The sequence below is a fragment of the Streptomyces sp. NPDC088197 genome (genome assembly GCF_044741185.1).
Classification (GTDB): Bacteria; Actinomycetota; Actinomycetes; order Streptomycetales; family Streptomycetaceae; genus Actinacidiphila.
Window position 1 is genome coordinate 631,211 of the sequence record NZ_JBIUSD010000002.1, and the last position, 54,958, is coordinate 686,168.

General features: G+C 72.7%; 56 protein-coding genes (1 of these 56 only partly in view). 23 read left to right on the top strand and 33 right to left on the bottom strand.

Annotated features, from left to right (window positions below):
• Window positions 1-188: 188 nt before the first annotated feature.
• The 7 genes from ACIOC1_RS07455 to ACIOC1_RS07485 all read right to left on the bottom strand — a co-directional run bounded on the left by ACIOC1_RS07455 (window position 189) and on the right by ACIOC1_RS07485 (window position 8,643).
• Entirely contained in the window at window positions 189-1,937 is a 1,749-nt protein-coding gene (locus ACIOC1_RS07455) for a dipeptide ABC transporter ATP-binding protein (RefSeq protein WP_401852524.1), read from the bottom strand.
• Window positions 1,934-2,923: an ABC transporter permease gene (locus tag ACIOC1_RS07460; RefSeq protein ID WP_355348635.1), complete on the bottom strand. Its 990-nt coding sequence runs from the start codon at window positions 2,921-2,923 to the stop codon at window positions 1,934-1,936. The genes ACIOC1_RS07455 and ACIOC1_RS07460 overlap by 4 nt, the downstream gene beginning before the upstream one ends.
• Window positions 2,920-4,047: an ABC transporter permease gene (locus ACIOC1_RS07465; RefSeq protein ID WP_401852527.1), complete on the bottom strand. Its 1,128-nt coding sequence runs from the start codon at window positions 4,045-4,047 to the stop codon at window positions 2,920-2,922. Before ACIOC1_RS07465 ends, ACIOC1_RS07460 begins: the two co-directional genes overlap by 4 nt.
• A 3-nt stretch (window positions 4,048-4,050) precedes the next feature.
• Entirely contained in the window at window positions 4,051-5,769 is a 1,719-nt protein-coding gene (locus ACIOC1_RS07470; protein WP_401852530.1) for an ABC transporter substrate-binding protein, read from the bottom strand.
• A gap of 170 nt (window positions 5,770-5,939) precedes the next feature.
• A complete protein-coding gene (locus tag ACIOC1_RS07475) occupies window positions 5,940-6,038 on the bottom strand; it encodes an Ms4533A family Cys-rich leader peptide (RefSeq protein WP_355348626.1) in 99 nt (32 codons plus the stop codon).
• A gap of 121 nt (window positions 6,039-6,159) precedes the next feature.
• On the bottom strand, window positions 6,160-7,602 hold the full coding sequence (locus ACIOC1_RS07480) for a DUF3152 domain-containing protein (protein ID WP_401852532.1): 1,443 nt from the start codon (window positions 7,600-7,602) through the stop codon (window positions 6,160-6,162).
• Between the two features lie 21 nt (window positions 7,603-7,623).
• On the bottom strand, window positions 7,624-8,643 hold the full coding sequence (locus ACIOC1_RS07485; protein WP_355348620.1) for an alpha/beta hydrolase: 1,020 nt from the start codon (window positions 8,641-8,643) through the stop codon (window positions 7,624-7,626).
• 183 nt (window positions 8,644-8,826) lie between these two features.
• Between ACIOC1_RS07485 and ACIOC1_RS07490 the strand changes: the two genes are divergently transcribed.
• From ACIOC1_RS07490 to ACIOC1_RS07505, 4 genes are all read left to right on the top strand, one after another.
• A complete protein-coding gene (locus tag ACIOC1_RS07490; protein WP_355348617.1) occupies window positions 8,827-9,093 on the top strand; it encodes a hypothetical protein in 267 nt (88 codons plus the stop codon).
• A gap of 154 nt (window positions 9,094-9,247) precedes the next feature.
• Window positions 9,248-9,889 (top strand): TetR/AcrR family transcriptional regulator, encoded by a 642-nt coding sequence (locus ACIOC1_RS07495; protein ID WP_355348614.1) that lies wholly within the window; start codon window positions 9,248-9,250, stop codon window positions 9,887-9,889.
• 155 nt (window positions 9,890-10,044) lie between these two features.
• Complete coding sequence (locus tag ACIOC1_RS07500) at window positions 10,045-10,275, top strand: DUF3107 domain-containing protein (RefSeq protein ID WP_188281577.1); 231 nt, start codon at window positions 10,045-10,047, stop codon at window positions 10,273-10,275.
• A 137-nt stretch (window positions 10,276-10,412) separates the two neighbouring features.
• Window positions 10,413-10,691 carry a hypothetical protein gene (locus ACIOC1_RS07505; RefSeq protein ID WP_355348609.1) on the top strand — a complete coding sequence of 93 codons (279 nt, stop codon included), beginning with the start codon at window positions 10,413-10,415 and terminating at the stop codon, window positions 10,689-10,691.
• 97 nt (window positions 10,692-10,788) lie between these two features.
• Here the strand turns inward: ACIOC1_RS07505 and ACIOC1_RS07510 are convergent, their stop codons facing one another.
• The gene (locus tag ACIOC1_RS07510) at window positions 10,789-11,517 is read right to left on the bottom strand and encodes a ferritin-like fold-containing protein (RefSeq protein WP_355348606.1); all 729 of its coding nucleotides are present in this window, start codon (window positions 11,515-11,517) and stop codon (window positions 10,789-10,791) included.
• A 529-nt stretch (window positions 11,518-12,046) separates the two neighbouring features.
• On the opposite strand from ACIOC1_RS07510, the gene ACIOC1_RS07515 reads away from it, so the two are divergent.
• The 3 genes from ACIOC1_RS07515 to ACIOC1_RS07525 all read left to right on the top strand — a co-directional run bounded on the left by ACIOC1_RS07515 (window position 12,047) and on the right by ACIOC1_RS07525 (window position 15,495).
• Window positions 12,047-14,215: a DEAD/DEAH box helicase gene (locus ACIOC1_RS07515; RefSeq protein WP_401852784.1), complete on the top strand. Its 2,169-nt coding sequence runs from the start codon at window positions 12,047-12,049 to the stop codon at window positions 14,213-14,215.
• A gap of 134 nt (window positions 14,216-14,349) precedes the next feature.
• Window positions 14,350-15,261, top strand: coding sequence for an alpha/beta fold hydrolase (locus ACIOC1_RS07520; protein ID WP_391161642.1), 912 nt, complete (start codon window positions 14,350-14,352; stop codon window positions 15,259-15,261).
• 93 nt (window positions 15,262-15,354) lie between these two features.
• Window positions 15,355-15,495, top strand: a complete 141-nt coding sequence (locus tag ACIOC1_RS07525) for a hypothetical protein (protein ID WP_355348600.1) — start codon at window positions 15,355-15,357, stop codon at window positions 15,493-15,495.
• 143 nt (window positions 15,496-15,638) lie between these two features.
• On the opposite strand, the gene ACIOC1_RS07530 is transcribed toward ACIOC1_RS07525, so the two are convergent.
• From ACIOC1_RS07530 to ACIOC1_RS07545, 4 genes are all read right to left on the bottom strand, one after another.
• Complete coding sequence (locus ACIOC1_RS07530) at window positions 15,639-16,247, bottom strand: MarC family protein (protein WP_188284666.1); 609 nt, start codon at window positions 16,245-16,247, stop codon at window positions 15,639-15,641.
• A 208-nt stretch (window positions 16,248-16,455) separates the two neighbouring features.
• Window positions 16,456-17,313 (bottom strand): PHP domain-containing protein, encoded by an 858-nt coding sequence (locus tag ACIOC1_RS07535; RefSeq protein ID WP_391052855.1) that lies wholly within the window; start codon window positions 17,311-17,313, stop codon window positions 16,456-16,458.
• A 495-nt stretch (window positions 17,314-17,808) separates the two neighbouring features.
• Window positions 17,809-18,447, bottom strand: coding sequence for a DUF6758 family protein (locus ACIOC1_RS07540; protein ID WP_355348593.1), 639 nt, complete (start codon window positions 18,445-18,447; stop codon window positions 17,809-17,811).
• 113 nt (window positions 18,448-18,560) lie between these two features.
• On the bottom strand, window positions 18,561-19,154 hold the full coding sequence (locus ACIOC1_RS07545; protein WP_355348590.1) for a suppressor of fused domain protein: 594 nt from the start codon (window positions 19,152-19,154) through the stop codon (window positions 18,561-18,563).
• A 376-nt stretch (window positions 19,155-19,530) separates the two neighbouring features.
• Between ACIOC1_RS07545 and ACIOC1_RS07550 the strand changes: the two genes are divergently transcribed.
• The gene (locus tag ACIOC1_RS07550; RefSeq protein WP_355348587.1) at window positions 19,531-20,667 is read left to right on the top strand and encodes a magnesium and cobalt transport protein CorA; all 1,137 of its coding nucleotides are present in this window, start codon (window positions 19,531-19,533) and stop codon (window positions 20,665-20,667) included.
• Window positions 20,668-20,727: 60 nt separating this feature from the next.
• Here the strand turns inward: ACIOC1_RS07550 and ACIOC1_RS07555 are convergent, their stop codons facing one another.
• A complete protein-coding gene (locus ACIOC1_RS07555) occupies window positions 20,728-21,690 on the bottom strand; it encodes a DMT family transporter (RefSeq protein ID WP_401852539.1) in 963 nt (320 codons plus the stop codon).
• Window positions 21,691-21,891: 201 nt separating this feature from the next.
• Here ACIOC1_RS07555 and ACIOC1_RS07560 point away from each other — a divergent pair, with 201 nt between their 5' ends.
• Window positions 21,892-22,407 carry a hypothetical protein gene (locus ACIOC1_RS07560; RefSeq protein WP_391052863.1) on the top strand — a complete coding sequence of 172 codons (516 nt, stop codon included), beginning with the start codon at window positions 21,892-21,894 and terminating at the stop codon, window positions 22,405-22,407.
• Window positions 22,408-22,421: 14 nt separating this feature from the next.
• Here ACIOC1_RS07560 and ACIOC1_RS07565 read toward each other — a convergent pair whose 3' ends face one another.
• Complete coding sequence (locus ACIOC1_RS07565; protein WP_355348581.1) at window positions 22,422-23,147, bottom strand: hypothetical protein; 726 nt, start codon at window positions 23,145-23,147, stop codon at window positions 22,422-22,424.
• Between the two features lie 186 nt (window positions 23,148-23,333).
• On the opposite strand from ACIOC1_RS07565, the gene ACIOC1_RS07570 reads away from it, so the two are divergent.
• Genes ACIOC1_RS07570 through ACIOC1_RS07580 form a run of 3 tightly spaced genes read left to right on the top strand, consistent with a single transcriptional unit; the run spans window position 23,334 to window position 26,663 of the window.
• On the top strand, window positions 23,334-24,767 hold the full coding sequence (locus ACIOC1_RS07570; protein ID WP_391052866.1) for a magnesium transporter MgtE N-terminal domain-containing protein: 1,434 nt from the start codon (window positions 23,334-23,336) through the stop codon (window positions 24,765-24,767).
• The gene (locus tag ACIOC1_RS07575) at window positions 24,754-25,473 is read left to right on the top strand and encodes a DUF1003 domain-containing protein (protein WP_401725646.1); all 720 of its coding nucleotides are present in this window, start codon (window positions 24,754-24,756) and stop codon (window positions 25,471-25,473) included. The genes ACIOC1_RS07570 and ACIOC1_RS07575 overlap by 14 nt, the downstream gene beginning before the upstream one ends.
• Window positions 25,474-25,505: 32 nt before the next feature.
• Entirely contained in the window at window positions 25,506-26,663 is a 1,158-nt protein-coding gene (locus tag ACIOC1_RS07580; protein ID WP_355348575.1) for an Mrp/NBP35 family ATP-binding protein, read from the top strand.
• A 131-nt stretch (window positions 26,664-26,794) separates the two neighbouring features.
• On the opposite strand, the gene ACIOC1_RS07585 is transcribed toward ACIOC1_RS07580, so the two are convergent.
• From ACIOC1_RS07585 to sigE, 4 genes are all read right to left on the bottom strand, one after another.
• Window positions 26,795-27,409 carry a hypothetical protein gene (locus tag ACIOC1_RS07585; protein ID WP_401852544.1) on the bottom strand — a complete coding sequence of 205 codons (615 nt, stop codon included), beginning with the start codon at window positions 27,407-27,409 and terminating at the stop codon, window positions 26,795-26,797.
• Between the two features lie 147 nt (window positions 27,410-27,556).
• The gene (locus ACIOC1_RS07590; RefSeq protein ID WP_355348180.1) at window positions 27,557-28,054 is read right to left on the bottom strand and encodes a sec-independent translocase; all 498 of its coding nucleotides are present in this window, start codon (window positions 28,052-28,054) and stop codon (window positions 27,557-27,559) included.
• A gap of 173 nt (window positions 28,055-28,227) precedes the next feature.
• A complete protein-coding gene (locus tag ACIOC1_RS07595) occupies window positions 28,228-29,169 on the bottom strand; it encodes a zf-HC2 domain-containing protein (RefSeq protein WP_355348183.1) in 942 nt (313 codons plus the stop codon).
• Complete coding sequence (gene sigE, locus ACIOC1_RS07600; RefSeq protein ID WP_355348341.1) at window positions 29,166-29,933, bottom strand: RNA polymerase sigma factor SigE; 768 nt, start codon at window positions 29,931-29,933, stop codon at window positions 29,166-29,168. The genes ACIOC1_RS07595 and sigE overlap by 4 nt, the downstream gene beginning before the upstream one ends.
• Window positions 29,934-30,145: 212 nt before the next feature.
• Between sigE and ACIOC1_RS07605 the strand changes: the two genes are divergently transcribed.
• On the top strand, window positions 30,146-30,781 hold the full coding sequence (locus ACIOC1_RS07605) for an O-methyltransferase (protein ID WP_355348344.1): 636 nt from the start codon (window positions 30,146-30,148) through the stop codon (window positions 30,779-30,781).
• Window positions 30,782-30,867: 86 nt separating this feature from the next.
• Here the strand turns inward: ACIOC1_RS07605 and ACIOC1_RS07610 are convergent, their stop codons facing one another.
• A complete protein-coding gene (locus ACIOC1_RS07610; protein WP_069464762.1) occupies window positions 30,868-31,035 on the bottom strand; it encodes a DUF3117 domain-containing protein in 168 nt (55 codons plus the stop codon).
• A gap of 268 nt (window positions 31,036-31,303) precedes the next feature.
• Here ACIOC1_RS07610 and ACIOC1_RS07615 point away from each other — a divergent pair, with 268 nt between their 5' ends.
• Window positions 31,304-32,086 carry an enoyl-CoA hydratase/isomerase family protein gene (locus tag ACIOC1_RS07615; RefSeq protein WP_401852547.1) on the top strand — a complete coding sequence of 261 codons (783 nt, stop codon included), beginning with the start codon at window positions 31,304-31,306 and terminating at the stop codon, window positions 32,084-32,086.
• 97 nt (window positions 32,087-32,183) lie between these two features.
• On the opposite strand, the gene ACIOC1_RS07620 is transcribed toward ACIOC1_RS07615, so the two are convergent.
• Both ACIOC1_RS07620 and ACIOC1_RS07625 read right to left on the bottom strand, forming a co-directional pair.
• Complete coding sequence (locus tag ACIOC1_RS07620; protein WP_391049310.1) at window positions 32,184-32,765, bottom strand: DNA-3-methyladenine glycosylase I; 582 nt, start codon at window positions 32,763-32,765, stop codon at window positions 32,184-32,186.
• Window positions 32,758-33,120, bottom strand: a complete 363-nt coding sequence (locus ACIOC1_RS07625) for a DivIVA domain-containing protein (RefSeq protein ID WP_391161649.1) — start codon at window positions 33,118-33,120, stop codon at window positions 32,758-32,760. Before ACIOC1_RS07625 ends, ACIOC1_RS07620 begins: the two co-directional genes overlap by 8 nt.
• Window positions 33,121-33,248: 128 nt before the next feature.
• Here ACIOC1_RS07625 and folP point away from each other — a divergent pair, with 128 nt between their 5' ends.
• Window positions 33,249-34,061 (top strand): dihydropteroate synthase, encoded by an 813-nt coding sequence (gene folP, locus ACIOC1_RS07630; RefSeq protein ID WP_401852787.1) that lies wholly within the window; start codon window positions 33,249-33,251, stop codon window positions 34,059-34,061.
• 59 nt (window positions 34,062-34,120) lie between these two features.
• On the opposite strand, the gene ACIOC1_RS07635 is transcribed toward folP, so the two are convergent.
• The 3 genes from ACIOC1_RS07635 to dapE all read right to left on the bottom strand — a co-directional run bounded on the left by ACIOC1_RS07635 (window position 34,121) and on the right by dapE (window position 37,267).
• A complete protein-coding gene (locus tag ACIOC1_RS07635) occupies window positions 34,121-34,942 on the bottom strand; it encodes a TIGR00730 family Rossman fold protein (RefSeq protein WP_355348196.1) in 822 nt (273 codons plus the stop codon).
• 16 nt (window positions 34,943-34,958) lie between these two features.
• Window positions 34,959-36,044: an alpha/beta fold hydrolase gene (locus ACIOC1_RS07640; RefSeq protein WP_355348199.1), complete on the bottom strand. Its 1,086-nt coding sequence runs from the start codon at window positions 36,042-36,044 to the stop codon at window positions 34,959-34,961.
• Window positions 36,045-36,199: 155 nt separating this feature from the next.
• Complete coding sequence (gene dapE, locus ACIOC1_RS07645) at window positions 36,200-37,267, bottom strand: succinyl-diaminopimelate desuccinylase (protein ID WP_391161651.1); 1,068 nt, start codon at window positions 37,265-37,267, stop codon at window positions 36,200-36,202.
• A gap of 137 nt (window positions 37,268-37,404) precedes the next feature.
• Between dapE and ACIOC1_RS07650 the strand changes: the two genes are divergently transcribed.
• Both ACIOC1_RS07650 and ACIOC1_RS07655 read left to right on the top strand, forming a co-directional pair.
• Entirely contained in the window at window positions 37,405-38,349 is a 945-nt protein-coding gene (locus tag ACIOC1_RS07650) for a heavy metal transporter (protein WP_391049305.1), read from the top strand.
• A gap of 285 nt (window positions 38,350-38,634) precedes the next feature.
• Window positions 38,635-39,108, top strand: coding sequence for an ATP-binding protein (locus tag ACIOC1_RS07655; protein ID WP_355348208.1), 474 nt, complete (start codon window positions 38,635-38,637; stop codon window positions 39,106-39,108).
• A 187-nt stretch (window positions 39,109-39,295) separates the two neighbouring features.
• On the opposite strand, the gene dapC is transcribed toward ACIOC1_RS07655, so the two are convergent.
• Together dapC and fdxA are read right to left on the bottom strand one after the other, a co-directional pair.
• Complete coding sequence (dapC, locus tag ACIOC1_RS07660) at window positions 39,296-40,393, bottom strand: succinyldiaminopimelate transaminase (RefSeq protein WP_401852551.1); 1,098 nt, start codon at window positions 40,391-40,393, stop codon at window positions 39,296-39,298.
• A gap of 132 nt (window positions 40,394-40,525) precedes the next feature.
• On the bottom strand, window positions 40,526-40,852 hold the full coding sequence (gene fdxA / locus ACIOC1_RS07665; protein ID WP_355348214.1) for a ferredoxin: 327 nt from the start codon (window positions 40,850-40,852) through the stop codon (window positions 40,526-40,528).
• A 372-nt stretch (window positions 40,853-41,224) separates the two neighbouring features.
• Here fdxA and ACIOC1_RS07670 point away from each other — a divergent pair, with 372 nt between their 5' ends.
• Together ACIOC1_RS07670 and ACIOC1_RS07675 are read left to right on the top strand one after the other, a co-directional pair.
• A complete protein-coding gene (locus tag ACIOC1_RS07670; protein WP_401852554.1) occupies window positions 41,225-41,986 on the top strand; it encodes a GNAT family N-acetyltransferase in 762 nt (253 codons plus the stop codon).
• On the top strand, window positions 41,983-42,807 hold the full coding sequence (locus tag ACIOC1_RS07675; protein ID WP_355348220.1) for a transglutaminase-like domain-containing protein: 825 nt from the start codon (window positions 41,983-41,985) through the stop codon (window positions 42,805-42,807). The genes ACIOC1_RS07670 and ACIOC1_RS07675 overlap by 4 nt, the downstream gene beginning before the upstream one ends.
• A 10-nt stretch (window positions 42,808-42,817) precedes the next feature.
• On the opposite strand, the gene ACIOC1_RS07680 is transcribed toward ACIOC1_RS07675, so the two are convergent.
• Window positions 42,818-43,432: a response regulator transcription factor gene (locus ACIOC1_RS07680; RefSeq protein WP_355348223.1), complete on the bottom strand. Its 615-nt coding sequence runs from the start codon at window positions 43,430-43,432 to the stop codon at window positions 42,818-42,820.
• 523 nt (window positions 43,433-43,955) lie between these two features.
• Window positions 43,956-44,420 carry a hypothetical protein gene (locus tag ACIOC1_RS07685; RefSeq protein WP_401852557.1) on the bottom strand — a complete coding sequence of 155 codons (465 nt, stop codon included), beginning with the start codon at window positions 44,418-44,420 and terminating at the stop codon, window positions 43,956-43,958.
• A gap of 227 nt (window positions 44,421-44,647) precedes the next feature.
• On the opposite strand from ACIOC1_RS07685, the gene ACIOC1_RS07690 reads away from it, so the two are divergent.
• The 3 genes from ACIOC1_RS07690 (at window position 44,648) to ACIOC1_RS07700 (ending at window position 47,624) form a co-directional block, all read left to right on the top strand.
• Window positions 44,648-45,601 carry an ABC transporter ATP-binding protein gene (locus ACIOC1_RS07690; protein WP_401852790.1) on the top strand — a complete coding sequence of 318 codons (954 nt, stop codon included), beginning with the start codon at window positions 44,648-44,650 and terminating at the stop codon, window positions 45,599-45,601.
• Window positions 45,598-46,338, top strand: a complete 741-nt coding sequence (locus tag ACIOC1_RS07695) for an ABC transporter permease (RefSeq protein WP_355348229.1) — start codon at window positions 45,598-45,600, stop codon at window positions 46,336-46,338. The genes ACIOC1_RS07690 and ACIOC1_RS07695 overlap by 4 nt, the downstream gene beginning before the upstream one ends.
• A 134-nt stretch (window positions 46,339-46,472) precedes the next feature.
• Complete coding sequence (locus ACIOC1_RS07700) at window positions 46,473-47,624, top strand: sensor histidine kinase (protein ID WP_401722249.1); 1,152 nt, start codon at window positions 46,473-46,475, stop codon at window positions 47,622-47,624.
• A gap of 17 nt (window positions 47,625-47,641) precedes the next feature.
• On the opposite strand, the gene ACIOC1_RS07705 is transcribed toward ACIOC1_RS07700, so the two are convergent.
• From ACIOC1_RS07705 to ACIOC1_RS07720, 4 genes are all read right to left on the bottom strand, one after another.
• Window positions 47,642-49,975 carry a hypothetical protein gene (locus ACIOC1_RS07705; RefSeq protein WP_401852560.1) on the bottom strand — a complete coding sequence of 778 codons (2,334 nt, stop codon included), beginning with the start codon at window positions 49,973-49,975 and terminating at the stop codon, window positions 47,642-47,644.
• Window positions 49,976-50,128: 153 nt separating this feature from the next.
• On the bottom strand, window positions 50,129-50,488 hold the full coding sequence (locus tag ACIOC1_RS07710) for a DUF6113 family protein (RefSeq protein ID WP_317453004.1): 360 nt from the start codon (window positions 50,486-50,488) through the stop codon (window positions 50,129-50,131).
• Window positions 50,485-51,372: an N-acetyl-1-D-myo-inositol-2-amino-2-deoxy-alpha-D-glucopyranoside deacetylase gene (gene mshB, locus ACIOC1_RS07715; RefSeq protein ID WP_391161658.1), complete on the bottom strand. Its 888-nt coding sequence runs from the start codon at window positions 51,370-51,372 to the stop codon at window positions 50,485-50,487. Before mshB ends, ACIOC1_RS07710 begins: the two co-directional genes overlap by 4 nt.
• A gap of 67 nt (window positions 51,373-51,439) precedes the next feature.
• Window positions 51,440-51,634, bottom strand: coding sequence for a hypothetical protein (locus ACIOC1_RS07720; protein ID WP_355348242.1), 195 nt, complete (start codon window positions 51,632-51,634; stop codon window positions 51,440-51,442).
• Window positions 51,635-51,883: 249 nt separating this feature from the next.
• Between ACIOC1_RS07720 and ACIOC1_RS07725 the strand changes: the two genes are divergently transcribed.
• The gene (locus ACIOC1_RS07725) at window positions 51,884-54,034 is read left to right on the top strand and encodes a prolyl oligopeptidase family serine peptidase (RefSeq protein ID WP_401852563.1); all 2,151 of its coding nucleotides are present in this window, start codon (window positions 51,884-51,886) and stop codon (window positions 54,032-54,034) included.
• A 19-nt stretch (window positions 54,035-54,053) separates the two neighbouring features.
• On the opposite strand, the gene ACIOC1_RS07730 is transcribed toward ACIOC1_RS07725, so the two are convergent.
• A protein-coding gene (locus ACIOC1_RS07730; protein ID WP_391049284.1) for a hypothetical protein crosses the window boundary here: on the bottom strand, window positions 54,054-54,958 show its 3' portion. 442 nt of this gene lie beyond the right edge of the window; 905 of the gene's 1,347 nt are visible here — the last part of the coding sequence; the start codon falls outside the window, past its right edge; its stop codon occupies window positions 54,054-54,056.

Consider the following 54,958-nt stretch of genomic DNA (forward strand, 5'->3'; position numbering starts at 1 on the left):
CCCATGGGGGGGTGGTTGGGGGGGGGGGGGGGGGGCCGGGGTTGGGCGTGCTCTTACACCACTCCCGGGGGGGGGGGGGGGGGGGGTTTTTTGGGGGGGGGGGGGGGGGGGGGGGGGGGGGGGCCCCCCCCCCCCACCAAAAGGGGTGAACGGGCGTAACTTCTCACACTGCCACGCGTTGATGTGACCTAAGGTGCGGTCACCATCACGCTCCGCAGTTCCCTGCGGTCCGCCCTGCGGGCCGCGGATTCGGCCGGGTCCAGCACCGGGACGGCCGCCAACAGGCCCTTGGTGTACGGGTCCTGAGGCGCGTCGTAGACCTCGTCGACCGTGCCGGACTCCACGATCCGGCCGCCGCGCATCACCGCGACGCGGTCGCTCACCTGCCGTACCACGGCGAGGTCGTGGGCGATGAAGACCAGCGACAGGCCGAGGTCGCGGCGGAGTTCCGCGAGCAGCGCGACGACCTGCGCCTGCGTGGTGACGTCCAGCGCGGAGACCGGCTCGTCGCACACGATGAGCTTCGGCTCGGGCGCCAGGGCCCGTGCGATACCGACGCGTTGGCGCTGCCCGCCGCTGAACTCGTGCGGGTACCTGTGGTACCACTCCGGGTCGAGGCCGACCCGCTCCAGCAGTTCCTTCACCCGGCCGACGACGGCCTTGTCGCTCAGCTCGCCCGCCGCCCGCAGCGGGTCCGCGATGGACTCGCCGATGCTGCGGCGCGGGTTGAGCGAGGAGACCGGGTCCTGGAAGACCATTTGCAGGTCGCGCCGCAGCGGGCGCAGCGCCTTGTCCCCCAGCCCGCCGATCTCCCGGCCCCGGTAGCGGATCTCGCCCGCGCTCGGGTCGAGCAGCCGCACGAGCATCCGCCCGAGCGTCGTCTTGCCGCTGCCGCTCTCGCCCACGATGCCGAGCGTCTCCCCGGCCCTGACCTGGAGCGACACGTCGTCCACGGCCGTGAGCCGCTGCCGTCCCTTGCCGAACTCCCGCCGCAGCGCGACCGCTTCCAGCAGGGGCTCGGCGCCGGGCTCTTCGGCCGTGCCCGTACGCGCGCCGCGTCCGCGTGGTGTCGCCGCGCCCACGGGCGCGGGAGCCGCGCCCGGCTCCCCGCCGTCCGTCGGCCGCGGGTCGATCCGGGGCACCGCCGACAGCAGCGCCCGCGTGTAGGCGTGCGCCGGGGCGGCCAGCACCTCGGCGACCGGACCGCGTTCGACGGCGGCGCCGTCCCGCATGACGAGGATGTCGTCGACGCTCCCGGCGACGACGCCCAGGTCGTGGGTGACGAGCAGCAGCCCCATGCCGGTCTCGGCCCGCAGTTCGTGCAGCAGGTCGAGGATCTGGGCCTGGACGGTGACGTCGAGAGCCGTCGTGGGCTCGTCGGCGATGAGCAGGCGCGGCTCGCACGCCAACGCCATCGCGATCAGGGCGCGTTGGCGCATGCCGCCGCTGAACTCGTGCGGCCGGGAGCGGGACCGGCGAGCGGCGTCGGGGATGCCGACGCGGTCCAGGACCTCGACGGCGCGGGCCCGCGCCGCGGCGCGCGAGCCGCGGTGGTGCACCCGGTAGACCTCGGCGATCTGGTCGCCGATGGCGTAGTAGGGGTCGAGCGAGGACAGCGGGTCCTGGAAGACCATGGCGGCGGCCCCGCCGCGCAGCTCGCGCAACTCGGCGTCGTCCGCGCCGAGTACGTCGGTCCCGGCGACCCGTACGGTCCCGGAGACCCGCGCGCCCGTACCGCGGTGCAGGCCGAGCAGGGCGTACGCGGTCGCGCTCTTGCCGGAGCCCGACTCGCCGACGAGCCCGAGCGCGCCGCCCGCGCCGAGCGTGAAGTCCAGCCCGTCGACGGCCCGTACGGCCCCGCCCTCGGTGGGGAATTCGATCCGCAGTCCCGCGACCTCCACCAACGGGGCTCCCAGGTCGGTGAGTTGCCCGGTCATGCCAGTACCACCCGTCGGTCGGCCACCGCGTACAGCACGTCGGCGACAGCGTTGGCCACGACGACGGCCAGGCCCATGACCAGCACGATCCCGACCACCACCGGCACGTCCTTGATCTGTACGGACTGCACGAGCTGCTGCCCGAGTCCGGGGATGTTGAACAGCGTCTCGGTGAGCAGCGCGCCGCCGAACATCGTGCCGAGGTCCAGCGCGGACAGCGCGATCACCGGGGTCAGCGCGCCCCGCAGCGCGTGCCGTACGACGATGGCCCGCTCGCTGACGCCGTACGCGCGGAAGGTGCGGATGTGGTCCTCCGCCAGCGTCTCCAGCATCGAACTGCGGGTCAGCCGGGCGTACTTGGCGGCCTCGACCAGGGCGAGCGCGAGCCAGGCCAGCAGCAGATTCCACGCCCACTGCTGCGGGTCCTCGGTGAGCGGGACGTACGAGGGGTACGGCAGCCACTGGAGCCAGGAGCAGAAGAGCAGGAGCAGCAGGATGCCCGTGATGAACACCGGGGTCGCCGTGCCGACCAACGTGAAGCCGGTCAGGGCACGTTCGGTGACGGTGCCGCGCCGCAGCGCGGACAGCAGGCCGGTGCCGACGCCGATGACCAGCCACAGCACCATCGCGCCGAAGGCGAGCGACGCGGTGGCGGGCAGCTTCTCGCCGACCATCGACGTGACGAGTTCGCCGGTGCGGTACGACTGGCCGAGGCAGGGCGCCGGGCAGTGCAGCACATCGGTGCCGGTGCTGTAGTCGTGACCGGCGACGATGCCGCTGAGGAAGTGCCAGAACTGCACGTACACCGGGTCGTCGAGGCCCATCTGGCCGCGGATCTGCACGATCTGCGCGGTCGAGCACTTGGGGCCGCAGGCCAGCCGGGCCGCGTCGCCGGGCGCGAGGTAGAAGCACGCGTAGAGCACGGCGGCCAGGACGAGGAGGACGACGAGGGCCTGGAAGAGCCGCCGCCCGAGGAAGCGGATCACGCGCCGTCCACCGCCTCGGCGTCCGAGGCGCGGCCAGCCGTATCCGTCGCGGCCGTGTCCGAAGAAGCCGTGCCCCTCGGACCCGCCACCGTCGGACCCGTGTCCGAGGAAGCCGTGTCCGAAGAAGCGTCCGCCTTCGCCGACTTCCGTCCCGTCCCCACCCGCAGCCTGCTGGCGACCCGCGGGTCCAGGGCCGTCCGCACACCGTCCGCGAAGACGGTGAAGGCGAGCACGGTCACGAAGAGCAGCAGGGCGGGCAGCAGGACGTACGCGGAGTCGGCCTGGTACCAGGTCGAGGCGCTGGAGAGCATCTGGCCCCAGGAGGGGGTGGGCGGGGTGACGCCGATGCCGAGGAAGGACAGGCCCGCCTCGGAGACGATGTTGGAGGGCAGCAGGATCGCCGCGTAGGTGACGACGGGCGCGACGAGCGCGGGCAGCAGTTCGCGGCGCGCGGTCCGCCACCGGCTGGAGCCCGCGAGCCGTGAAGCGGCCACGTAGTCGAGGGACTTGAGGGTGAGCACCTGCGCGCGGACGATCTTCGCGATGCCGCCCCAGGCGAGCAGCCCGAGGACCAGCATCAGCAGCACGGGCCGCGGGAAGCCGTCGGGGACGACCGCGAGCAGCGCGATGGCGAAGATCAGCGCGGGCATGGTGACGAAGACGTCGGTGATCCGGCTGAGCACGCTGTCGAGGAACCGGTTGCCCAGGCCCGCGCCCAGGCCGAGGGCCACGCCGAGCGCGACCTGGAGGACGGTGGCGCCGAGGGCCACGACGAGCGAGATCCGCGAGCCGTAGACGAGCCGGGCGAACAGGTCGCGTCCGGTGCCGGGTTCGAGGCCGAGCCAGTGGCTGCCGGAGACCCCGCCGAAGGTGCCGACCGGTACGCCGCCGGCCGCGGAGTCGACCAGGTCGGCGTGGTAGGTGGTGGTGTCCTGCCCTTCGAGCGCGGCGAGCAGCGGGGCCGCCACCGCGACCAGGACGAACAGGACGATGACGGCGCCGCCGACGAGGGCCGCGCGCTGTCCGCGCAGCCGCCGCCAGATCTGCCGGGCCCCGGAGGGGGGCGCCGCGGTGGCGGCGCCCTCCCCGGCGGCCGAGACGGCCGAGAGTGCTTCGACGGTCACGGACTACTTCACCGCGGCCTGCGAGATGTCCAGCACACCGGTCCAGTCGCTGATCACGACGTTCTTGATGTTCTTGCCGAACAGCCGCTTGTAGACGGGGTGGAAGAGCGGCACGGTGAGCGCCTGCTCGCCGATCCTCTTGTCCAGCGCGCCCCAGCGGACGGCGGCGGCCTTGAGGTCGGTGATCTTGTTGATCTGGTCGATCTCGTTGTTCACGGCCGGGTCGTCGAGCTGCGCGTTGTTGAAGTTGGCGCCGTCCTTGACGATCTGGCGGCCGTCGAAGATCGGGCCGAGGAAGGGGCCGCCGGACGGCCAGTCCGCGCCCCAGCCGGTGAGGAAGAAGCCGGGCTCGGTCTTCAGGGTGTGGATCTTGTCGGAGAAGGCCGCGTGCTCCTGGCCGTCGAGCTTGACGGTGATCCCGGCCGCCTTGAGCGCCTCCTGGACGGCGGTGGCGACCTCGGGGCCCTGCTCGTCGCCCTTGGTGACGTCATGGGTGAGCGAGACGGTCAGGCCGTTGGGGTAACCGGCCTCCTTCAGCAGCTCCTTGGCCTTGGCCGGGTCACCGGTCTTGCCCGCGGGGAACGGGTCGTAGGCGGTGTAGCCGAAGGACGCCTGCGCGGGCAGGAAGGTGGTGGCCGGGTCGTTGAGCGACGAGCCGCCCTGCGCGTTGATCACCGTGGTGCGGTTGATCGCGTACGCGATGGCCTGCCGGACCTTGATGTTGTCGAACGGCTTCACCTTCGGGTTGAAGGCGATGTAGTCGGTGTAGCCGAAGTGCCCGGTGCCGACCCGCTGGGCGAGGTTCTTGTCGCCGGTCACCTTGGCCAGCTCGGCCGGGCCGAGGTTGGTGTCGGTGGTGACCGCGTCCGCGTCCTTGCCGACGCCCGCCGACAGACGCTGGTTGATCACGGCCTGGTCGAGGCCGGACTGCACGTCGATGGTGTCGGGGTACGCCTTGCGCTGGTCGTCGGTGGCGGCCGACCAGTTGGGGTTGCGCTTCAGCACCAGGTGCTCGCCGTTGTTCTCGTTGCTGACCACCTTGTACGGGCCGGAGGAGACCGGGTGCGCCGCGTATTTGGTGCCGGTGTCCTTGGCCTTGGGCACCGGCGCGAAGGAGGTCTGCGTGGCGAGCAGCGGGAATTCGCCCTCGGGCTTGTTCAGGTGGAAGACGATGGTCTTCGCGTCGGGCGTCTCGATCGAGGACAGGCCCTTGGGGTCCTTGTACGGGCCCTGGTAGTCGGCCGCGCCGACCAGCCAGTCCCGCAGGTAGGGCGCGCCGCCGGACAGCTCGGCGGCGAAGGACCGCTCGATGTCGTACTTGATGTCGGCGGTGGTGATGGGCGAGCCGTCCTCGTACTTCAGGCCGTCCTTGAGGTGGTACGTCCACACCGTGGCGTCCTCGCTGGGCTCGCCGGTGGTGGTCGCCAGGTCGGGGACGACCTTGGCGCCCGCGGCGCCGTCGGCGCGGTTGCGGGTGGTGAGCGTCCGGTAGACCAGCGACGGCACGTTGCCGCCGCCGGAGGTGTAGAGCCGGGCGGGGTCGAAGTTCTCCTGCGCCTGGTTGTTCAGGACGTACAGCGTGCCGCCCTTGCCCGGCTTGCCGTCGCCGCCCGCCTTGGCGTCGTCACCGTTCTTGGGACCGCAGGCGACGGCCCCTCCGGCAAGGGCCAGACCGACGGCGATCACGCCTATGCGGCGGGATGTGGAGGACAGTTGACGCATCAGAGGAACCTTTCGCGGCAGCGAGGAAGGGCGCGCACAGCGGTGCGCGCGAAAAAGCGGAAACGGGTCGTGACGTGCGGGACCGAAGGGTCCGGCCGGAGCAGCCCGTGGCGGAGGAGACGCCGTCCTGGGACGGCGGCCGGGCCTCTACGCGGTGGGGCTGGATGCGGTCAGCGACAGTGAACGTCGGCGACGCAGTGCGCGGCCACGCCGATGAGCGCCAGCTCGATGCCGGCGCGTGCATACGGATGTGCGTGGTGGTGCTGCATGGACAGAAGCGTGCAGCGACGCGACACCAATTGTCAAAGCCAGATCAATACGATCTCAAACGATCACTTATGGATTGCACCGCTGAGCGGGTCCGCGCCTACGGGATGCGGACGGCTCCGCCTACGGGTACGGCCACGCGTTCGGCTTGCAGGTGGGGCCGCCGTCGAGCGACAGGAATTTGGTCTGCTGCATCATCACCGGGGCCGGGGCGCCCTCCTTGGGACAGCCGACGTGGCTGTGCCCGAGACGGTGCCCGACCTCGTGGTTGATCAGCATCTGCCGGTACTCGTGCACCCGCGCGGCGCCGAATGTACTGGCGCCCTGCGCCCATCGGTAGGCGTTGATCATCGTGCGCGGAGTTGACGCGGAGTCACATGACACGTTCTCAACTGTCGTGTCCAGACCGGACTTCGCGCACCACTTCGCGGTGGTGCCGGGACTGGCGAGCGTAATGACGATGTCCGCGGGGCCGGTTGAGACCCGCTCGAAGGACATCTGTCCGCCGTGACCCCAACTCCGGCTGTCGTTCAGGGTCTTGAAGACGGTGTCGCTGAAGAGCTGCGCGTTCAGCGGCAGCCCGCGCTCGACGTCCACCCGGAAGCGCATGACCTTGCCCCTGCCCGGCGCGGCCTGGTGGCCGCCGACCGTGCTGAAGGCGCCGGACAGCCTCAGGTCCGGGTCCAGCGGGTACAGCTTGGCCATCAGCTCGTCGTACGTGGCGGCGGCGGGCGTCGCCGCCGGGGCCCCCGCGGGCGGGCTCGCGGCACCGGGCGCGCGGTCCTGCGAGCGCGACGCCTCGTCGGCCGCCGAGCGCGTCGCGGTGTCCTTGCCGCTGTCCTCGCTGTGCCGTTTCTCACTTCCGCCGACCTGTCCCGCGACCACCACGGCGAGCACCGTGACGACGGCCGCGGCGGCGATCCCGCTGAGCGTGCGCCCCTTGCCGCCGGACTTGGTGTCCACGGCCGTGCCCGTGTCCGCCTCCGGCTCCGGGTCCGGCTCGGGCCCGGCGGCCGGGCCGCCGGGCGGCGGGTCCGCGGGCCCTTCCGGCTCCTGCGGTCCGAAGGCGTCGAGGAATTCCTGTCGCGGGCGCGGGATCAGCCGGCCCGGCGCCTGCATCTGGCCGGGGCCGGGCGCCTGCGCGTGCCGGGCGTACGGGCCCTGCCCCTGGCCGAGCGCGGGGCCCGCGGGCGGGGAGCTCAGCGCGGACGCGGTGTCGTACGCCTCCCAGTCCTCCGCCCACTCGTCGACGAGGTCGAAGGGCAGCTCGCGGGTGCGCGGCGGCCCGGAGTAGCGGCCGGTGTCGGCCGCCCAGTCGTCGGCCGGGCCCCACGCGGTGTGCTCGCGGTGCTCGGGGTGGGCGGGCGCCGGACCGCCGTGGTCCTGCGGCCGGTACTGCGGGAAGCTCCCCGTGTCGTGGCCGGACAGCGGTCCTGGACCGCGGCGGCGGCGCCCGCTGCCGGGGACGCCGGGCCGCAGGGGTCCTGGGACGCCCGGCATTCCGGGCGCGCCCGGAATGCCGTTGTCACGGCCGTCCTGGCCGTCCCGCGCGCTGTGCTTACCCACGTCGCCCACCCACGTCCTCGATCAGCTCCCGGTCGCCTCGGCGCCGGCGGGCCCCGCGTCCGTACGGCCCCGGCCGTCGTCCTCGGCTTCCGCGACCTCGTCCTGGAGATCGCGGAAGCCCCGGGCCACCAGCTCGGGGTGCTCCATCATCGCCACATGGCCGCCGTCGGGGATGACCAACAGCCGGGAATCGCGGAAAGCCCTGGCCGCCCGGCGGGCGACCTTGACCGAGACGAGCTTGTCCCGGCCTCCGTACACGAGCAGCGTAGGGGCGAGGACGCGCTCCGCCTGCCGCCACAGCGAATGCTGGCCACCGAGCGTGTACGCGTCCACGATCCCACGGGTGGAACGCACCATGACGTCCCAGAAATACGGCAGTTCGATCCGCCGCTGGTATTCGGCGACCGCGTCGGCGCGGGCCTGCTCGCCGACCACCCCCGGGTCGCCGTAACAGAGCGCCAGCAGCTCCTGGGTCCTGCGCTCGGCCGGCCAGTTCCTCGTCGCGCGCAGATACAGCGCGGGGACGCCGGGCACCGAGAGCAGCCCGGTGGGCCAGGCGGTGCGCTGCGGCGGCAGCTCGGGGAGCGCGGGCGAGACCAGGGTGAGGGTGCGGACCAGGTCCGGCCGGGCGGCGGCGACCTTGACGGCCACCGCGCCGCCCAGCGAATTCCCGAAGAGGTGGACCGGGCCGCGCCGCTCGGCCTCCAGCAGCCGGACCACCGCCCGCGCGTGCCCCGGAATCGAGTAGTCGCCGTCGTCGGGCGGCGGGGAATGGCCGAATCCCGGCAGGTCCAGCGCCTGTCCCGCGACCCGGTCGGCCAGCGCGGCCATCAGCGCCGACCAGTTCTGCGAGGAGCCGCCGAGGCCGTGCACGAAGAGCGCGGGCGCCGTCCCCGGCCCGTCCGTACCGCGCGATCTGACCACCAGGGTGAGGCCGGGCAGGCTCGCCGTGTGCACCGATTCCCCCGGGGCGAGCCGCGGCCCGGGCGGGAGTACGACCGCCGGTTCTGCGGCCGTCTGGGGAACGTCGGTCGAGGGCATGGATGAATGTTACGAGACGATCACGCGTACGACCGCGTGTTCGCGGTCACAAGAACCTCCGCAAGGGCCGGAAGCCGCCACGCGCTCCGAGGGGCGCGCGCCGCACACCGCGGCCGGGAAGCCGCCATGCACGCGCCTGCCCGGCCGCCTAGGCTCAAGGGTGAGGCAAGAGAAGGAGGGGCCATGTCCGAGAACACCGGGAACGGTAGCGGGGACATCGAACGCTTCGAGCGTGAGGCCGACGAATTCGACGCCGCCCAGATCGCCCGCGACACCGATCTGGATCTGGAAGCGCCGGAGGCCGACACCGCGGAACAGCACGCGGAACTGCTCCAGCAGCACGACGAACCGATCATCGCGCGCCCCTCCCACCAGGTGGAAGAGGCCGATCCGGCCGACGCGGCGGAGCAGCGCAGGGTCGTCGCGCCGGACGAGGACGACTACCGCTGACGGTCGCCGCTCACCGACGGATTCCGCAGGCGCTCTCGCGCGGAGGTTCCAGGTAGTGAGAATGTGCGACCGCACGGCGCACAGGGTCGTTACTGAAAAGTACGATGGCCATCGCAGTGTTCTATCGTTCCTCACTTCAGATTTGGGAGGCGGCGTGACAGCCATCGAGCAAGCTCAGGCGAGGCCGCGCGGCACACGCCTGCCCCGCCGGGCCCGACGTGAACAATTGCTGGGCGCGGCCCAGGAAGTCTTCGTGGCGCAGGGTTACCACTCGGCCGCGATGGACGACATCGCCGAGCGGGCCGGCGTGAGCAAGCCCGTGCTCTACCAGCACTTCCCCGGCAAGCTGGAGCTCTACCTCGCGCTGCTCGACCAGCACTGCGAGTCCCTGCTGCACTCGGTACGGACCGCGCTGGCGTCCACCACGGACAACAAGAAGCGCGTCGAGGCCACCATGGACGCGTACTTCGCGTACGTCGAGGACGAGGGCGGCGCCTTCCGGCTGGTCTTCGAGTCCGACCTGACCAACGAGCCCGCGGTCCGCGAGCGCGTCGACAAGGTCTCGCTCCAGTGCGCCGAGGCGATCAGCGAGGTCATCGCGGAGGACACCGGGCTCTCCCGCGACCAGTCGATGCTGCTGGCCGTCGGCCTCGGCGGTGTCTCCCAGGTCGTCGCCCGCTACTGGCTGGCGAGCAAGAGCACCGTGCCGCGCGACACCGCGGTGGACCTGCTGACCTCCCTGGCCTGGCGCGGTATCGCCGGATTCCCGCTGCACGGCGCGGAGGGCCACCACTGAGGCGGTGCCCCGCCGCCCGTCCGCGTCGCCCCGGGCCTGTTCGCTCACGGCGTTGCCGAGGTACGGATTTCCACCGGCCGCTCCGGGCTAGTCTTTGCTGCGTACGGCGCGAAACCAACCGCGCACACCGCCAGACCATCGGAGGTATCCAAGCCGTGGAGGTCAAGATCGGCGTGCAGCACGCGCCGCGCGAGATCAACATCGAGAGCGCGCAGTCCGTCGCGGAGGTCGAGCAGGCCGTCGCCGACGCGCTGTCCGGCGCCTCGAAGCTGCTGAGTCTGACGGATGAGCACGGCCGCAAGGTCCTGATCCCCGCCGACCGGCTCGCGTACGTGGAGATCGGCGAGCCGTCCGCCCGCAAGGTCGGTTTCGGCGCTTCGCTCTGAACGTCCGGCCCTGAAAGGGGCCGAAAGGGCGGCAACCGGTGCAACCGGTTGCCGCCCTTCGTTTTGTCCCGGCCTCCACAGGGGTAGGACCAGAGCGCACCGGTCCGTACCAGCCGTACCACCGGAAAGGGATCACGATGCTCTGGGAAGCCGTCGCCTACGTCGCCCTCGGGCTCGGCGCCGCCTACGCCGCCGCCCGCCTCTTCCCGCTCCGGCTCCCGTTGAGTCCGCTGCTGCTGGCCACAGGACCGATCGCCGCGCTGCTCGGCGGCCTCGTCACCCGCACGATCGTCGGCCCCGGCCACCCGGAGGCGACGCTGCCCGCCGCGCTGGCGGTGGGGGCGGCCATGCTGAGCGTCCTGGCCCGCCCGCCGAAGCGTGGCCGCCACGCCAAAGTGACCGCGTCGAGCGTCTGACGCGGCCACCGGCGTCCTCAGGAGTCGTGACGGGACCGGCCGTGACGGGACCGGCCGTGACGGGGCGGAGCGTTTCGCGGTGAGGCGTTACGCGGTGTTACGCGGCCAGGCCCAGCGCGGCCATCCGCTTGGTGTGCGCCTCGGTGATCCGCGAGAACATCCGTCCGACCTCCGCGAGGTCGAAGCCGTCGGCGACCCCGCCGACGAGCATGGTGGACAGCGCGTCGCGGTCGGCGACCACCCGCTGCGCCTGCGACAGGGCCTCGCCCATCAGCCGCCGCGCCCATAGCGCGAGCCGCCCGCCGACGCGCGGCTCGGCGGCGATGGCCGCGCGCACCTTCTCCACGGCGAAGGTCGCGTGCCCGGTGTCGTCCAGGACCGCGAGCACCAGCGTGCGCGTATCGGTGTCGAGCCGGGCGGCGACCTCGCGGTAGAAGTCGGAGGCGATGGAGTCGCCGACGTACGCCTTGACGAGCCCTTCGAGCCAGTCCGAGGGCGCGGTCTGCCGGTGGAATTCGTCGAGCGCGGCGCCGAAGGGCTGCATCGCCTTGTTCGCCGACTCGCCGATCTCGGTGAGCCGGTCGCGCAGCCGCTCGAAGTGGTGGAATTCGGCGGCGGCCATCGCGGCCAGCTCCGCCTTGTCCTCCAGGGTCGGCGCGAGTTTGGCGTCGTCCGCGAGCCGTTCGAAAGCGGCCAGCTCGCCGTACGCCAGGGCCCCGAGCAGATCGACGACGGCGGCCCGGTACTGCGGGTCCGCGGACGCGGCGGTCCAGTCCTGGGCGGCGATTCCGGTGGCGGGCGTGGTGTTCTCGTCAGGCGTCTCCATGCTGGGCACAATAGCCAAGTCGGAGCGGCCCGTACGCACCCGTGCGGTGATCTTCGCGGGGCCGGTGACAGGCCGATGACGTGCCGGTGCCGTCCCGAACGAAACATTTGATCGGGTGCAGCTACGTGTTTCCGGGGTAGAGTGGTATTGCACCCGCCGAAAATCGGCTTGCTTCCGATCCTCGGCGGGCGACGTATGCAACACCTGGATGCCCGGTCGGTGGCCCGATCGGCTCCGACACCGACCGCCCTCCTGACATCGGGAGGGGCCCACTCGCGACACGAGCGAGGGCAGCGGTCCCGCGCTGCACAGCCGCCCACGGCTGTACGACACCTCTGCGCGGTCAGTGACCGGCGTCGTCTTTTCCGCGACACGGCCGCTCGACCCCCCTCGCCGCACAGTGCCGCGTCTCACAGAAGAGGCAAGCATCCTGTCCACCACCACGACTTTCCGCAGTCTCGGCATCCTGGCCGAGACCGCCGAGGCCCTTGAGGCCGTCGGCATCATCACCCCCTTCCCGATCCAGGAGATGACGCTCCCGGTCGCCCTCGCGGGCAACGACGTCATCGGCCAGGCCAAGACCGGCACGGGCAAGACCCTCGGTTTCGGTCTGCCGCTGCTGGAGCGCGTCACCGTGACCGCCGACGTCGAGGCCGGGCGCGCCACCGCCGACCGGCTCACCGACGCCCCGCAGGCCCTGGTCGTCGTCCCCACCCGCGAGCTGTGCCAGCAGGTCACCAACGACCTGCTGACGGCCGGCAAGGTCCGGAACGTACGCGTGCTCGCGATCTACGGCGGCCGGGCGTACGAGCCGCAGGTCGACGCCCTCAAGAAGGGCGTCGACGTGATCGTCGGCACCCCGGGCCGCCTGCTGGACCTCGCGGGCCAGAAGAAGCTCGATCTCAAGCACATCCGTTCGCTCGTCCTGGACGAGGCCGACGAGATGCTCGACCTGGGCTTCCTGCCCGACGTCGAGAAGATCATGGGCATGCTGCCGGTCAAGCGGCAGACGATGCTGTTCTCCGCGACCATGCCCGGCGCCGTGATCAACCTCGCCCGCCGCTACATGTCGCAGCCCACCCACATCCGCGCCACCGCGCCGGACGACGAGGGCGCGACCGTCGCGAACACCACGCAGCACGTCTTCCGCGCCCACTCGCTGGACAAGGTCGAGCTGGTCTCGCGCATCCTCCAGGCCGAGGGCCGCGGTCTCGCGATGATCTTCTGCCGTACGAAGCGGACCGCCGCCGACGTCGCCGAGCAGTTGGAGAAGCGCGGTTTCGCCTCCGGCGCGGTCCACGGCGACCTCGGCCAGGGCGCGCGCGAGCAGGCGCTGCGGGCGTTCCGCAACGGCAAGGTCGACGTGCTGGTCTGCACCGACGTGGCCGCGCGCGGTATCGACGTCGAGGGCGTCACGCACGTCATCAACTACCAGACGCCCGAGGACGAGAAGACCTACCTCCACCGCATCGGCCGCACCGGCCGCGCGGGCGCCTCGGGTATCGCGATCACGCTGGTCGACTGGGACGACATCCCGCGCTGGCAGCTCATCAACAAGGCGCTGGTGCTGTCCTTCAACGACCCGGAGGAGACGTACTCGACGTCTCCGCACCTCTACGAGCTGCTGGGCATCCCGGTCGGCACGAAGGGGATACTGCCTCGGGCGGACCGGACGCGTGCCGGTCTCGACGCCGAGGTCGTCGAGGACCTGGGCGAGACCGGTGGCCGCGGCGCCCGCGGCAACGGCCGTCGGCCGGCCGGCGGCAAGCCCGCCGCCGCGCCCGTCGAGGACCGCCCGGCCCGTACGCGCACCCCGCGCCAGCGCCGCCGCACCCGCGGTGGCGAGGCCGCGTCCGGTGCGGCCCCCACGTCGGCCGTCGGCGCCGAGGCCGTGGAGTCCGCCGTCGCGGTCTCCCAGCCCGGTACGGACGAGGTGGCCGCGCCCCGCACCCCGCGCCGCCGTCGCCGTACGCGCGGCGCCGCTCCCGAGGCGGTCGCCGTGGAGACGGTGACGGCTGTCGAGCCGGTCCCCGCCGCTCCGGTCGCCGAGGAGGCCCCCAAGGCACCGCGCCGCCGCCTGCGCAAGGCCGCCGCTGAGCCGGTCGGTGCGCAGACTCCGGCCGCCGCCGCGGTGACGCCGGTGGTCGAGGAGGAGGCGCCCAAGGCCGCCCGCCGCCCGGCCCGCCGCTCGATCCTCAACGGCGAACCCGAGGAGACCGCCGCCCCGGTCACCCCGGTCGCCGAAGAGGCGCCCAAGACGCCGCGCCGCCGCACCCGCAAGACGGTCGCCGAGGCGCCCGCCGCGGTGACCCCGGTGGTCGAGGAGGAAGCGCCCAAGGCGGCCCGCCGCCCGGCCCGCCGCTCGATCCTCAACGGCGAGCCCGAGGAGACCGCCGCCCCGGTCACCCCGGTCGCGGACGAGGCGCCCAAGACGCCGCGCCGCCGCACCCGCAAGGCCGCGACGGCCGTCACCGCCGAGGTGCCCGCACCCGCGGTCGCGCCGGAGGCGGAGAGCACCGCGGACGCGCCGAAGCCGGTGCGCAAGCGGGCGCCCCGCAAGACCGCCGCCGCCGCCGCTGCCGCGGCGGTCGAGGTCGCCGAGGTACCGGCTCCCGCCACCGCGGGGGACGAGGCGCCGAAGACCCCGCGCCGCCGTACCCGCAAGGCGGTCGCCGCGACGGCCGCGGACGAGGGCTGACCTCGGCCGTCTCCGCCGCCGCACCCGTACGGACGAACGCCCCCGGCCCCTCGGCCGGGGGCGTTCGCGTGCCGGGGACACCGGGATCGGGCGGAGGCAACCTGTCGGACATATGCACCGCGTAATCTCGGTTCATGAGCCGACCCACTGCCCTGGATCTGCCGGAGAACGTGTCCGCCCATCGGCTGGAGACGGCCCGCGGATCCTTCGCCGTACTCGACGCCTCCCCCGCCCCCGACGCCCCGCCGCGCGGCACCGCGCTGCTCGTGCCCGGCTTCACCGGCAGCAAGGAGGACTTCCTCCCGCTGCTCACCCCGCTGTCGGCGGCCGGTTTCCGGGTGGTGGCGGTGGACGGCCGCGGCCAGTACGAGTCGGGCGGCCCGCGCGAGGAGAGCGCCTACGCGCAGGGCGAGTTGGCGGCCGACGTGGTCGCGCAGACGGCGGCGCTCGCGGCGGCCGGCGGGGGCGGCCCCGTGCATCTGCTGGGCCATTCGCTGGGCGGTCTCGTCGTACGGGCGGCGGTGATCGACCAAGGTCCCGGCGCGTGGGCGTCGTTGACGCTGATGAGCACGGGTCCGGGTGCGATCTCCGAGGAACAACAGACCCGCACCCAGTTGTTGATCGATGTGCTGCCGGTGATGGATCTGGAGGCCGTCTGGCAGGCGATGCGGTCGATGGACGCGGAGAACGGCGAGCAGCCGGACACCCCGCCCGCCGTCGAGGCGTTTCTGCACCGCCGCTGGGTGACCACGCTGCCAGAGCAACTCGCTGTCACCGCACGGCAGTTGATGGACGAGCCGGACCGGGTGGACGAGCTGGCCGCGGCCGGGCCGCTGCCGAAGCTGGTGATCTCGGGCGAGGTCGACCATGTGTGGCCGCCGTCGTGGATGGACGCGATGGCGACTCGGCTGGGCGCCGAGCGCGCGGTGATCAAGGGCGCGGAGCACTCGCCGAACACCGAGCGTCCCGCCGAGACGGCGGCGGCGCTGATCGCCTTCTGGACCGGCGGCGCGGGGGCCGACGGCACAAGCCTTACCGGTGAGTAATTAGATCGAGAAAGTGTTTCTTTAGTCTAGGGAATGTTTTCGAGGGGGTGTTGGTTGACTACACATGTAACGAGCGACGAAGGGAGAAGCCCCATGCGCTTCGAGATCATGCGACTCGACGACCGAAACGGCAACGCCGTGGACAGCACCGTCGTGGACGCCTCCGCCGTCAACAAGATCGTGCAGCAGGCCGCTGCCATAGGCCAGCGCATCTACATCCGCCCCGCGGACTGACGACGCCACAGGGCCTGGCCCACCGCATCGGCGCCCCGTACATGAAGACGTACGGGGCGCTTTCGCGTGTCCGGGGGCCCGGCGGGGGCCGCAGGAGGCCGCGGGAGGGGCGGCGGGGGGCGCGGGAGGGGCGGCGGGAGGGCTCAGCCCTCGCCGTGGATGAAGCCGAAGATGCCGTTGGCGACCTGCTGGACGGCGATGGCCGACAGGAGCATGCCCGACAGCCGGGTCACCAGCACCACACCGCCCTCCTTGATCAGCCGGATGATCGCCAGCGAGTACCGCATCGTCAGCCACAGCACGGCGTGCATCGCGATGATCGCCACCCACACCGACATCTGCTGACCGAACCCGTCCGCGTGCTGCACCGCCAGGATCACGGTCACGATCGCGCCGGGGCCCGCCAGCAGCGGCATCCCCAGCGGCACCAGCGCGACGTTCACGTCCTTCGTCTGCGTCGGCTCGTCCGCCTTCCCGGTCAGCAGATCCAGCGCGATCAGCAGAAGCAGCAGCCCGCCCGCCACGCGCAGCGCGGGCACCGACACATGCAGATAGTCGAGGATCTGCTGGCCGCAGATCCCGAACACCGTGATCACCCCGAGCGCCACCAGCGCCGCCTGCCACGCCATCCGGCGCTGCACCTTCGTGGCGCGCCCCGAGGTCAGCGCGAGAAAAATGGGCGTGATACCGGGCGGATCCATGATCACGAAGAGCGTGACGAATACCGACCCGAAGAGGGTGACGTCGAACATGGGGCGACTTTCTGGTGAGGGGGGCGGGTCGGGCTGCGCCCGGCAGACGGCGTGTGGGGGGCGGGCCCACCGGGCCGCGGCCACGGGGAGGCCGTCAGCCGACGTCACCTCCGCACGGGTGGCTGGGGGCCGGAAAACGCACCGCGCCGCAGGGGCGGGAGGGGGCCCCGGGGCTCCCCGAAGTGAGGAGCGGGGTCACGTAGGGGCGCTAGACGGCGCTGATGGGCACCGCGCCCGTCGCCCGCCGGGCGATCTCGCGGTAGACCTCGGGGTCGGTGACGCAGTCGCCGAGACGACAGGTCTTGCGACTGCCGTGATAGTCGCTCGACCCGGTGGCCAGCAGCCCCGCCTCGGCCGCGAAGGCCCGTAGCCGGGCCCGGGTCGGGGCGTCGTGGTCCACGTGGTCGACCTCGATGCCGTCGAGCCCGGCCGACGCCAGTTCCGCTATCACCGACTCCGGTACGGTCTCGCCGCGCTTGTGCGCGCCGGGGTGCGCGAAGACGGTGACGCCGCCCGCGCCCTTGACCAGCCGTACCGCGTCGAAGGGGTCCAGCTCGTGCTTGGGTACGTAGGCCCGCCCGGCGTTCGTCAGCCAGTCGTCCGTGAAGGCGTCGGAGACGGTGGGGACCACGCCGAGCTCCACCATCGCGGTCGCGATGTGGGGGCGGCCGACGGAGCCGTCCCCGGCGATGGCGGCCACCCGCTCCCAGGTCACGGGCACGCCCAGCTCCTGGAGCTTCGCCACCATGGCCCGCGCCCTGGGCACCCGGTCGTCCCGTACCAGCTCCCGCTCCCGGTACAGCTCCGGCTCCTCCGGGTCGAACAGGTACGCCAGCATGTGCATGCTGATCCCGTCGATCCGACAGGACAGCTCCGCGCCGGTGACCAGCGTCAACGGCACCGTCAGCGCGCGCAGCGCCGCCGTCGCCTCCGCGTATCCGCCCACCGTGTCGTGGTCCGTCAGCGCCACGACGTCCAGACCGGCCCCCGCCGCGTTCCGCACCAGCTCGGCGGGCGCGTCGGTGCCGTCACTCGCGGTGGAGTGAGCGTGCAAATCAATCCGCACCGGGGCGCTCCGCTGGGCAGTAGTGTCTTCTCGGCCAGCCGCCAGCATAAGCCTTCCCCCCACCCCACCCGCCGCTGCTCCGCCACCCCCGCAGCCCCCGCCCCTGACGTGGCGCACGTCTTTCGCCCGGACGGCGAGCCGATCTTTTCAGGGGCGCGCGGAACTGCGCCACCAGCCACGACGCTCCCGCAGGTCACCACCCGCCCCGGCGGGGCAATTCGGTTGTCCCCGGACCACCGGCCGGTGGTGGGTTGCCCGCGCAGTTCCCCGCGCCCCTGACGGGGCGCACCGTCTTTCGCCCGGACGGCGAGCCGATCATTTAAGGGGCGCGGGGAACTGCGCCGCCAGCCACCACGCTCCCGCACGTCACCACCCGCCCCGGCCGGGCAATCCGGTTGTCCCCGGACCACCCGCCGGTGGGGGCTCGCCGCGCCCCTGGGGGGGACCGACTTGCGCAAGGCGGGGGTACGGGTGGGGGTGGCCCCCCGGGAGGGGCTAGGCGAGGAGGCGGGGGGAGAGGGCCCCGCAGGGGAGCATGTCGACCTCGGCCCCGGCGTCGCGGAGGTCGGTGAGGACGAGCTCGTCGTACATGAGGAGCCCGGTCTGCTCGGGCCAGACGATGGCCCAGAGCCAGAGCCCGCGGGCCTCGCCGGCGAAGACGACACGGTCGTCGGGAGCGCCGTTGACGTGCCAGAGCGGCGTCGGCCGCCCGGCGGCGAGCACCTTGGCGTGCGGAGGCTTGTCGACGCACATGCCGGGCCCCGGATCGGGCCCGGGAATCCCGGCGTGACGGGCGCCGAGCCCGACGCCCAACTCCTCGGCGATGAGCATGAGTTCACCGGGTCCGCCGAGCGGCCCGGGTCCCGAGCAGGCCACGGCGGTGGCCCGCCCGCCGCTGCGGTCGTCGCCCGCGGCGGCGACACCGGAGAAGAGCCAGCCGACCGGCAGGGGCCACGGCATCCAGACGGGCACCTGGGCGCGGTGCACCACGACGCCGAGCGCCTCGACGCTCGGGGGCACGACGGGTTGCAGCGGATACACGGTCCCGTGCTCGTCGCACTGCCAGGAGTCGGCGAAGAGGCCGGGCGCTCGCACCCTGCCACCGCACTTCGGGCAACTGGGTTCGCCCCTCATAACGACCAACGGTCCTCCGGGTCCGTGCCCCCGTCAAGGACGATCACCCAGGTGGTTCAGCGACACCACGCGCCTGGCGGAGCGCGGGACGCGACCGGGACCGGCGGCCCGGATCAGCCGAGGGCCACGGCCCCGCGCAGCGGATCGCGCAGGTCCGTGCCGTGCGAGAGCCAGCGTTCCTGGAGGGCGGCGGCGCCGTGCACCCGCTTCCAGGCGGCCTCGGTGTGGGTCATCGGCAGCAGCGGCAGGAAGCGGACGGGGTCGGGCGCCGGGTCGAGGGCGTCGAGCACCAGGTCCTCGACCAGGCCCCCGCCCTCGGCGACGAGCACGGCGGAGAAGGGCGCGCCCGGCCAGAGCGGCTCGCCGACGTCCAGCGAGTTGCCGGGGGCGACGACGACCCCTTCGACCTGCGGAGAGGCGCCGAGTACGGCGAGCGGCCGCAGCACCTTGTCGGTTTCGGCCACACCGGCGCGTACCGACAGCAGCAGTTCGGCGCGCGGGCCGCGTACGGGATCGGCGACGGTGGCGAGAGGCTCGTTCATGGGCTGCGCCGACATCCCGAGGGTGGCGTATCGCAGCAGGTCACCGTCGCGGTAGCGGAGTACTTCGATGCGGTCGACGCCGAGGAACGTCACGGCGGCGCGCGCGTCCGGCGCGCCGAAGGCGGAGCGCAGTCGCGCCTCGACCAGCGTCAGGAGATCACCCATGCGGCGAGCATAGATCGCGTATGGAACCGGCCAAGCGCGGTCGAGCGGGCACGCGGACGCGCTAAGGTGGGGTGTTCATATACGACATCCCCCAGCGGGGCATGGCCGGAGGAGGTGGGGACTGCAGTGGATCCGAGTCGACCGTGCAGTACCGGCAGCTCTTCCGAACGCCGTCCCGTGATGTGAGCCTGCGCGCTACTTACCCGGCCCTTGTGCCGTGAAACGCGTGACCTCACGATCCTCACGATCTGCCCGCGGAGCGAATCCGCGTCGGAAGAGCGCCCTGAACTGCCTGGTGATCAGCCAGTACTGATCCCGTCCTGATCAGCATTCAGTGCGGCGTGATGCCGTCGGCCAGTCCGTGAAGGAGCTTGCCATGTCGATGATCCGTGATCTGCGCGCTGTCGTACGCCCCGCGCTGCGCAAGAGCACCGCGTCCTACGACTACGGGCCGACTCACGACGTCTCCGCCGCCGGCAGCGCGGTGGTGGACTGCGCGGTCTACCGCGACGGCGTGCGGTGCAGCGACACCGTCGGTCTCAGCGAGGCGCTGGCGAGCGTGCGGGCCGGGCGCAGCGGCGAGCAGTGCGACGGGCGCGACGGCTTCGTGTGGATCGGTCTGCACGAGCCGACCGAGCAGGAATTCGCCGGTATCGCCCAGGAGTTCGGCCTGCACCCGCTGGCGGTCGAGGACGCGGTCCACGCCCACCAGCGGCCGAAGCTGGAGCGGTACGACGACTCGCTGTTCACGGTCTTCAAGACGATCCGCTACGTCGAGCACGCCGAGCTGACCGCCACCAGCGAGGTGGTGGAGAGCGGCGAGGTGATGGTCTTCACCGGCCGGTATTTCGTGATCACCGTGCGGCACGGCAGCCACGGTTCGCTGCGCTCGCTGCGGCACCGCCTCGAGGACGACCCCGAGCTGCTGGCCAAGGGCCCGTCCGCGGTGCTGCACGCCATCGCCGACCAGGTCGTGGACGACTACCTGGCCGTCACCGAGGCCGTGCAGGACGACATCGACGAGGTCGAGATCGACGTCTTCTCGGCCGAGAACGGCAAGCCGTCGCGCGGCGGCGACGCGGGCCGGATCTACCAGCTCAAGCGCGAGGTGCTGGAGTTCAAGCGCGCGGTGGCGCCGCTGCTGCGGCCGATGCAGGTGCTCGGCGAGCGGCCGATGCGGCTGATCGACCCGGAGATCCAGAAGTACTTCCGCGATGTCGCCGACCACGTGGCCCGCGTCCACGAGCAGGTCATGGGCTTCGACGACCTGCTCAACTCGATCCTCCAGGCCAACCTCGCGCAGGCCACCGTCGTGCAGAACGAGGACATGCGCAAGATCACCGCCTGGGCGGCGATCCTGGCCGTCCCGACGATGATCACCGGCGTGTACGGGATGAACTTCGACACGATGCCGGAGCTGCGCTGGAAGTTCGGCTATCCGACCGTGCTGATCGGCATCGTGGCGATCTGTTACGTGATCCACCGCGGCTTCCGGCGCAACGGCTGGCTCTGACCCCGGCCCCGGCTCCAACCCCGGCTCTGGCTCCGGCTCCGACGCGGGTGCGCGCGGCGCTCAGGCGGTCTTCCTGCGGTCGGCGAGGATCACCAGGGCCAGGCCCACGAGGATCACGCAGAGCGCCGGGTAGGCGGACCAGGCCGGGATCTGGCCCAGCCACAGCGCGGCGATCAGCGCCGCGCCCGGCGTCTCCAGCAGGATCGCGGTGGAGGTGGTGGACGGGCCGAGGCCGCGTACCACCCGGTTGAGCAGCGAGTGCCCGAGCAGTTGCGCGACGACGGTGAGGGCGGCGATCCTCAGCCACGTACGGCCGTCGTAGCCGCCGAGCGCGGAGCCGGAGACCAGGCAGGTGACCAGCAGGACCGCGGCGGTGGTCGCGTAGCAGACGTAGGTGTACGCGGTCGTGCTCGCGGTCCTGCGCACCTCGGAGCCGAGCAGGACGTATCCGGCGGCGGCGATGCCGCCGCCGAGGGCCAGGGCGTCGCCCGCGAGGGCCCGGGTGTCGGTGGACAGGTCGATGCCGGTGAGGATGACGACGCCCGCCACGGCGAGCGCGGTGCCCACCCACACCAGCCGGGGCGGCCGGTGGCCGCGTATCCGCAGGATGATCGTGGTCCAGATCGGCGTGGTGGTGCACAGGGCGGTCGAGGTGGCCACCGACGTCATCGACAGGCTCGGCAGCCACAGTCCGAAGTGCAGCGCGAGCACGACACCGGCGAGCACCGAGAGCGTCAGCGCCCTGCGGCCCATCCGCCGCAGTTCGGCGCGGCCCCGCCACAGGGCGAACGGGCTGAGGACGCCGACCGCCATCGCGTTCCGCCAGAAGGCGATGGCGAGCGCGGGCGCGGCCGTCGAGGCGATCAGCGGGGCCGACATCGAGACGCTGGCGATGGCCACGGTGAGCAGCGTGAAGTCCAACGTCCGCGCGGCGGCGGGCTCGGCGCCCGGCCCTCCCGCGGCGGCGGGCCCCGTACCGGTGTCCGGCAGCGGAAGCGCGGCGGCGGCGGGCTCGGCGGTCACGGGACTCCTCGGGCGGACGCGGTGCGGTGACAGGGACGGCCGCGGGTCGGACACCGGAGCGTCCGACACCGGGGGCGGACACGGCGCCGCGCTCGTCGGCAGCCACCAGCGTAAGGCCCATGGCGGGTCCACGTACCTGTCGGTCCGTACCGTGATACCGGCCGGGGTCCGCCGCCTGTGGCCAGCGCCTAAAGTGGCGGCATGACGACCGCTGTGAGCGCAGAGCAGACCGCCCTCGTCGAGGAGGCCACCAAGAAGTCGGGCCTGGTGTGGGTGGACGGCCAGGCGCTGTGGCACGCATGGGTGGACGGCGCGATGTGCGTGGTCGGCGGCGGGCCCGTCGAGCAGCCGCTTCCGCCGGGGCTCGCCGACGGCGGGCGCGCCACGGTCGTCGTCCGCAGCAAGGACAAGGGCGGGCGGCTGGTGGCCTGGACGGCCCTGGTCGCCCTGCTGCCGCCGGACGGCGAGGCGTGGGAGGCGGCCGTGGCGGAGCTGAAGGGCAAGCGGCTCAACTCCGTCGACGCCGAGACGGTCACCGAGCGCTGGGCCCGCGACTGCCGGGTCTTCCGGCTGGCGCCCGAGGGCGCTCCCGTCGAACACCCCGGCGCGATGCCGGACGTCTCCGGCGCGGCGGTCCCGGTCGCGACCCCGGCCACGACCCGGCATCCGGTCCCGGCCGGTCTGCCGAAGCTGCTGGCCCGCCGCCGCAAGGCGTAGCGCACCGGGCCCGGCTACTTCGTCGTCACCGATTTGCCGTAGTCGACCACCGAGGACTTGTTCGGCGCCGCGAGCGTGAAGTCCTCGCCCCAGTCGGAGAGGGTGAGCGTCCCCGCGTTGCCCGCGCGCTGGTAGCGCAGCGGGTAGGGCGTGCCCTTGAGGGAGACGTCCAGCGAGCCGCCCTTGGTGCCGTTGAGGGCGACGGTCCTGGTGTCGCCGACCTTGCGGTGGTCGCCGAGCTTGAGGTCGCCGTCGAGCACGAAGAGGTCGGCGAGCAGCACCTTCTTGTCGGTGAAGCCGCTGAACTGCTTGTACGCGGGGTCGTCGGTGGGCACCTTGACGTATTTGTCGTCGAGCTTCTGGGCGGCGGCCTTGCCGTTCTTGTCGGCGCCCGCGTCGCCGTAGAAGTCGGCGCCCGCCTTGAGGTAGAGGTCGGCACCGACCCGCAGGAGCTGGAAGGTCGTGCCCTTGGTGGTGACCTCGCCGACGCCGCCGTTGTCCCGCAGCCGCATGTCGAGGCGGAAGCTCTGCCCCTTGCTGATCACCGTGCCCGCCAGGCGTACGGTCGGCGCGGTCTCGGCGGCGGTCTTCGCCTTCTGCTCGACGGTCGCGGGCGGCAGCTTGGCGACGCCGTTGGTGCCCGCGTCGGGGTCGCCGCCGAAGCCGAGGCATCCGGTGAGTACGGTCGCCGCGCACAGTGTTCCGAGAGCGGCGGCTGCGGTCCGGCGGCCGGGATACACGTGTTCTCGTCCTCCTGCGGAGACGGCGGGGGGCACCCCGGACGAGTCCGGGGAGGCGTCCAGAAGCTACCGCACGGTACCCCCGGCGAGCACCCCATGGGGCGGGCAAGATCGGCTGGGAGTAGCCTGGCGACGGATGACGAGTGGACCGGAGCAGCCCTCCGTGGACCGGTAGGAGGCCCCCCGATGGCCGCAGGCAGCCCGCGGGTCTTCGTCTCCCATCTTTCGGGCGTCGCGGTCTTCGATCCGAACGGCGACCAGGTGGGCCGGGTCCGTGACGTCGTGGTGATGCTGCGGGTCGGCGGACGGCCGCCGCGGGTGCTCGGCCTGGTGGTCGAGGTGGTCAGCCGCCGCCGGATCTTCCTGCCCATGACACGGGTCACCGGGGTCGAGTCCGGCCAGGTGATCACCACCGGGGTGCTGAACATGCGCCGCTTCGAGCAGCGGCCGACCGAGACGCTGGTGCTGGGCGAGCTGCTGGACCGCCGGGTGCGCCTGGTCGCCGAGGACCCGGGGCAGGACGCGGGGCAGGACGCCGGAGGGGACGGCGGGCAGAGTGCGGCGGACGCGAGCGCGGGCGAGTCCGGCGCGGAGGTCACCGTCCTCGACGTCTCCATGACCCAGCTCCCGGCCCGTCGCGACTGGGAGATCGACAAGGTCTTCGTCCGCCGCGGCAGGCCCGGGGCCCTGCGCCGCAAGGGAGCCACCCTCACCGTCGACTGGTCGGCGGTGACCGGCTTCCGGCTGGCCGAGGACGGCCAGGGCGCGGAGAACCTGGTGGCGACCTTCGAACAGCTCCGCCCGGCCGACCTGGCGAACGTCCTGCACCACCTGTCGCCCAAGCGGCGCGGCGAGGTGGCCGCGGCGCTCGACGACGACCGGCTGGCGGACGTCCTGGAGGAGCTGCCCGACGACGACCAGGTGGAGATCCTCAGCAAGCTCAAGGAGGAGCGCGCCGCGGACGTCCTGGAGGCGATGGACCCGGACGACGCCGCCGACCTGCTGGCCGAACTGCCCGCGGACGAGCAGGAACGACTCCTCACGCTGATGCAGCCGCAGGACGCGGCGGGCGTACGGCGGCTGCTGTCGTACGAGGAGCGGACCGCGGGCGGGCTGATGACCACCGAGCCGATCGTGCTGCGCCCTGACGCCACGGTCGCCGACGCGCTCGCCCGGATCCGCAACCCCGACCTGTCCCCCGCGCTGGCCGCGCAGGTCTACGTGTGCCGGCCGCCGGACGAGACGCCGACCGGCAAGTACCTGGGCCTGGTGCACTTCCAGCGGCTGCTGCGCGACCCGCCGTTCACGCTGCTCGCCTCGATCGTGGACACCGACCTCCAGCCGCTGACGCCCGACACCCCGCTGCCCGCGGTGACCAGCTACCTGGCGACGTACAACATGATCTCGGCGCCCGTGGTGAATGCGACCGGGGGGCTGCTGGGCGCGGTCACGGTGGACGACGTGCTGGACCACCTGCTGCCCGAGGACTGGCGCGAGACGGATCTGCACGGCGCGGTCGGGCCGCACGGGCACCACATGACGGACGACGGCACGGACGACGCGGCGGACGACGACGCGCGGGGCGGTATGACGGGGGTGGGCGACGATGGCGGCCGATGACCGCGACCGGGAGCGTTTCCGGCACCCGCCCGGCGCGACCGCCACCTCGCGCCCCCGCGTGCGGCTCGACCAGCCGCGCGCCCCGCGCCGCAGCCTGCTGCCGACGTACGACCCGGAGGCGTTCGGCAAGCTGTCCGAGCGCGTGGCCCGCTTCCTGGGCACCGGACGGTTCATCGTCTGGATGACGGTCCTCATCATCCTGTGGGTGCTGTGGAACATCTTCGCGCCGCCGTCGATCCGCTTCGACAACTACCCGTTCATCTTCCTGACCCTGATGCTGTCCCTCCAGGCGTCGTACGCGGCCCCGCTGATCCTGCTCGCGCAGAACCGGCAGGACGACCGGGACCGGGTCAACCTCGAACAGGACCGCAAGCAGGGCGAGCGCAGCATCGCCGACACCGAGTACCTGACCCGCGAGGTCGCGGCGCTGCGGATGAACCTCGGCGAGGTCGCCACCCGCGACTGGATCCGCTCCGAACTCCAGGACCTGCTCAAGGAGATCGAGGACCGGCAGGCCGGGGGCGGCCACGGCACGAGCCCCGGCGGCAGGCCCAGCGGCGGCAGGACCCACACCAAACGCGGCCCCGAGGCCAGGCGCGGCACGGACGGCGGGCACGGCTCCGGGACGGGCCCCGACTCCGGCCCCGGCTCGGACCCCGGCTCCGACGACGAGGGCAGTGACGAAGGCGACGGCCGGGGGCGCTGAACGGCGCTCGGCCACCGCCGTACCATCGACGTATGGCTACCGACACCGCAGTCTCCACGCCGACCGAAGACGCCGTGCGCGCCGCGCTCGCGACGGTGAACGACCCGGAGATCCACAAACCGATCACCGACCTCGGCATGGTCAAGTCCGTGGACATCGGCGCCGACGGCTCGGTCGCCGTCACCGTCTATCTCACGGTGTCCGGCTGCCCGATGCGCGACACCATCACCAACGCCGTCACGGCGGCGGTCGAGGGCGTCGCCGGGGTCACCTCGGTACAGGTCACGCTCGACGTGATGAGCGACGAGCAGCGCCGCGGCCTGGCGTCGTCGCTGCGCGGCGGGCAGGCGGAGCGCGAGATCCCGTTCGCCCAGCCGGGCTCGCTGACCCGCGTCTACGCCGTCGCGTCCGGCAAGGGCGGTGTCGGCAAGTCCTCGGTGACGGTCAACCTGGCGGCGGCGATGGCGGCCGACGGGCTGAAGGTCGGCGTGGTGGACGCGGACATCTACGGGCACAGCGTGCCGCGCATGCTCGGCGCGGACGGCCGGCCCACCCAGGTCGAGAACATGATCATGCCGCCGTCGGCGCACGGCGTGAAGGTCATCTCGATCGGCATGTTCACCCCCGGCAACGAGCCGGTGGTGTGGCGCGGGCCGATGCTGCACCGCGCGCTCCAGCAGTTCCTGGCGGACGTGTACTGGGGCGACCTCGACGTGCTGCTGCTCGACCTGCCGCCCGGCACCGGTGACATCGCCATCTCCGTCGCGCAGCTCGTGCCGAACGCGGAGATCCTGGTCGTCACGACCCCGCAGCAGGCGGCGGCCGAGGTCGCCGAGCGCGCCGGGTCGATCGCCGTGCAGACCCACCAGAAGATCGTCGGCGTGGTGGAGAACATGGCGGGCATGCCGTGCCCGCACTGCGACGAGGTCATCGACGTCTTCGGCTCGGGCGGCGGCGAGCGGGTCGCCGAGGGGCTGACCCGGATGACCGGCGCGACCGTGCCCGTCCTCGGGCAGATCCCCATCGACGTGCGGCTCCGCGAGGGCGGCGACGACGGGCGTCCGGTGGCGCTCAGCCACCCCGAGTCCCCCGCGGGCGCTGCCCTGCGGTCCATCGCGGGCAAGCTGGGCGGCCGTCAGCGCGGCCTGGCGGGGATGTCCCTGGGGATCACGCCGCGCAACAAGTTCTGAGCGCTCGGCGGCCGGGCGGGCGGGCCGGCCGCCGAGCGTACGGGACGGCGGGGGCGGGCTGATCGGTGATCAGCCCGCCCCCGCCGTCCGCGGAGCGCCGCAAAGGTGCCTGGAAGCGCCCTGAGGGCGCCTCAGACCTCGTACACGGTCACGTCCTTGACCACGGCCAGTCCGAGGCCGTACGCGCTCATGCCGCGGCCGTACGCGCCGAGGTGGACACCGCGGGCCGAGCCCGCCATGACCCAGCCGTACTCGGACTCGCGGTAGTGGAACGGCGTCGGGTCGCCGTCGACCGGAAGGGTCAGCGTCGACCAGCCGCTGCCCGCCAGGTCGTCGGCGAGTTCCCACGCGGTGGCGGTCTGCTGGTCGAGCCAGTCCTGGCGCAGGGCCCGGTCCATGGTGGTGGGCCAGGTGCAGGACAGCAGCCCGGACCCGGCGAGCCAGGCCGCGGAGGAGACCGAGGTCGCCTCCAGTACGCCGGTGCCGTCGGAGCTGCGCCGTCCGGGGCGGTTGGCGAGGGTGACGACCGCGGCGAACCGCAGCCCTTCCGCGTCCGCCGGAGCCGCCTTCAGCGAAGGCTCGTCACCATGCCCTATTGAGCCGTGCTCGACCGTGCCGTCCCCGCTCACGCCGACCGTGCCCAGCCAGCGCCGTCCGGTGAACGCCTCGTCCAGCCCGTACCAAGGGAAGTCGGCCATCAAGTAGCCGTCGACCGTCCCACGAGCACTGCCGGTCTTCGTCTCCATGCGGTGTTACGCCTCCTCCGTGCCCATCTGGGCGACTCGCCATCTTGCCCGACCCTGGGTGGGTTCGGGAGCCGAACCGGCTCACGGTGACGGCGAACACACGGACAATAGCCACCTGGAGGGGTGAAAAGGCGTGATCTGGTTGACTCAGGTCGCGTCGGAATCGAACGGCGGAGCCTCGCCGGGCTCCAGGCCGTCCTTCTTGCGGAGCCTGTCGGGGGTGGCCGAGGAGCCGCCGCCGGAGGTCGGTCCCGGCACGCCGGAGGACGAACCGGCCGCGCCGGACGAGCCGTTGGCGGCGGAGGCGGGCTCCACCCCGTTGACCGCGTCGGTGACCTCGGCCATCTCCTTGCGGAAGTCGAAGCCGTTGCGGATGTCCTTGAGGCCCAGCTCGTCCATGTCGCTGTCGCTCATCAGATTCTTCTTGATGAACGTCTTCGGATTGAGGTCCTCGAACTCGAAGTCCTTGAACTCCGGACCCAGCTCCCGCCGGATGTCTTCCTTGGCGCTGTCCGAGAACTCCCTGACCTTCCGGATGAAGTTCATGGTGTCCTGGATGACCTTCGGCAGCTTGTCGGGGCCGAAGACGAGGACGGCAAGGACCACGATCGCGACCAGCTCCAGCGGGCCTATGTCGAAGAACACCTTGCAGCTCCTTGGGACGTCCACAGCCGGGAAGGCAGGGTCCGGCGGACTTTACGGTACCTGTCCACGCGGGCGGTGCGGGAGTGGCTCCGGCTAACAGTACGTCGCCAGGGGGTAAAGGGTCAGCCCCCGAGCCCGCTCCGGTGACCGGCCGGAGACCGGCCGGTGGCCGGTCAGCGCCGTATCGCGGGGGCCTGGGGGCCGGGCGACACGGGGGAAGCGGCGGGCGTCACGAGCGGCAGGGCGCCGGGCGCCATCAGCGGCCGGGTCACCGAAACGGGTGTCACCGAGGTGACCGCGGCGGGCGCGCGGAGCATGCGCCGGTCCCCGGCGTCGAGCACGCCGCGCGGGGTGACCCCGCGGGTGTCCGGCACGGAGTTGGCGCTCAGCGGGCTGACCGCGGGGCCGTCGTCGGGGCGGGCGCCGCCGTCGACCGCGGCTTCCATGGGCAGGGCGCTGCCCAGGGCGATAGCCGCCATCGAGAAGGCGCCCGCGGCGGCGAAGGCGAACCGCCTGCCGCGGGAGGCCGCGGTGCCGGAGCCGCTGTGCGCGGGGGCCTCCGGCTGCTCCCGGTCCTCGGGGCGCCCGTCGGCCGCGGCGGCGCGGGTCAGCTCATGGATGCGGAAACCGCGACCGCCGGAGCCGCCGGGCACGAGGTCGCGGCCCGGTGTGAGGTACGAGAACTCCTCGCGGCGCCGTGAACCGCCGCCGCCGAACACGCCGGAGCCGAGCAGGCCGCCGTCGAAGGGGCCGCGCCGCTCCTGGTCCCGCCCGCCGGCGGCGCCGGGGCCGTGGCCCTCGTCGTCCCGGTCGCGCCAGTCACGCGTACGGTCGGCGTCCTCGGTCCCGTCGCCGGTCGGTGGTAGGCCGGGAAGGCCCTGGAGCCGGGCCAGCAGCCCGGCGGAGAGCATCGGCTGCTCGGAGGCCGCCACGACGCTCTTGAGACGCCGCTGCTCGCTGGCAGCGGCTTTGCACTGCGGACAGGTCACCAGATGGGCGAGCACCCGGTCCCGGGTGTCGTCGCCGAGCTCGCCGTCGACAAATGCGGCGAGCCGGTCGCCAAGGTGCTGCTCGGCAGGCGCTGCACGTTGTTCGCCTGAACCGCTACTGCTCACGTTCTCCCGCCCTCCTGGCCAGGTTTCTGTGTGGCGGCAGCGAGCGCGGGAGCCGGCCGGGCGCCGGGCGCCCGGTGTTCCAGAGCCTTGCGCAGGTGGGAGCGGCCACGGTGAATCCTGCTCCGCACCGTGCCCAGCTTCACACCCAGCGTCGCGGCGATCTCCTCGTACGACAGTCCCTCGATGTCGCAGAGCACCACGGCGGCGCGGAACTCCGGGGCGAGGGTGTCCAGCGCCTGCTGGACGTCCGCGTCGAAGTGCGTGTCGTTGAAGTGCTGCGCGGGGGACGGCTCGCGGCTGGGCAGCCGCTCGGCCGCGTCGTCCCCGAGGGCGTCGAAGCGGATCCGCTGGCGGCGGCGCACCATGTCCAGGAAGAGATTGGTCGTGATGCGGTGCAGCCAGCCCTCGAACGTGCCGGGCGTGTAGGTGGACAGGGAACGGAAGACCCGCACGAAGACCTCTTGGGTGAGGTCCTCCGCATCGTGCTGGTTGCCGGTCAGGCGGTACGCCAGCCGGTACACCCGGGCACTGTGGGTACTGACGATCTCCTCCCAAGAGGGAGGCGTCCACGCCTGAGCGTCCCCGTCGGTGGCGAACGTCGCGGTCGCGGGAGTGTTTTCGCGTGAACGGTCATCAGCAGTGTTGGTCACGGATTTCGGCTGTCCGGCGGACCGGAGAATACGCCTGAGCGTTCCTCCCTTGTCACCGGCCGCAGCCGCACCTCCCCTGTCGGCTCTGGTGGTGTCCAGTAGAGCCCCTACCATATCCACCTCGCCCGTTAGCTCCGGATAAGTGCGCTGTTGCCATTGACTTCCCAGGACTTCCACTCGGCGGGGAGAGCCGGGGCCTTCTCCCGCCGGTAGCCGTCCTTACGGATAACGCACAGTCCCATCAGCGGGTTCCCGCCCCCAGCGGATACAGTCGCCGGGCGGGCTGCACCTACGACAGGGATCGACCCGGGGACAGGGAGAGGGACATTACCGGCAACCGGCAGGCGAGCTGGGCGTTCGCCGACGCGTTCGTCGCCGAGGACGACGCCCTCATACGCGCCCGCGCCCGGTCCCACGCGGCCGGTCTGCGGCCCGTCTCGCCCGGCACCGGTGCGGCCCTGCGGCTGCTGGCCGCCACGGGGGACGCGAAGTCCGTCGTCGAGATCGGCACCGGCACCGGGGTCTCCGGCATCCACCTGCTGCGCGGCATGCGCCCCGACGGCATCCTGACCACCGTCGACACCGAGCCGGACCGCCTTCAGCTCGCGCGCGAGGCGTACCGCGAGGCCGGTTTCGCCGCCAACCGCTCCCGCGTCATCCCCGGCCTGGCCCTGGACGTGCTTCCCCGGCTCACCGACGGCGGCTACGACCTGGTCTTCTGCGACGCCGACCGGCTGGAGTACCTGGACTACCTCGACGAGGCGCTGCGGCTGCTGCGGATCGGCGGCCTGGTCTGCTTCGAGGGCGCCTTCGCCCGCGGGCGCGCGCTGGACGCCGCCCACCAGGACGCCGAGTCGGTGCGGCTGCGCGAGCTGATGCGCGCGGTCCGGGACAGCCCCCGGCTCTCCCCCGTCCTGCTGCCGACCGACGACGGTCTGCTGTGCGCGGTGCGCCGGAAGTGACGCGGCGGCGCGCGCAGGAAAACGACGGCGGCCCCGTACACGACATTCCGTGTACGGGGCCGCGACGATTTATGGGACCGCTGGTCTCAGGCGATGGCCTTCTTCAACGCGTCGCCGAGGGCATCCGCCTCGTCCGGGGTCAGCTCGACAACAAGCCGCCCGCCGCCCTCAAGCGGAACGCGCATGATGATGCTCCGCCCCTCCTTGGTCACCTCGAGCGGGCCGTCACCCGTCCGCGGCTTCATGGCCGCCATGCTCGTTCCCCTTCCTGAAACCAGCTCGGACTCGAACACATTGGTTCTCGGCCATTATCCCGCATCTATCGACCCGATGACCAACATCGGTCGCACTACGTTCAGCATGGGCCCTCCCCAAAACCGGCCAATTCGGCGAGTGGACAGTGATCGACCGGGTTCCCGAAGGGTATCGGTTCGGTCGGACGTTTGACGTACGTCACATGTCGGGGTGCCGTGAAGTCCGGCATTCTGGCCAGGACCGATGCCGCGACGAAGGGGTTCAGCCATGGCCGACAGCGTTCTGTACGAGGTGAGCGACGGGCTCGCGACCGTCACCTTCAACCGTCCCGAGGCGATGAACGCGCTCGACACGGACACGAAGAACACCCTGCGGGACGCCTTGCGGGAAGCGGCCGAGGACACCGCGGTGCGGGCGGTGCTGCTCACCGCGACCGGGCGGGCCTTCTGCGTCGGACAGGACCTCAAGGAGCATCTGGCGACGCTGGCGGCGGGCGGCGGGCTCACGACGGTGGCCGAGCACTACAACCCGATCGTCACCGCGATCGCGACGATGCCCAAGCCGGTGGTGGCGGGGGTGAACGGGGTCGCCGCGGGCGCCGGGGCCGGGTTCGCCTTCGCCGCGGACTACCGGATCGTGGCGGACACCGCCGCCTTCAACACGTCCTTCGCCGGGGTGGCGCTCAGCGCGGACTCGGGTGTGTCGTGGACGCTGCCGCGGCTGGTCGGGCACAGCCGGGCCTCGGATCTCCTGCTCTTCCCGCGCTCGGTGGGGGCCGCGGAGGCGTACGACCTCGGGATCGCCAACCGGGTCGTGCCCGCCGCGGATCTTCCCGCCGAGGCCGTCGCCGTGGCCCGGCGGCTGGCCGAGGGGCCGACCGTCGCCTACGCCGCCATCAAGGCGTCCCTCGCCCACGGGGCCGCCCACTCCCTGCTCTCCACCCTCGCCAAGGAGGACGAGCTCCAGACCCTGGCCGGAGCCGCCGAGGACCACCGCATCGCGGTCAACGCCTTCGTGGCCAAGCAGCCCCCGCGCTACGTGGGCCGCTGACGCGGGACGCCCGTCGCCGCTCCGGCCGGTCCTCGATCGCCGGACGGGCTGAAGGGGACGCGGGTGCGGCGCGACCTCCGGCCCGTCCGGACGGGCCCTAGCGGGCGGAGCAGTCGGCGAGGTGGTCGTTGACCAGGCCGCAGGCCTGCATCAGGGCGTAGGCGGTGGTGGGGCCGACGAAGCGGAAGCCGTGGGATTTGAGCGCCTTGGCGAGAGCCACCGACTCGGGGGTGGTGGCGGGCACGTCGGCGAGGCGGCGCGGGGCCGGGCGGGTCGCGGGGTCGGGCGCGAAGGACCAGATGAGGGCGTCGAGCCCGCCGTCGTAGCTGTCGCGCAGGGCCTGCGCGGCCCGCGCGTTGGCGACGGAGGCGGCGATCTTCGCCCGGTTGCGGATGATCCCGGGATCGAGCAGCAGCCGCGCCTCGTCCTGCGCCGTGAAGCCCGCGACCGCGTCGATCTTGAAGCCGTCGAAGGCGGCCCTGAACCCCTCGCGGCGACGGAGGATCGTGATCCAGGACAGCCCGGACTGGAACGCCTCCAGGCAGGTCCGCTCGAACAGGGCGTCGTCCCCGTGCACGGGCCGCCCCCACTCGGTGTCGTGGTAGGCCACGTAATCCGGCGCGGACAGCCCCCAGGGGCAGCGCGCGAGTCCGTCGGGCCCGACGATCGCGTCACTCACCGGTGTCGTCCCGCGGCGTCTCGTCCTTGTCCAGGGACGGCGTCACGGGGGCGCCGACCGCGTCGGCCCGCGCCCCGGCCAGCACGGCCTCCAGGTCGGCGATCCTGGCGTCCCGCTCGGCGAGTTCCGCCCCGAGCCGGTCCAGCACCTCGTCGACGTCCAGCATGCGGTAGCCGCGTACGGCGATCGGCAGCCGGACGGCGTCGATGTCGGACCTGATGAGCGGGCGGTCGGCGGGCAGCCGGTCGTCGATCCGGTCGGGTTCGGAGTCCCGCAGGGTGCCGCCGTCACCGAGTACGGCCATCGCGACGGCGGCGACCACCGCGACCAGCGCGATGAGCATGAACCAGAACAACTCGATCTCCCGGGGTCCGGCCTACGTGTCAGGCACGATCGTGCCACGATCGCATGAGTCTGAGATGAGGAGCGGCAGTGGCACTTCGGTTGGGGACCCGCGAATTCGGCGAGCGGGAGCCGGTGATCATGGCGATCGTGAACCGTACGCCGGACTCGTTCTACGACCAGGGCGCCACCTTCACCGACGAACCCGCGCTGGAGCGGGTCGCGGGCGCCGTCACGGAGGGCGCGGCGATCATCGACATCGGCGGGGTGAAGGCGGGCCCCGGCGAGGAGGTCTCGGCGGCGGAGGAGATCCGCCGCACGGTCGCCTTCGTGGCGGAGGTGCGCCGCCGCCACCCGGATGTGGTGATCAGCGTGGACACCTGGCGGCACGAGGTCGGCGAGGCGGTGTGCGAGGCGGGCGCCGACCTGCTGAACGACGCGTGGGGCGGGGTGGACCCGCGGCTGGCGGAGGTCGCGGCGCGGTACGGCGTGGGGCTGGTGTGCACGCACGCGGGCGGCGCCCAGCCGCGGACCCGGCCGCACCGGGTGGGGTACGAGGACGTGATGGCCGACATCCTGCGGGTGACGGTGGGGCTGGCCGAGCGGGCGGCGGCGCTGGGCGTGCCGCGTGACGGGATTCTGATCGACCCGGGCCACGACTTCGGCAAGAACACCCGGCACTCGCTGGAGGCGACCCGGCGGCTGCCGGAGATGACGGCGACGGGGTGGCCGGTGCTGGTCTCCCTGTCGAACAAGGACTTCGTCGGGGAGACGCTCGACCGGCCGGTCAAGGAGCGGCTGATCGGCACGCTGGCCACCACGGCGGTGTCGGCGTGGCTCGGGGCGCGGGTGTACCGCGTCCACGAGGTCGCCGAGACCCGTCAGGTGCTGGAGATGGTGGCCTCGATCGCGGGCCACCGCCCGCCCGCCGTGGCCCGCAGGGGCCTGGCCTAGGGGCCCGCTGGGCGGGGGCCAGGGGTCTGCGAGGCGGGGGCCAGGGGCCCTGCGAGGCCCTAGGCGCTCTCCTTCGTCACCCGCGCCACGGCCTCGTCCACGTCGTCCGTGACGTGGAACAGCTCCAGGTCGGCCGCGGACGCCTTGCCGCCCGCGACGAGCGTGGAGCGGATCCAGGAGACCAGGCCGCCCCAGTACTCGGTGCCGAAGAGCACGATCGGAAAACGGGTGACCTTCTTGGTCTGGACGAGGGTGAGCGCCTCGAAGAGTTCGTCGAGGGTGCCGAAGCCGCCGGGGAGCACGACGAATCCCCGCGCGTACTTCACAAACATCGTCTTTCGGACAAAGAAGTAGCGGAAGTTCACGCCGATGTCGACATAGGAGTTGAGGCCCTGCTCGAAGGGCAGCTCGATGCCGAGGCCGACCGAGATGCCGCCCGCTTCGAGCGCGCCCTTGTTGGCGGCCTCCATCGCGCCGGGGCCGCCGCCGGTGATGACGGCGAAACCGGCCTCGGTCAGGGCGCGGCCGATCCGTACGCCCGCCGCGTACTCACGCGAGTCCACCGGGGTGCGGGCGGAGCCGAAGACGCTGACGGCGGGGCCGAGTTCGGCCAGGGCGCCGAAGCCCTCGACGAATTCCGACTGGATCCGCATCACACGCCACGGGTCGCCGTGCACCCAGTCCGACTCTCCTCGACTGTCCAGCAACCGCTGATCGGTGGTCCCCGCCTGCACCTGGCCGCGCCGCCGTACGACAGGGCCCGTGTGCCGTTCCGGCCAGCCCTTGCCGGTCAGCACGGTCTCCGCCGCCTCGTTGGCCGCGGCAGCCGCCTCCTGCGCGTCCGGACTCTGCCCGGCCGCTCCCGTGTGTGAGTCAGTCATACGGGAAGCGTACGCATCATGGTGCGGCGGACGGCGCCAATGGGACCGCCCGGGGCGCTTCGAGGCGGGCGCTGACCCAGGTGAAGGCCGCGGGGAACATTCCGCCCCAGGTCTTCCAGTTGTGCCCGCCGCGGTCGATCCGCAGCGTGCTGACCGAGGTGGGCGGCCGGACGGCGGCGGTGATCCAGTCGCCGAATTTCGGCGGGCTCTCCGGGTCCTGCTTGCTGGACTCGATGAGGATGTGCACGTCGGGGCGGGTGTTCTGGGCCAGCCACAGCGGCGAGCGGACACCGCGGGCGGACTCGGCCGGATTGTCCGGGGCCATCGCGGCGGCGGCCACGAACCGGTCGGGGTGCTCGAGCGCCATCCGCACCGCGCAGTAGCCGCCGGTCGATATGCCCATCACGGCCCAGCCGCGCGGCGCCGGGAGCGTACGGAAATTGTGCGCGATCGTCTGCGCCACGTCGTCGGTGAGCCAGGTGCCGACCTTGCTCTTGCCCGGCACGTCGGCGCAGCCGGTGTTGGCCCGGTCCGGGGTGATGGTGGGCAGCACGAGTATCGCGGGCTCGGCGCGGCCGGCGGTGATCTCGCCCTGCATGATCTGGCCGAGCCGCATCCCGCGCAGGAAGCTGTGCGGGGTGCCGGGTATGCCGTGCAGGACCTCTATGACGGGGAAGCGGGTGTGCGCGAACTCCTTTTTCTTGTACTGCGGCGGCGTCCAGACGATGACGTCGCCCTTCGTCCCGGACTTCCAGCCGCGCACGGTGGCCTTCTCGAAGCCTTGGGAGTACGAGGCGAATTTGACCCGGTAGTCGGGCTTGGTGGGGGTGGGCGTGGCGGTGGGGCCCGCGACGGACTTGCCGCCGCTGTTGGCGTTGCCGAGCAGGTCGTCCCAGGACGCGTAGAAGCCGTAGTCGTTGTTGACCGTGACCATCACCACGAAGATCGCGGTGACCTGACAGAGCACGATCATCCCGACGCGGGCGACGACCCGTACCGGCCGCGGGCCCCGTACCCGCGGCCAGAGCAGCACCGCGCCCGCCACCGCGGCCACCGCGACGACGAGGAGCAGTACGGCGAATCCTCTGCTGGTCAGTCCCACGACACGCCTCTTCCCCCAACCGATCCCTACGGCTCCGATCACACCATGCCGCGAGGGAAGACCGATGGGCACCCCTGTTCGGTTGCTCCGCCTTTCGCCGGATCAATCGGACGAGTGAGGCGGGGCGGTCGCCGGGGCCGCGGGATCGGGCCCGGTCAGTCGGTGAGCCAGCCGCGCAGCCGCTCCTCGGCCTCCAGCACGGCGGCGACCGCGACGTGCTCCTCTCGGGCGTGGGCGAGCTTGGGGTCGCCGGGGCCGTAGTTCACCGCGGGCACGCCGAGCGCGGAGAAGCGGGCCACGTCGGTCCAGGCGTCCTTGGGAGCGGGTTCGGTGCCGATGGCGCGCACGAAGGCGGCGGCGGCCGGGTGCGCGAGGCCGGGCAGCGCGCCCGGCGCGCTGTCGGTAAGCACCACGGTGAAGCCGTCGAAGACCTCCTCGGCGTGCGCGAGCGCCTCGGCCTCGCTCCGGTCGGGCGCGAAGCGGAAGTTGACGGTCACCGCGCAGGAGTCGGGGATCACATTGCCCGCGTGGCCGCCCTCGACCCGCACCGCGTTCAGCCCCTCGCGGTACTCCAGGCCGTCGATGACGACCCGGCGGGGCTCGTACGCGGCGAGCCGGTCCAGGATCGGCGCGGCCTTGTGGATGGCGTTGTCCCCGAGCCAGCTCCGCGCCGAGTGCGCCCGGCGGCCGGTGGTCTCGACCCGGATCCGCAGGGTGCCCTGGCAGCCGCCCTCGACCTTGCCGTCGGTCGGCTCCATCAGCACCGCGAAGTCCCCGGCCAGCCACTCGGGGTGCCGCTCGACCAGCCGCTTGAGTCCGTTGAACTCGGCCGCGATCTCCTCGGCGTCGTAGAAGACGTAGGTCAGGTCGCGGTTCGGCGCGGTCAGGGTCGCCGCCAGCCGCAGCTGCACCGCCACGCCCGCCTTCATGTCCGAGGTGCCGCAGCCCCACAGCAGGCCGTTCTCGTCCAGCCGCGACGGCAGGTTGTCCGCGATCGGCACGGTGTCGATGTGGCCCGCGAGCACCACCCGCTCGGCGCGCCCGAGCCGGGTCCGCGCCACCACCGCGTCGCCGTCCCGGTCCACCGTCAGGTGCGGCAGCCCCCGCAGCGCCTCCTCCACCAGATCCGCCAGCGCCTTCTCCTGCTGGCTCACGGACGGCACGTCCACGAGTTGGGCGGTGAGCCGAGCGGCATCCTGGCTGAGGTCGAGTTCGCTGCGCATACGCCGAGCGTAGGGCCTCGGGCCCGGATGCCCCGAAGGCCCCGGCCGCCTGCCCTGTTCACGCGCACGGAGGAGAAAGCCGAAGACGGCGCCGTCGTAGGTCATTCGGGACCCGCCGCCTTCGGTACGCTCGGCGCGTGCCCAGCTCCCCCCCTCAGAAGCCCCCCAAGCGCAAGCGCCGGGGCCGCAGGATCGCCACAGCGGCCGTGGTGTTGCTGGGGCTCGCCACCTATGGCCTCTACCGCGCCGCGGAGGAGAACAAAGCGCCGGAAAGCGCGGACTGCACAGTGACGGCGGACGGCGACACGCTGGACATGAGCCCGTCGCAGGCGGCGAACGCGACGACGATCGCCGCCGTGGCCACCTCGCGCGGGCTGCCGGAAAGGGCGCTCACCATAGCCCTGGCCACGGCGTTGCAGGAGTCACGGCTGGACAATCTCGATCACGGCGACCGGGATTCGCTCGGACTGTTCCAGCAGCGCCCCTCGCAGGGCTGGGGCACCGCGCAGCAGGTCCAGGACCCGGTGTACTCGACGAACGCCTTCTTCGACGGCCTGGTGAAGATCGAGGGCTATTCGCGGCTGCCGCTGACCGTGGCGGCGCAGCGCGTGCAGAAGAGCGGCTTCCCCCAGGCGTACGCGAAGCACGAGGCGGACGCGACGCTGCTGTCGGCGGCGCTGTACGGCCGCAAGGCGGGCGCGCTGAGCTGTACGACGGGCTCGGACACGCCCTTCAGCGCGGGCGGCAAGCTGGGCAGTACGTCGCAGGTCACGGCCAGGCTGACGCGGGAGTTCGGCAGCCAGGTGAAGCCGGTGGCGGCCGACGAGCCGCGTACGGTCGCGGTGCCCGCCAGGCCCGCGGGCGGCGCGGCGGAGGGCGACGGCACCCGGCGCGGCTGGGAGCTGGCGCAGTGGGCGGTGGCGCACGCGCAGGACCTGAAGGTCGAGCAGGTGACCTTCGGCGGTCAGAAGTGGGCCGCGGCGCAGTCCGGCAAGGGCTGGCAGAAGCAGAAAGCGGGCGGCGCGCAGGGTTCCGCGGCCGTCAAGCCGGACGGATACGTACGGATCACCGTCGCGCAATAGTGCGCGCATTCACTCGGAAGTGCCCGCTCCCGCGGTCAAACGCGGGCTGCGGGAAAACCGCTCGACTTGATGGCAATTCCCTTGCCGCAGCAGGGATGTGACGTTTCATCAAAGTCATATGAGCTGTCCGCTATATCCGATCTGTCGGATTCCTATAATGCGACACATTGCCAACTCTTTACCTCGAACGACCGCAACCTTCGGGCTCCTTGAGCGGTAGTCACGACGTCCGCCCGGCGGACGCAATACGTCCCCTCACGGAGCCAACTCCGTAAAAGGAGCACCATGTCCCTCCCCCTGACCCGCCGCTTCGCCCAGGCCGCCCTGCTGATCGGCGCCGCCGCCGCGCCGCTGATCGGAGCGGGCGCCGCGCAGGCCGCCGCGCTGCCGCCGACGGACCTGGGCGGGCTGAGCAATCTGGACGGCGCCAATGTCGGCAACACGCTGGACAGCGCTTCCCAGCAGGCCACCGGGGTGGCCGGGCAGGCCGGTACCCAGGCGATGAAGACCACGCTCCCGGCCACCGGCCGCATCGTGGGCACCGCGAGCAGGACCGCCGCCCCGGCCGCGCAGAAGGCCGCGGGCGACGCCGCCGACTCCGCGGGCCGGATCGTCGGCCAGACCGCCGAGTCCGCCGGTGGCGTCGCCCCGCACACCGAGACGCTGCCGGTCTCCGCGCTCCCCAACACCGGCCAACTGCCGGCCGGCGCGCTGCCCACCACCGACATGCTGCCGCTCAAGGGCCTCCCCCTGGGCTGATCGCCGAACCGCACGCGCGCGGGGGCCGGGAGCGACCGCTCCCGGCCCCCGCGCGTGTCTGCCGGGCAGGGCTCTCAGACCGGCGAGGCGGCCTCAGGCCGGCCTGGTCGGGTCAGCCCGGCGGAAGCGGTTCAGCGGAAGCGGTTCAGCGGAAGCGGTTCAGCGGGAGGGATTCAGCGGGAGCGGTTCAGCGCAGCCGCTCGACGGCCGCCGCCACCCGCTCGTCGACCGCCGTGAAGGCGATCCGGACGAACCGCTCGCCCGTCGGCCCGTAGAACTCGCCGGGCGCCACCAGGATGCCGCGCTTGGCCAGGTCGCCGACGGTGTCCCAGCAGTTCTCCGCGCGGGTCGCCCACAGGTACAAGCTGGCCTCGCTGTGCTCGATCCGGAAACCCGCGCCCTCGAAGGCGGTCCGCAGGGCGGCGCGGCGGCGCGCGTACCGCTCCTTCTGCTCCACCGCGTGCTCGCGGTCGTCGAGCGCGGCGACCATCGCGGCCTGTACGGGCGCGGGCACGATCATGCCGACGTGCTTGCGGACCTCCAGCAGACCGGCGACGACGGACGCGTCACCGGCGAGGAAGGCGCCGCGGTAGCCCGCGAAGTTGGACCGCTTGGACAGCGAGTGGACGGCGATCAGCCCCGCGTGGCTGTCCCCGCACACGTCCGGGTGCAGTACGGAGACCGGCTCCGTACCCTCCCAGCCCAGCTCGATGTAGCACTCGTCGGACACCACGAGCACCCCGTGCTCGCGCGCCCACGCCACGATCCGGCGCAGCTCGGCGGCGGACAGCACGCGGCCCGTGGGGTTGGACGGGCTGTTGAGCCAGAGCAGCTTCAGGCCGTCCGGGCCGAGTTCGGTCACCGGGTCGTCGTACGTGACCGGTTCCGCGCGGGCCACCAGCGCGCCGATCTCGTACGTCGGGTAGGCGAGCCGCGGGTACGCGACCCGGTCGCCCGCCTCGATGCCCAGCAGCGTCGGCAGCCAGCCGACCAGTTCCTTGGAGCCGAGCAGCGGCAGGATGTTCGCCGGGTCGGCGCCGCTCACGCCGTGCCAGCGGCTGAGATATCCGGCGGCGGCCTCGCGCAGCGCGCGCGTGCCGTACGTCAGCGGATAGCCGGGGCTGTCGGCGGCGGCGGCGAGCGCGCGCCGGATCACCTCGGGCACCGGGTCCACCGGGGTCCCCACCGACAGGTCGACCACACCGTCCGGGTGCGCGACGGCCGTCGCCTTGTAGGGCTCCAGGCGGTCCCACGGGAAGACCGGGAGGCGGGCGGAGATGCTCACGTGCTCACTCTCGCTTGTCGATCGATGGTCCGTGATCGAAATGTCCATGACGGACGTACGCCGCGGCCCCGCACAGCGCCGAGCGTGGCTCGGTGCGCCGTACGGGGCCGGGCGGAGACTGCCCGACCGGGATCAGTGGTCCTGGCTCTGCGGGGGCAGCGCTGCGATGAAGGGGTGGTCGCGCTCGATGAGACCGAGCTTGGACGCGCCGCCGGGCGACCCCAGTTCGTCGAAGAACTCCACGTTCGCCTTGTAGTAGTCCTTCCACTCCTCCGGGGTGTCGTCCTCGTAGAAGATCGCCTCGACGGGGCAGACCGGCTCACAGGCGCCGCAGTCGACGCATTCGTCCGGGTGGATGTACAAGGACCTGGAGCCCTCGTAGATACAGTCGACCGGGCACTCTTCGATGCACGCCTTGTCCTTCAGGTCGACACAAGGCTGCGCGATGACGTAGGTCACGCTGTCGTTCCTCCTCGATAGGGCTCATCTCGCGCGGGAGCGCGGCGTCGTCGATGCCCGCACCTAGTATCTCCGTTCCTGAGCACGATCCGAACAGGAGGGGCACGCATGGCAGGGGATTTCTCTTCCGGAGCGCGGCTCGTGATCCGGATTACCCCGTCTGACGTGGGAAAACGCGTATCGGTACGGCAGGTTCTGGAGATCACCGACGGGCATCCTACGTTCACCGATACGGTCGGTGTTCTCGTATCGTGGGATGCGGGAGTGGTGTGCGTCACGCGGAGGTCCGGGGAAACGGTACGCATCGCCGAATCGCTCCTCGTCGCGGGGAAGGTGGTGCCGCCCACCCCGCCGGCACGGAGAATGTCGCGTGTGACGTCCGCGTCCCCCGAGGAGCTTGAGGCGTTCGCCTCGCGCGCCTGGCCCGCCACCGAGACCGAGCCGCTGGGCCGGTGGACGCTGCGCTCGGCCGTCGCGGGCGAGCGAGAAGCGGAGCAGGACAAGGGCGGCGGGCGGCGGGAGGGCTTCACCCGCCGCGCCAACTCCGTCCTGGTGGACGGCGATCCCGACCGCCCGCTGGACGCCGCGCTCGACCACGTCGTCGGCTGGTACGGGGCGCGGGGCACGACACCGTATCTCCAGGTGCCCGACACCTCGCCCTACGCGGCCGAGTTGGAGCGCCGCGGGTGGGTACGGGAGGCGGACACGCTGGTCAGGGTCGCGCCGCTGGCGCCGCTCACCCGGCTGCCGGGCGCGGAGGCCGTCACGCTGTCCCGGACGCCCGACGCGGCGTGGCTGGCCGCCTACCACCGCACCGGCTCGCTCGCCGACGCGGCGCTGAAGGTGGTCTCCGGCGGGCCCTCGGTGTGGTTCGCGACCGCCCCCGGCGCCATCGGGCGGGCCGTGGTCGACGGGCCGTGGGTGCTGTTCGGCGCGGTCGAGGTGGCGCCCTCGCACCGCCGCAGGGGCCTGGCGACCGCCGTCATGGGCGCGCTCGCCCGGCGCGCCGCCGACGAGGGCGCGAGGAGCGCGTACCTCCAGGTGGAGGCCGACAACGAGGCGGCCCGCGCGCTCTACGACGGGCTCGGCTTCACCGACCACCACGGCTACCACTACCGGCGCCCCTCGGTATGAGCGCGGACGTACGGGAACGGTTCGCGGCGGCGGCGCGCGAGGAGCGCCCCGACCTGGCCGAGCTGTGCCTGCTGATCGGCGCGGAGGCCGACCCGGCGCTGGACGGCGTCGCGATCGACGCGGCCCAGATCGAGCTGGACCGGCTCGCCGGGATGCTCCCGTACGGCCTGACGACGCCGCTGGAGTGGGCGACCGCCCTGCACCGGCTGCTCGGGGCCCGGCTGGGCTTCCACGGCGAGCCCGGCGACTACCAGAAGCTCTCGTCGTCGCTGCTCCAGCAGGTGCTGCGGCGGCGGCGCGGGCTGCCGATCCTGCTGTCGGTGGTCTGGACGGAGGTCGCCCGCCGGGCCGGCGCGCCGGTGTACGGGGTCGCGCTGCCCGGCCACTACGTCGTCGGCTTCGGCGATCCGGCGGGCGCGTACGTCCTGGTCGACCCCTTCGAGGGCGGCCGGGTGCTGTCGGGGCCCGACGCGGAACTCCTGGTCGCGGGCGCGACCGGCGCCCCGCTGGCTCCCGGCATGCTCACGCCCGCCGATCCGCTGGACACCGTGCACCGCGTCCTGAACAACATCCGCGCCTGGGCGTCCGCCCGCCTCGAACAGGCCGCCGTCGAGCTGTGGACGATCGACCTCGCCCTGCTCCTCCCCCGCCACCCGGCCCGCCTGCGCTACGAGCGCGCCCAACTCCTCGTCCGCCTCGGCGACTTCACCGGCGGCGCCGCGGCCCTTGACGAGTACGCCGAACTGATCGGCGGTTTCGACCCGGAGACCGCGGAGAAGATCCGCCGCAAGGCCCGCGCGGCGCGGGCGCTGCTGAACTGAGCCCCGCCGTTTAGAGCCAGCCCTTTTCGCGGGCGATACGGACCGCCTCCGCGCGGTTGCGCGCGCCCGTCTTCTGGATCGCGGTCGACAGGTAGTTGCGGACCGTGCCCTCCGACAGCAGCAGGCCGCGCGCGATGTCGGCGTTGACCGAACCGTCGGCGGCGGCCCGCAGCACCTCGCGCTCGCGGGCCGTCAGCGGGTCGGCGCCGTCGGCGAGCGCCGCGGCGGCCAGCGTGGGGTCGATGACGCGCTCGCCGCGCAGCACCCGCCGTACGGCGTCGGCCAGTTGGGCCGCCGGAGCGTCCTTGACCAGGAACGCCTCCGCGCCCGATTCCATCGCTCTGCGCAGATAGCCGGGGCGGCCGAAGGTCGTGACGATCACGATTTTGACCTCCGGCAGCTCTTCGCGGAGGCGCGCCGCCGCCTCGATGCCGGTCAGGCCCGGCATCTCGATGTCCAGCAGCGCCACGTCCGGGCGGTGCGTCCTGGCCGCCGCCAGCACCTCGTCGCCGCGGGCCACCTGGGCGACGACCTCGAGGTCCTCTTCGAGGCCGAGGAGCGTCGCCAGTGCTTCTCGCACCATCGACTGATCCTCCGCGAGCAGCACCCGGACGCTTCTCCTCATCCCCCCACCCTAGGGCTCCGCCCTCCCCCCACAACGGTTCCCCGCCCGGTCGCCCGCCCCCCCTTCCAGGGCTCGCCCCCCCCAGACCGCTCCCTCACCAGGCCGGTGGGCCGATCCTTTCTGGGCGCGCGCCCCCGAGACGGTCCTTCTGCCAGGGCGGCTGGCCGATCTTTTGAGGGGCGCGGCCCCGAGGCGGTCCTCCTGCCGGGGCGGCTGGCCGATCTTTTGAGGGGCGCGGCCCCGAGGCGGTCCTTCCGCCAAGGCGGCTGGCCGATCTTTTGAGGGGCGCGGGGAACTGCGCGGCCCGCCCCCACCGGGCTTTCAGCCCGAAAACAACAGCATCTGCCCCGCTGGGGCCGGTTCTCAGAGGCGCGCCACCGCGCGGGCTGAGCGCGCAGTTCCCCGCGCCCCTAAAGACACGTGGCTGGCCCCTCGGCAGAAGAACCGCCCCAGGGCGCGCCCCCTGGAAAGATCGGCCCGCCGCCCCGCAGAAGAACCGCCCGGGGGCGGGGTCGCGGCGGGGTTAGCCGAGGGCTTCGGTGAAGCTGGTGGCGCCCATGGCAGAGGTGACGGTGGCACGGTATTTGGGGCAGGAGCCCAAAGCGGCAGCGTCAAGATCGGCGGCGGTGCGCGGCTTCTGATCGGGGTGCTGCTCGATCCAGTTGGCGAGGTCGATGGCGAAGAACGCCTTGGCGCCCGCGGGGGCGCCGGAGTCCTTGATGCGGGGCCCCTCCTTGGCGAGGAAGGCGCAGAAGGTCGGCCCGTCGACCGGATTGGCACCGCCGGAGCCACCAGTGGCGGAGGCGGAGGCTGAGGCGGACGGAGAGGCGGCAGAAGCACTGCCGGTGGCCTTGCCCGACCCCGTGGCGGACGGCCTGGAACCCCCCGAGCCCCCGCCGCAGGCGGCCAGCAGGAGCACTCCGGCCACCGCGACCCCGGCCGCCGGCACCGTACGTCTGATCACCCGTCTCGTAGCGGAACGCGTCACGTCGACTCCCCCCAGGAAGGCGCCACGGCGGCGCCCGGTGGCCGGACCGTACCGAGCGCGGAGGCCCGGCGTCCCACCCCCGGCACGGATGGTTACAGCGTGAGGACCCGGCGGTGACAGCCGGACCCGGACGCGGACCGCCGTATGACATCTGTCATGGGGAAGACACGACTCGCGGCACTGCACGGGCGAGGGGCGGGCGGGCGAAGCTTGGTGGCATGAGCGCGATGGGGATGACGACCGCGAACGGGCCGGGGGCCGCCGTCAAGGGCGAGCCCGTGGTCGCCTTCAGCGATGTGAACAAGAGCTTCGGGCCGGTGCGGGCCGTCGCGGAGCTGAGCCTGACGCTGCACCCGGGCGAGACGGTGGCCCTGCTGGGCCCGAACGGCGCGGGGAAGTCGACCGCGCTCGACCTGATGCTGGGGCTGCGGAACGCGGACAGCGGGAGCGTGCGGCTGTTCGGCACGACCCCGGCGCAGGCCATCGCGGCGGGCCGGGTGGGCGCGATGCTCCAGAGCGGCGGCCTGATGGAGGACGTGACAGTACGGGAGCTGGTGAGCCTGGCGTGCGACCTGCACCCGAAGGCGTACCGGGTGGACGAGGTGCTGGCCGGCGCCGACATCGCCGACATCGCCGACCGCAAGGTCAACAAGCTCTCCGGCGGTCAGGAGCAGCGCGTACGGTTCGCGCTCGCGACGGCCGGGGCGAACGACCTGATCGTGCTGGACGAGCCGACGGTCGGCATGGACGTCAGCGCGCGGCAGGCGTTCTGGGCCACGATGCGCGGCCAGGTGGAGCAGGGCAGGACCGTGCTGTTCGCCACCCACTACCTGGAGGAGGCGGACGCCATCGCGGACCGCGTCCTGGTGCTGCACCGGGGGCGGCTGATCGCCGACGGGACGGCCGCGGAGATCAAGGCGCGGGCGGGCGCCCGCCGGATCACCTTCGACCTGGACGGCACGCCGGACGAGCGGGCGCTCGGCGCGCTGCCGCACATCGTCGGCCTCGACATCACCGGCCCGACCGTCCGCATCCGCTCCGACGACGCGGACGCCACGACGCACGCCGTGTACGCGCTCGGCCTGTACCCGCGCAATCTGGAGGTCTCGGGCCTCGGCCTGGAGCAGGCCTTCCTCGCCATCACCGACGCAGCGTCCGCCGAGGAGGCGGAGAACCGATGAAGACCCTGGTCAGACTGGAGATCGTCCGCACCCTGCGGAACCGCAAGTTCATGTTCTTCTCGGTGCTCTACCCGGGCCTGCTCTTCCTGATCATCACGGCGGGCGCCGACAGGACGAAGAAGATCGACGGCCTGAATCTCACGCTGGTCGCGTACTACATGGTCGCGATGGCGGCGTTCGGCGCGATGACGGCGGTGCTGATGGGCAACGCCGAGCGGATCGCGCGGGAGCGCGAGAAGGGCTGGGTGCGGCAGTTGCGGCTGACCGCGCTGCCCGGCCGCGGCTACGTCACCGCGAAGATCGCCTCCGCCGCGACCGTCAGCCTGCCGTCGATCCTGATCGTGCTGATCCTCGGCGCGACCGTGAAGAACGTCCGGCTCGACGCCTGGCAGTGGATCGCGATCCTGGGCGCGACCTGGGCGGGCAGCATGGTCTTCGCGGCGCTCGGCGTCGCCATCGGATACGTGGCCACGGCCGACGTCGCCCGGCCGGTCTCGATGCTCGCCTACTTCGTCCTGGCGATGCTCGGCGGTCTGTGGGTGCCGATCACCACCTTCCCGCACTGGCTCCGGACGACGGCCGACTACCTGCCGGGACGGCCGTACGCGGCGCTCGGCCAGTCCATCGAGTTCGGCAACGCGCCGCACGCCCGTGACATCGCCGTCCTCGCCTTCTACCTGCTGCTCTTCGCGGGTACGGCCGCCTGGCTGTACCGCAAGGACACGCAGAAGGCGTGACGCGGATGGCGAAGGAGGAGCAGGCGCGGCGGGCACAGGCACGGGCGCGGGACCGGGCGGAGGAGCAGGCGCGGGCGCGGGACCGGCCCTGGCCGCCGTGGCGGCAGGCGGTGGAGGACGCGGACACCACCGCCATGGGCCGCGCCCCCGAGACCCGCGGCCAGGCGTTGGTGAAGCTGATGTGGATCGGCATCTGGCTGCTCTACCTCGGCTCCCCCGTCAGCGACCTGGCCGACGGCCACCACGGCGCCCTGGTCACCGTCGTCGCCGGCTGCGGCCTGCTCGTCTTCGTCGTCTCCTACCTCGCCGTCGTCTTCCTGCGCACCAACACCGCGTACATGCAGGAGCGTTGGGTGTACGGGGTGCTCGCCGCCCAGCTCGCGCTCGCCTTCACGCTGTCCGCGACGCTCGGCAAGGACTGGCTGGTGATGTTCGTCTACGTGGCCGTCGCCTGCGGGGCGTCGCTGCCGGGCACGCAGTCCCGGTGGGCGATTCCCGCGGTCACGGCGGCACTCGCCGGGGTCGGCGCCTGGGTCGACAGCAGCGGCGACCTCTACCCGGCACTGGTCATCCCGGCCCTGCTCGGCGGCTTCGCGATGGTGGGCGTGCGGCAACTCGTCCGGACCATGCGGGAGTTGCGCGAGGCGCGGGAGACGGTAGCGCATCTGGCCGCCACCGAGGAGCGGTTGCGGCTCGCCCGTGACCTGCACGACCTGCTCGGGCACTCACTGTCCCTGATCACGCTCAAGAGCGAACTGGCCGGGCGGATGCTGCCGGACCGGCCGCAGGACGCGGCGCGGCAGGTCGCCGACATCGAGAAGGTCAGCAGGCAGGCGCTGGTCGACGTACGGGAGGCGGTCAGCGGCTACCGCCGCCCGACGCTGGCCACCGAACTGGCCTCCGCGCGCTCCGCGTTGGCCTCCGCCGGGATCGCCGCGCGCGTCCACCAGCCGGACCGGCTGCCCGGTCTCGCCCCGGACGGCGAGGGCGCCCTGGCCTGGGCGCTGCGCGAGGCGGTCACCAATGTCGTCCGCCACAGCGGCGCCCTCACCTGCGTGATCGCCCTGGGCACCAGCGCGGACGGCGCCGCCGCCACCCTCACCGTCTCCGACGACGGCCGCGGCCCCGCTCCCCACCACACCCCGGGCAACGGCCTCAACGGCCTGACCGAGCGCCTCATCCTGGCCGGCGGCACCCTGCGCACCGCGCCCTCGGGCGACGGCGGCTTCCGCCTGACGGCGACGGTGCCGGTCGGCGCCGACGAGACGAGTCCGACCGGCGTCTGAGAACCCCTGGGGCCGTCTCAGCCCGCCACGTTCGGCAGGGTCACATCGCGCTTGGCGCCCGTCGCGTCCAGCGCGGGCAGCAGGGCGTCCGCGACGTCCTGCGGGGTGACGGCCCTGGTGGAGCCGTCCTTCGCCTTGAGCTTGACGGTGTCGAACGTGCCGCCGTAGAGCCCCTTGAGGACCGCGAGGTCGATGTGCGGCTGAAGCTTGCCGTCCGCGTCCGGCACCATCGTCAGGAACTTCGGGATCGACTTCATCGGCCCGAACTTGATGGACTTCAGGCCCGCCCGGACGACGACGAAGTCGGACATGGCCCGCTTGCCGAACCCGTTGACGGCGGCGTCCAGTTCGGCCTGGGTGACCTTCGGCGGGGTGGTCGTGACCGGCAGCGCGATGGCCGGGTTGGAGCCGGTCTCGGCGCGCGTACGGTACGCGGCGGCGACCTTGGCCGCGGCGGCGTTCACGTCGAAGGACTGGCCGGACGTGCCCGCCACCGGGACGGCCTTGCCGTCGGCGAAGCGGACCATGCCGTCGGAGCCCGAACCGCTCTGGCCCGCCAGTGACTTGAGCGCGACCCGCAGCTTGTCCTCGTCGACGACTATGACCGGGTCGGCGACGCGGCTGCCGCCGAAGAGCGAGCCGACGACGGAGACCGGGTTGTAGTCGGAGTGCGCGACCCCCCGGACCGTCGCGTCGGTGTCGACCGACAGGCCCGCCACCGACGGCTTGAGGCTCAACTTACGGTCGCCGATGGTCAGTTCGAGCGGCGCGGTCTTGCGGTCACCGAGCGCGGTGTCCAGCATCTTGACCGCGTCGCCCTTGTTCTGGTTGCCGATGTCGACGCCCACCACGGTGGTGCCCTTCGGCACGTCGCCGTGGGTCATCAGCAGTCCGGCGCCGTACGCGAGCACCGCGATGGTGCACACCCCGACGCCCAGCAGAGCCACCTTGGAGCGGCCCTTCTTCTTCGCGGGCGGACGCGGCGCGGCGGGCGCGGGCTGCGCCGCGCGCGGCTCGGCGACGACGGGGGCGGGCACGGGACCGGCGCCGGGGCCGCCCGGCACGGGCGCGGCGGGGCCCGGCGCACGCGGCGTGCGCGCTCCCGGACCTCCGGGCTGCACGGCCGGAATACCGCTGACCAACGTGTCGTCCGACAGCCGTCCGCCCGGGCCGTCCGGCACGACGGGCGGCCGGAAGCCGCCGCTGGTGTCCTCGGGACCGAGCCCGTCGCCGGGAGGCGTCGGGGCGCGGAAGCCGCCGCTGGTGTCCTCGGGGCCGGGTCCGTCGCCGGGCGTCGGCGGGCGGAAGGCGGAGGGGGCGGACCGGCCGCGCTGGTCGGCGGCGGGCGGCACCTGCATGTGGCCGGTCACCGGGCCGGTGGTCGGCCCCGCGGGCGGCTGGTACTCCGGGAAGGGGCTGTTGGGCCCGTCGGCGGGCGGCGCGTAGGGGGCCGCGGCGGCCTGGGCGCCGTACGGGGTGCTCAGCGGATCGGGACCCTGCCCCTGGCCCTGCCCTTGACCCTGGCTCTGTCCCTGACCCTGGCCCTGGTCCTCGGGACGGCCGTACGGGTCGGGTCCGGGGAAGGTGCCCGCGGGCCGCGGCACTCCGGGCGGGAACGCGTCGATGCCGTACGGCGGCTCCGGCTGCGGCTCCGTACCGAATTCCGGGCCGAACTCCCCGGCGAAGAGCGACGGGACACCGGCGGCCGGGGTGTCGTGCGGGCCGCGCGCGGAAGGGTCGCCGCCCTGCGGGGTGCCGACCGGCGGCGGGAGGTACGGCGTGGACGCCGTACCGGGCGCGGCGGCCGACGACGGGTACGGGCTCGAACCGGTACGGGAGTCGGCGCCCGCACCGGAGCCCGCACCGGCACCGGCAGCAGGACCGGCGCCCGTGCCGGAACCCGCGCCGGGGGCGGGAGCGGAGCCAGGACCCGGCTGCCCGGCCTGGGACTTGCGCGGCGCGAACCAGTCGCTGGTCTTCTCCGGCTGCGGCTCCGGCTCGCCCGACGCCTCGGCGGCGGCCGGTTCCGCGGCGGGCGCGGGCTCGGGAGCGGGCGGCTCGGGCGCCGGGTTGTTCTCGTCGACCGGCTTGCGGACCACGACCGGCGGGATCGGGCGCGAACCGGGGATGTTGATCCGGATGCGCGTCGTCAGCGTCGTCTCGGTCTTCGGCTCGTCGGCCGGCGGCGGTTCGGGCGCGGCGGCCGGCTCGGGCGTACCGCCCGGTCGCGGACGCTCCTGCGGGTGCAGCGAAGGAAACGGGCGCGAGCCGTACGGCGGAGTGCCCGAGGGGTACGCGGCACCGCCGCGGCCCTGCGGCCCGGACGACGAACTGTCAGTTTCACGACTCAAAGCAGGCTCTCCCGGTTAGCTTCGCCACCCGTCACGGTTCTCCGCGGGCGGCTCGCCGGCGCGCACCACCATACCGACCGGCGTGTAACGACGACTCTGGTCCGGCGGAACGCTCGGTCTCAGCCAACCACGAGCCCGCCCCCGCCCGCCAAGTCAGGCGGTATTCGGCCCGGATGGGGGCAGTTGGGGCAGGGTGGCGCAGATCACGCCCGCCATGGCCCCGCCGAGCAGGTACACATACGGTCCGAGTCCGGCCGCGAACAGGAAGTCACCTTCGGGGCGGGTGGTGCTCAGCAGCATCACGCACACCAGCCAGACCCCGGCGGGCACGACCGCGCCGAGCCGGGTGCGGGTGAGCGTCACGCCGCCGTAGAAGACCGCCACGCAGCCCGCGAGGCCCAGCAGCAGCCCGCCGGGGAACCAGCCCGCCTGGACGAGCGCCCCGGCCGCCGCGACCAGCGCTCCGAGCACACCGAGGACGACGTACGCGACCACGCGCAGCGGCTGGCTCACCGCGCACCGCCGTCGGAGTCGGGACCGCCCTCGGCGGGGAAGAGGTCGTCGCCGCGGCCCTCGGTCAGGGCCTCGCCGCGCACCTGCCGGTAGTGCTCGGTGGCGAAGAACGGCTGGCCGAGGTCGTTGGAGAGCGCGAAGAAGGGGCCGTCCACGGCGATCTGGCTGGCGTGCGCGCGCATCGCGGCCGTCTTCTGCCCGGTGTGGTCGGCGCCGTCGACGGTGACGGTGACGAGGTCGTCGTCGACGACACCCGGCACGTCGTCCACGGAGGCGATCCCGCCGAAGGGGAAGTCCTTGCCCGCCGCCGCCAGCCGCGCGAAGCCCGCCTCGACGATCGAGCGCGGGGTGCAGATCTCGTAGACCCGCGCGATCCGGTGGCCCCGCTCGGCGGCCAGTTCGTAGCCGCGCAGCGCGACCCGGTGCGCCTGGATGTGGTCGGGGTGGCCGTAGCCGCCGTTGCTGTCGTACGTGACCAGCACCTGCGGGCGGGTGTCGAGGATCACCTCGGCCAGGTGTCCCGCCGCCTCGTCCAGGTCGGCCTGCCAGAAGCAGTCCTCGCGGTCGTTCTGGGAGACGCCCATCATCCCGGAGTCGCGGTAGCGGCCCGCGCCGCCGAGGAAGCGGTGGTCGGTGACGCCCAGCTCGGCCATCGCGGCCGCGAGTTCACCGATGCGGTACTCGCCGAGGGTGTCGTCGCGGTCGGCGGCCAGGTGCGCCAGCTCGGGCGGGATCACCTCGCCCTCTTCACCGAGGGTGCAGGTGACCAGGGTGACAAGGGCGCCCTCTGCCGCGTACTTGGCCATGGTCGCGCCGTTGTTGATCGTCTCGTCGTCCGGGTGGGCGTGGACGAGCAGCAGACGCCGCGCGGGAAGATCGGTCATGAGGGAAGCCTACGGCTCCCCGGCGTACCGCTCTTCCCCGCAGCTCACCGAGCCCGGCACGGGCCGCTCAGAACTTGATGTCCGAGATCATCCCCGCAACGTTGTTGGTGAGGTCTGTGATCTGTGGCGCCCAGGTTGAACTCGCCAGGTAGAAACCGAGCAACGTACAGGCGATCGCGTGCCCGGCTTTGAGCCCGGAACGGCGGATCAACAGGACGACGACGATCAGCAGCAGCAGCACCGCCGAAATCGAGAGTGCCACAGCGGCTCACCTCCCAGTACGCAGGGTCATGTCAGTTGCCACATGCTTATTACCCACCCACGGCTACTGATCATAACTTTCCGTGCCACCGCATATGTCGGGGCACGGAAGCACATGGGGGCGCATGACCAGATCCAGCCACCGGGCGCGGTCCTCGCGGTGGTGCTCCGGCGCAGGTGGGGAGGTACGGCGGCGGCCGGTCCCCGGGAAGAACGGCGAGTGTCGGACGTACGGCCTAGTGTCACGGATATGACGCAGCTCTCATTCCCCCGACAGCACGCCCGTACGCAGCGGTTCACCCTCGGCGCCCCGCGCTCCTTCACCGTGTCGCCCGACGGCGGCCGGGTGGTGTTCCTCAGATCCCGCGCCGGGGACGACCCGTCACATCTGCTGTGGGTCCGTGACCTGCGGGAAGAAGGGGCGGGCGAGGGCGCGGGCACGGAGTACGCGGCGGCCGACCCCGCGGCGCTGCTCGGCGGCGGCCAGGAGGAGCTGTCGGCGGCCGAGCGGGCGCGCAGGGAGCGCAGCCGGGAGGGCTCCGCGGGCGTCGTGGGCTACGCGGTGGACGACACGGTGTCGCTGGCCGCCTTCGCGCTCTCCGGGCGGCTGTTCACCGCCGGGCTGCTGCCGGGGGCCGCGGGGGCACGGGAGTTGACGGTGCCGGGACCCGTGGTCGATCCGCGGCCCTCGCCGGACGGCCGGTGGGTGGCGTACGCCTCGGGCGGCGCGCTGCGGGTCGTGGCGGCCTCGGGCACGGACGACAGGGCGCTGGCGGAGCCGGACGGCGAGTCGGTGTTCTGGGGGCTGGCGGAGTTCATCGCCGCCGAGGAGATGTCGCGCAGCCGCGGCTTCTGGTGGGCGCCGGACAGCTCCGCGGTGCTCGCCGCGCGGGTGGACGAGTCACCGGTCGGCCGCTGGTGGATCTCCGACCCGGCGCACCCCGAGCGCCCGCCGGCCGAGGTGGCCTACCCGGCCGCCGGTACGGACAACGCGGTGGTGACGCTCGCGCTGCTCGGCCTGGACGGCTCCCGGGTGGACGTGGAGTGGGACCGGGAGCGCTACCCGTACCTGGCGGCCGTCCACTGGTCGGCGGCCGGTCCGCCGGTCCTGCTGGTGCAGGCCCGCGACCAGCGCGAACAGCTCTACCTGAACGTGGACATCGCGACCGGTACGACGCGGACGCTGCGCACGGAGGAAGATCGAATTTGGCTGGATCTCTTCCCCGGCGTCCCCGCCACCACGTCCGACGGCACCTTGGTGCGGATCGCCGACGAGGGCGACGTACGGGTGCTGATGGTCGGCGACCGGGCGCTGACCGGTCCCGAGTCGCATGTGCGGGCGGTGCTGGACGTCGGCGACGAGGACGTGCTGATCGCCGCGTCGGCGGGCGCCGCCGCCGCCGAGCCGGAGATCGGCGAGCTGCATGTGCTGCGGGTGAGCGAGCGGGGCGTGGAGCGCGTCTCGACCGAGCCGGGCGTGCACACCGCGACGCGCTCGGGGCGGGTGACGGTGCTGCACTCGGCGACGCCGGACCGTCCGGGGCGCACGGCGCGGGTGCTGCGCGACGGCGAGCAGATCGCGGATATCGCCTCGTACGCGCAGACGCCGTCGCTGACCGCCAGGGCGCGGCTGACCGAGGCGGGCGAGGACCGCATCCCGGCCGCCGTCCTGCTGCCGAGCGGATACACCGAGGGCGACGGACCGTTGCCGGTGCTGCTCGACCCGTACGGCGGCCCGCACGGCCAGCGGGTGCAGGCGGCGCACAACGCGCATGTGGTCTCGCAGTGGTTCGCCGACCAGGGCTTCGCGGTGATCGTCGCGGACGGCCGCGGCACCCCGGGGCGCTCCCCCGGCTGGGAGAAGGCCATGGCGGACAAGCTGATCGAGGTGTCGCTGACCGACCAGATCGCCGCGCTGCACGCGCTGGCGGGGACGTATCCGCTGGATCTGGGCCGGGTGGCCATTCGCGGCTGGTCGTTCGGCGGCACGCTGGCCGCCGCGGCGGTGCTGCGCCGTCCGGACGTCTTCCACGCGGGCGTCTCGGGCGCGCCGTTGACCGACCAGTGGCTCTACGACACGCACTACACCGAGCGTTACCTGGGGCAGCCCGGCGAGCGGCCGGGCGTGTACGAGGCGAATTCGGTGGTCACGCGGGACGGCATCACCGAACTCGCCGAGCCCGCCAGGCCGTTGATGATCATCCACGGCCTGGCCGACGACAACGTGATGGTGGCCAACAGCCTGCGGCTGTCCACCGCCCTGCTCGCCGCGGGCCGCCCGCACGAGGTGCTGCCGCTGTCCGGCATCACGCACATGACGCCGCAGGAGCAGGTCGCGGAGAATCTGCTGCTGCTCCAAGTGGACTTCCTGAAGCGGTCCCTGGGCCTGGACAAGAGCTGAGGTCCAGCCGCGCGGGTGATCAGCGTCCGTCGCCGCCCGGCTCCCGCGGGAAGCCGGGCGGGGGCGGCGGGTAGCCCGGCGGGGACTGCGGCGGAAACTGCGGCGGCGGGCCGAACCCCCCGCCCGCGGGCGGCTGTTGAGGCGGCTGGGAATAAGGGGACGCGTGGGGCGGCTGACCCCAGCCGCCGGGAGCGGGCGCGGAGCCCGGTGCCGAACCCGGTGCCGGGCCCGGCGTTGACCCCGGCGCGGATGCGGGCACGGACCCCGGCGCCGCGCCGTACCCCAGCGGCGGCGGACCCCAAGCGGGCACCGGCCGCGGGCCGTCCGTACTCCTGCCGGGCACCGCCAGCAGCAGGAGCACCACCAGCCCCACCGCCAACTCGACGACCAGGAAGACCTGCTGACTCTTCTGATACAGCGGCAGGTGGTCGAACTCGAACAGCTGGTGGTAGCTGTGCCAGTTGTCCAGCGCGACGACGCAGAAGACGACCGCCGCGAAGCCGAAGGCGACGCCGAGCGCCCTGGAAGCCGCCGACTTCGCGAAGGCGACCCAGGCGACGAGCAGCGCGAACACGACCCGCAGCCAGCCCGCGTAGGCGACCGGCATGCCGAGCAGCGTGGTCAGCGTGCCCTCGCCGGTCAGCAGGTGCCGGTAGAAGTGCGGCGGAAAGTCGTTGGCCGTCGTGTACTTGTGCGTCTCGAAGATCTGCCAGCCGGCCCCCTCGATCGCGAGCAGCACCAGCAGCACCCCCGCGGCCACCGCCGCTCCGCGCCGCGGCCCCACCGGCGCGGCGCCGGGCCCGCTCGACGGCGCGGTGTCCGACGGCGCACCGCTCAGCGGCACATCCCCGACCGGCGCGCCGCCCCGCACCGGGCGCCTGCCCGCGAGGCCGATGACCACGAGCGCGATCCCGCCGAGCGTGA

What these genes read in the sequence shown, in the direction of transcription:
- ACIOC1_RS07455 (WP_401852524.1), bottom strand. Translation starts at nt 1,937, where the DNA reads ATGACCGGGCAACTCACCGACCTGGGAGCCCCGTTGGTGGAGGTCGCG.
- ACIOC1_RS07470 (WP_401852530.1), bottom strand. Translation starts at nt 5,769, where the DNA reads ATGCGTCAACTGTCCTCCACATCCCGCCGCATAGGCGTGATCGCCGTC.
- ACIOC1_RS07475 (WP_355348626.1), bottom strand. Translation starts at nt 6,038, where the DNA reads ATGCAGCACCACCACGCACATCCGTATGCACGCGCCGGCATCGAGCTG.
- ACIOC1_RS07485 (WP_355348620.1), bottom strand. Translation starts at nt 8,643, where the DNA reads ATGCCCTCGACCGACGTTCCCCAGACGGCCGCAGAACCGGCGGTCGTA.
- ACIOC1_RS07490 (WP_355348617.1), top strand. Translation starts at nt 8,827, where the DNA reads ATGTCCGAGAACACCGGGAACGGTAGCGGGGACATCGAACGCTTCGAG.
- ACIOC1_RS07505 (WP_355348609.1), top strand. Translation starts at nt 10,413, where the DNA reads ATGCTCTGGGAAGCCGTCGCCTACGTCGCCCTCGGGCTCGGCGCCGCC.
- ACIOC1_RS07510 (WP_355348606.1), bottom strand. Translation starts at nt 11,517, where the DNA reads ATGGAGACGCCTGACGAGAACACCACGCCCGCCACCGGAATCGCCGCC.
- ACIOC1_RS07515 (WP_401852784.1), top strand. Translation starts at nt 12,047, where the DNA reads ATGACGCTCCCGGTCGCCCTCGCGGGCAACGACGTCATCGGCCAGGCC.
- ACIOC1_RS07520 (WP_391161642.1), top strand. Translation starts at nt 14,350, where the DNA reads ATGAGCCGACCCACTGCCCTGGATCTGCCGGAGAACGTGTCCGCCCAT.
- ACIOC1_RS07525 (WP_355348600.1), top strand. Translation starts at nt 15,355, where the DNA reads ATGCGCTTCGAGATCATGCGACTCGACGACCGAAACGGCAACGCCGTG.
- ACIOC1_RS07530 (WP_188284666.1), bottom strand. Translation starts at nt 16,247, where the DNA reads ATGTTCGACGTCACCCTCTTCGGGTCGGTATTCGTCACGCTCTTCGTG.
- ACIOC1_RS07540 (WP_355348593.1), bottom strand. Translation starts at nt 18,447, where the DNA reads ATGAGGGGCGAACCCAGTTGCCCGAAGTGCGGTGGCAGGGTGCGAGCG.
- ACIOC1_RS07545 (WP_355348590.1), bottom strand. Translation starts at nt 19,154, where the DNA reads ATGGGTGATCTCCTGACGCTGGTCGAGGCGCGACTGCGCTCCGCCTTC.
- ACIOC1_RS07550 (WP_355348587.1), top strand. Translation starts at nt 19,531, where the DNA reads ATGTCGATGATCCGTGATCTGCGCGCTGTCGTACGCCCCGCGCTGCGC.
- ACIOC1_RS07560 (WP_391052863.1), top strand. Translation starts at nt 21,892, where the DNA reads ATGACGACCGCTGTGAGCGCAGAGCAGACCGCCCTCGTCGAGGAGGCC.
- ACIOC1_RS07570 (WP_391052866.1), top strand. Translation starts at nt 23,334, where the DNA reads ATGGCCGCAGGCAGCCCGCGGGTCTTCGTCTCCCATCTTTCGGGCGTC.
- ACIOC1_RS07575 (WP_401725646.1), top strand. Translation starts at nt 24,754, where the DNA reads ATGGCGGCCGATGACCGCGACCGGGAGCGTTTCCGGCACCCGCCCGGC.
- ACIOC1_RS07580 (WP_355348575.1), top strand. Translation starts at nt 25,506, where the DNA reads ATGGCTACCGACACCGCAGTCTCCACGCCGACCGAAGACGCCGTGCGC.
- ACIOC1_RS07585 (WP_401852544.1), bottom strand. Translation starts at nt 27,409, where the DNA reads ATGGAGACGAAGACCGGCAGTGCTCGTGGGACGGTCGACGGCTACTTG.
- sigE (WP_355348341.1), bottom strand. Translation starts at nt 29,933, where the DNA reads ATGGTAGGGGCTCTACTGGACACCACCAGAGCCGACAGGGGAGGTGCG.
- ACIOC1_RS07610 (WP_069464762.1), bottom strand. Translation starts at nt 31,035, where the DNA reads ATGGCGGCCATGAAGCCGCGGACGGGTGACGGCCCGCTCGAGGTGACC.
- ACIOC1_RS07615 (WP_401852547.1), top strand. Translation starts at nt 31,304, where the DNA reads ATGGCCGACAGCGTTCTGTACGAGGTGAGCGACGGGCTCGCGACCGTC.
- folP (WP_401852787.1), top strand. Translation starts at nt 33,249, where the DNA reads ATGGCGATCGTGAACCGTACGCCGGACTCGTTCTACGACCAGGGCGCC.
- ACIOC1_RS07635 (WP_355348196.1), bottom strand. Translation starts at nt 34,942, where the DNA reads ATGACTGACTCACACACGGGAGCGGCCGGGCAGAGTCCGGACGCGCAG.
- dapE (WP_391161651.1), bottom strand. Translation starts at nt 37,267, where the DNA reads ATGCGCAGCGAACTCGACCTCAGCCAGGATGCCGCTCGGCTCACCGCC.
- ACIOC1_RS07655 (WP_355348208.1), top strand. Translation starts at nt 38,635, where the DNA reads ATGTCCCTCCCCCTGACCCGCCGCTTCGCCCAGGCCGCCCTGCTGATC.
- ACIOC1_RS07675 (WP_355348220.1), top strand. Translation starts at nt 41,983, where the DNA reads ATGAGCGCGGACGTACGGGAACGGTTCGCGGCGGCGGCGCGCGAGGAG.
- ACIOC1_RS07680 (WP_355348223.1), bottom strand. Translation starts at nt 43,432, where the DNA reads ATGAGGAGAAGCGTCCGGGTGCTGCTCGCGGAGGATCAGTCGATGGTG.
- ACIOC1_RS07690 (WP_401852790.1), top strand. Translation starts at nt 44,648, where the DNA reads ATGGGGATGACGACCGCGAACGGGCCGGGGGCCGCCGTCAAGGGCGAG.
- ACIOC1_RS07695 (WP_355348229.1), top strand. Translation starts at nt 45,598, where the DNA reads ATGAAGACCCTGGTCAGACTGGAGATCGTCCGCACCCTGCGGAACCGC.
- ACIOC1_RS07700 (WP_401722249.1), top strand. Translation starts at nt 46,473, where the DNA reads ATGGGCCGCGCCCCCGAGACCCGCGGCCAGGCGTTGGTGAAGCTGATG.
- mshB (WP_391161658.1), bottom strand. Translation starts at nt 51,372, where the DNA reads ATGACCGATCTTCCCGCGCGGCGTCTGCTGCTCGTCCACGCCCACCCG.
- ACIOC1_RS07725 (WP_401852563.1), top strand. Translation starts at nt 51,884, where the DNA reads ATGACGCAGCTCTCATTCCCCCGACAGCACGCCCGTACGCAGCGGTTC.